At 52.0% G+C, this 57,671-nt stretch carries 58 protein-coding genes, 1 rRNA gene and 1 riboswitch (1 of these 60 running past the window's edge); of the genes, 4 read left to right on the top strand and 55 right to left on the bottom strand.

What is annotated here, in order from left to right:
* The 30 genes from folP to pth form a co-directional block, all read right to left on the bottom strand.
* Positions 1 to 785: the 5' portion of a dihydropteroate synthase gene (gene folP, locus HYD27_RS26780; protein WP_219220362.1), read on the bottom strand. 73 nt of this gene lie to the left of the window's left edge; the window shows 785 of its 858 coding nt (coding positions 1–785); it begins with the start codon at positions 783 to 785; the stop codon falls past the left edge of the window.
* A complete protein-coding gene (locus HYD27_RS26775) occupies positions 782 to 1,663 on the bottom strand; it encodes an aminotransferase class IV (RefSeq protein WP_219220358.1) in 882 nt (293 codons plus the stop codon). The genes folP and HYD27_RS26775 overlap by 4 nt, the downstream gene beginning before the upstream one ends.
* Positions 1,660 to 2,241: an aminodeoxychorismate/anthranilate synthase component II gene (gene pabA, locus HYD27_RS26770; protein ID WP_219220356.1), complete on the bottom strand. Its 582-nt coding sequence runs from the start codon at positions 2,239 to 2,241 to the stop codon at positions 1,660 to 1,662. The genes HYD27_RS26775 and pabA overlap by 4 nt, the downstream gene beginning before the upstream one ends.
* Complete coding sequence (locus HYD27_RS26765; RefSeq protein ID WP_228745354.1) at positions 2,238 to 3,854, bottom strand: anthranilate synthase component I family protein; 1,617 nt, start codon at positions 3,852 to 3,854, stop codon at positions 2,238 to 2,240. Before HYD27_RS26765 ends, pabA begins: the two co-directional genes overlap by 4 nt.
* Positions 3,855 to 4,112: 258 nt before the next feature.
* Positions 4,113 to 5,051 (bottom strand): cysteine synthase A, encoded by a 939-nt coding sequence (gene cysK / locus HYD27_RS26760; RefSeq protein WP_219220352.1) that lies wholly within the window; start codon positions 5,049 to 5,051, stop codon positions 4,113 to 4,115.
* 239 nt (positions 5,052 to 5,290) lie between these two features.
* Positions 5,291 to 6,235, bottom strand: coding sequence for a peptidylprolyl isomerase (locus HYD27_RS26755; RefSeq protein ID WP_219220350.1), 945 nt, complete (start codon positions 6,233 to 6,235; stop codon positions 5,291 to 5,293).
* A 9-nt stretch (positions 6,236 to 6,244) separates the two neighbouring features.
* Positions 6,245 to 7,129, bottom strand: a complete 885-nt coding sequence (gene hslO, locus HYD27_RS26750; protein ID WP_219220348.1) for an Hsp33 family molecular chaperone HslO — start codon at positions 7,127 to 7,129, stop codon at positions 6,245 to 6,247.
* Positions 7,130 to 7,175: 46 nt separating this feature from the next.
* On the bottom strand, positions 7,176 to 7,943 hold the full coding sequence (locus HYD27_RS26745) for a type III pantothenate kinase (RefSeq protein WP_219220346.1): 768 nt from the start codon (positions 7,941 to 7,943) through the stop codon (positions 7,176 to 7,178).
* Positions 7,940 to 8,815 (bottom strand): carboxylating nicotinate-nucleotide diphosphorylase, encoded by an 876-nt coding sequence (gene nadC, locus HYD27_RS26740; RefSeq protein ID WP_219220344.1) that lies wholly within the window; start codon positions 8,813 to 8,815, stop codon positions 7,940 to 7,942. The genes HYD27_RS26745 and nadC overlap by 4 nt, the downstream gene beginning before the upstream one ends.
* A complete protein-coding gene (gene nadB / locus HYD27_RS26735; protein ID WP_219220343.1) occupies positions 8,805 to 10,421 on the bottom strand; it encodes an L-aspartate oxidase in 1,617 nt (538 codons plus the stop codon). The genes nadC and nadB overlap by 11 nt, the downstream gene beginning before the upstream one ends.
* 39 nt (positions 10,422 to 10,460) lie before the next feature.
* Positions 10,461 to 11,399 carry a quinolinate synthase NadA gene (gene nadA / locus HYD27_RS26730; RefSeq protein WP_219220341.1) on the bottom strand — a complete coding sequence of 313 codons (939 nt, stop codon included), beginning with the start codon at positions 11,397 to 11,399 and terminating at the stop codon, positions 10,461 to 10,463.
* A gap of 372 nt (positions 11,400 to 11,771) precedes the next feature.
* On the bottom strand, positions 11,772 to 13,826 hold the full coding sequence (ftsH, locus tag HYD27_RS26725) for an ATP-dependent zinc metalloprotease FtsH (protein WP_219220339.1): 2,055 nt from the start codon (positions 13,824 to 13,826) through the stop codon (positions 11,772 to 11,774).
* 109 nt (positions 13,827 to 13,935) lie between these two features.
* The gene (hpt, locus tag HYD27_RS26720) at positions 13,936 to 14,475 is read right to left on the bottom strand and encodes a hypoxanthine phosphoribosyltransferase (protein ID WP_219220337.1); all 540 of its coding nucleotides are present in this window, start codon (positions 14,473 to 14,475) and stop codon (positions 13,936 to 13,938) included.
* A gap of 45 nt (positions 14,476 to 14,520) precedes the next feature.
* Positions 14,521 to 15,963 carry a tRNA lysidine(34) synthetase TilS gene (gene tilS / locus HYD27_RS26715; protein ID WP_219220335.1) on the bottom strand — a complete coding sequence of 481 codons (1,443 nt, stop codon included), beginning with the start codon at positions 15,961 to 15,963 and terminating at the stop codon, positions 14,521 to 14,523.
* Positions 15,964 to 16,041: 78 nt separating this feature from the next.
* On the bottom strand, positions 16,042 to 16,980 hold the full coding sequence (locus HYD27_RS26710; protein WP_220101778.1) for a serine/threonine protein kinase: 939 nt from the start codon (positions 16,978 to 16,980) through the stop codon (positions 16,042 to 16,044).
* Complete coding sequence (locus HYD27_RS26705) at positions 16,970 to 17,710, bottom strand: vWA domain-containing protein (protein WP_219220330.1); 741 nt, start codon at positions 17,708 to 17,710, stop codon at positions 16,970 to 16,972. Before HYD27_RS26705 ends, HYD27_RS26710 begins: the two co-directional genes overlap by 11 nt.
* Positions 17,711 to 18,046: 336 nt before the next feature.
* Positions 18,047 to 20,554 carry a stage II sporulation protein E gene (gene spoIIE, locus HYD27_RS26700; RefSeq protein ID WP_219220328.1) on the bottom strand — a complete coding sequence of 836 codons (2,508 nt, stop codon included), beginning with the start codon at positions 20,552 to 20,554 and terminating at the stop codon, positions 18,047 to 18,049.
* A gap of 433 nt (positions 20,555 to 20,987) precedes the next feature.
* Complete coding sequence (locus HYD27_RS26695) at positions 20,988 to 21,488, bottom strand: S1 domain-containing RNA-binding protein (protein WP_020425553.1); 501 nt, start codon at positions 21,486 to 21,488, stop codon at positions 20,988 to 20,990.
* Between the two features lie 124 nt (positions 21,489 to 21,612).
* Positions 21,613 to 21,948, bottom strand: a complete 336-nt coding sequence (locus tag HYD27_RS26690) for an FtsB family cell division protein (protein WP_219220326.1) — start codon at positions 21,946 to 21,948, stop codon at positions 21,613 to 21,615.
* A 22-nt stretch (positions 21,949 to 21,970) separates the two neighbouring features.
* Positions 21,971 to 22,534: a spore cortex biosynthesis protein YabQ gene (gene yabQ, locus HYD27_RS26685; protein ID WP_219220324.1), complete on the bottom strand. Its 564-nt coding sequence runs from the start codon at positions 22,532 to 22,534 to the stop codon at positions 21,971 to 21,973.
* Positions 22,531 to 22,815 carry a sporulation protein YabP gene (gene yabP, locus HYD27_RS26680; protein WP_219220322.1) on the bottom strand — a complete coding sequence of 95 codons (285 nt, stop codon included), beginning with the start codon at positions 22,813 to 22,815 and terminating at the stop codon, positions 22,531 to 22,533. The genes yabQ and yabP overlap by 4 nt, the downstream gene beginning before the upstream one ends.
* A gap of 253 nt (positions 22,816 to 23,068) precedes the next feature.
* On the bottom strand, positions 23,069 to 23,347 hold the full coding sequence (locus HYD27_RS26675) for an RNA-binding S4 domain-containing protein (protein ID WP_019914474.1): 279 nt from the start codon (positions 23,345 to 23,347) through the stop codon (positions 23,069 to 23,071).
* Positions 23,347 to 23,619, bottom strand: coding sequence for an HU family DNA-binding protein (locus tag HYD27_RS26670; protein ID WP_025706252.1), 273 nt, complete (start codon positions 23,617 to 23,619; stop codon positions 23,347 to 23,349). Before HYD27_RS26670 ends, HYD27_RS26675 begins: the two co-directional genes overlap by 1 nt.
* A gap of 339 nt (positions 23,620 to 23,958) precedes the next feature.
* Complete coding sequence (gene yabN, locus HYD27_RS26665) at positions 23,959 to 25,458, bottom strand: bifunctional methyltransferase/pyrophosphohydrolase YabN (RefSeq protein WP_219220320.1); 1,500 nt, start codon at positions 25,456 to 25,458, stop codon at positions 23,959 to 23,961.
* A 176-nt stretch (positions 25,459 to 25,634) separates the two neighbouring features.
* Complete coding sequence (locus HYD27_RS26660; RefSeq protein ID WP_219220318.1) at positions 25,635 to 27,302, bottom strand: putative polysaccharide biosynthesis protein; 1,668 nt, start codon at positions 27,300 to 27,302, stop codon at positions 25,635 to 25,637.
* A 144-nt stretch (positions 27,303 to 27,446) separates the two neighbouring features.
* A complete protein-coding gene (spoVT, locus tag HYD27_RS26655; protein WP_219220316.1) occupies positions 27,447 to 27,989 on the bottom strand; it encodes a stage V sporulation protein T in 543 nt (180 codons plus the stop codon).
* A 310-nt stretch (positions 27,990 to 28,299) separates the two neighbouring features.
* Positions 28,300 to 29,370: a peptidylprolyl isomerase gene (locus HYD27_RS26650; protein ID WP_219220314.1), complete on the bottom strand. Its 1,071-nt coding sequence runs from the start codon at positions 29,368 to 29,370 to the stop codon at positions 28,300 to 28,302.
* A complete protein-coding gene (mfd, locus tag HYD27_RS26645; protein ID WP_219220312.1) occupies positions 29,357 to 32,881 on the bottom strand; it encodes a transcription-repair coupling factor in 3,525 nt (1,174 codons plus the stop codon). The genes HYD27_RS26650 and mfd overlap by 14 nt, the downstream gene beginning before the upstream one ends.
* 134 nt (positions 32,882 to 33,015) lie before the next feature.
* Entirely contained in the window at positions 33,016 to 33,246 is a 231-nt protein-coding gene (gene fin / locus HYD27_RS26640; RefSeq protein ID WP_219220310.1) for an anti-sigma-F factor Fin, read from the bottom strand.
* Positions 33,247 to 33,334: 88 nt separating this feature from the next.
* Positions 33,335 to 33,895, bottom strand: a complete 561-nt coding sequence (pth, locus tag HYD27_RS26635; RefSeq protein WP_219220308.1) for an aminoacyl-tRNA hydrolase — start codon at positions 33,893 to 33,895, stop codon at positions 33,335 to 33,337.
* Between the two features lie 92 nt (positions 33,896 to 33,987).
* Here pth and HYD27_RS26630 point away from each other — a divergent pair, with 92 nt between their 5' ends.
* Positions 33,988 to 34,188, top strand: coding sequence for a hypothetical protein (locus HYD27_RS26630; protein ID WP_219220306.1), 201 nt, complete (start codon positions 33,988 to 33,990; stop codon positions 34,186 to 34,188).
* Between the two features lie 179 nt (positions 34,189 to 34,367).
* Here the strand turns inward: HYD27_RS26630 and HYD27_RS26625 are convergent, their stop codons facing one another.
* The 13 genes from HYD27_RS26625 to HYD27_RS26565 all read right to left on the bottom strand — a co-directional run bounded on the left by HYD27_RS26625 (position 34,368) and on the right by HYD27_RS26565 (position 47,019).
* Positions 34,368 to 35,321 (bottom strand): ribose-phosphate diphosphokinase, encoded by a 954-nt coding sequence (locus HYD27_RS26625; RefSeq protein WP_219220304.1) that lies wholly within the window; start codon positions 35,319 to 35,321, stop codon positions 34,368 to 34,370.
* Positions 35,322 to 35,409: 88 nt separating this feature from the next.
* Positions 35,410 to 36,810 (bottom strand): bifunctional UDP-N-acetylglucosamine diphosphorylase/glucosamine-1-phosphate N-acetyltransferase GlmU, encoded by a 1,401-nt coding sequence (gene glmU, locus HYD27_RS26620; RefSeq protein WP_304623813.1) that lies wholly within the window; start codon positions 36,808 to 36,810, stop codon positions 35,410 to 35,412.
* Between the two features lie 171 nt (positions 36,811 to 36,981).
* Positions 36,982 to 37,269, bottom strand: coding sequence for a septation regulator SpoVG (spoVG, locus tag HYD27_RS26615; protein ID WP_020425826.1), 288 nt, complete (start codon positions 37,267 to 37,269; stop codon positions 36,982 to 36,984).
* Positions 37,270 to 37,467: 198 nt separating this feature from the next.
* Positions 37,468 to 38,307 (bottom strand): pur operon repressor, encoded by an 840-nt coding sequence (purR, locus tag HYD27_RS26610; protein ID WP_219220302.1) that lies wholly within the window; start codon positions 38,305 to 38,307, stop codon positions 37,468 to 37,470.
* A 104-nt stretch (positions 38,308 to 38,411) separates the two neighbouring features.
* A complete protein-coding gene (gene ispE / locus HYD27_RS26605) occupies positions 38,412 to 39,266 on the bottom strand; it encodes a 4-(cytidine 5'-diphospho)-2-C-methyl-D-erythritol kinase (protein ID WP_219220300.1) in 855 nt (284 codons plus the stop codon).
* Positions 39,267 to 39,422: 156 nt separating this feature from the next.
* Positions 39,423 to 39,599 (bottom strand): small, acid-soluble spore protein, alpha/beta type, encoded by a 177-nt coding sequence (locus tag HYD27_RS26600; RefSeq protein WP_219220297.1) that lies wholly within the window; start codon positions 39,597 to 39,599, stop codon positions 39,423 to 39,425.
* 229 nt (positions 39,600 to 39,828) lie between these two features.
* Positions 39,829 to 40,104: a biofilm formation stimulator Veg gene (veg, locus tag HYD27_RS26595; protein WP_019914493.1), complete on the bottom strand. Its 276-nt coding sequence runs from the start codon at positions 40,102 to 40,104 to the stop codon at positions 39,829 to 39,831.
* Positions 40,105 to 40,449: 345 nt separating this feature from the next.
* Positions 40,450 to 41,352 (bottom strand): sporulation peptidase YabG, encoded by a 903-nt coding sequence (yabG, locus tag HYD27_RS26590; protein ID WP_219220295.1) that lies wholly within the window; start codon positions 41,350 to 41,352, stop codon positions 40,450 to 40,452.
* A 70-nt stretch (positions 41,353 to 41,422) separates the two neighbouring features.
* Positions 41,423 to 42,307, bottom strand: a complete 885-nt coding sequence (rsmA, locus tag HYD27_RS26585; protein WP_219220293.1) for a 16S rRNA (adenine(1518)-N(6)/adenine(1519)-N(6))-dimethyltransferase RsmA — start codon at positions 42,305 to 42,307, stop codon at positions 41,423 to 41,425.
* A complete protein-coding gene (gene rnmV / locus HYD27_RS26580) occupies positions 42,304 to 42,855 on the bottom strand; it encodes a ribonuclease M5 (protein ID WP_219220291.1) in 552 nt (183 codons plus the stop codon). Before rnmV ends, rsmA begins: the two co-directional genes overlap by 4 nt.
* A 179-nt stretch (positions 42,856 to 43,034) precedes the next feature.
* On the bottom strand, positions 43,035 to 44,195 hold the full coding sequence (locus tag HYD27_RS26575) for a resuscitation-promoting factor (RefSeq protein WP_219220289.1): 1,161 nt from the start codon (positions 44,193 to 44,195) through the stop codon (positions 43,035 to 43,037).
* Between the two features lie 289 nt (positions 44,196 to 44,484).
* Positions 44,485 to 44,712: riboswitch (cyclic di-AMP (ydaO/yuaA leader) on the bottom strand.
* 198 nt (positions 44,713 to 44,910) lie between these two features.
* On the bottom strand, positions 44,911 to 45,681 hold the full coding sequence (locus tag HYD27_RS26570; RefSeq protein WP_219220287.1) for a TatD family hydrolase: 771 nt from the start codon (positions 45,679 to 45,681) through the stop codon (positions 44,911 to 44,913).
* 54 nt (positions 45,682 to 45,735) lie between these two features.
* A complete protein-coding gene (locus tag HYD27_RS26565) occupies positions 45,736 to 47,019 on the bottom strand; it encodes an HD domain-containing protein (protein ID WP_219220285.1) in 1,284 nt (427 codons plus the stop codon).
* Between the two features lie 305 nt (positions 47,020 to 47,324).
* On the opposite strand from HYD27_RS26565, the gene HYD27_RS26560 reads away from it, so the two are divergent.
* Positions 47,325 to 47,579 (top strand): AbrB/MazE/SpoVT family DNA-binding domain-containing protein, encoded by a 255-nt coding sequence (locus tag HYD27_RS26560; RefSeq protein ID WP_019914502.1) that lies wholly within the window; start codon positions 47,325 to 47,327, stop codon positions 47,577 to 47,579.
* Positions 47,580 to 47,826: 247 nt separating this feature from the next.
* Positions 47,827 to 48,144, top strand: a complete 318-nt coding sequence (locus tag HYD27_RS26555) for a hypothetical protein (RefSeq protein WP_219220283.1) — start codon at positions 47,827 to 47,829, stop codon at positions 48,142 to 48,144.
* Between the two features lie 220 nt (positions 48,145 to 48,364).
* On the opposite strand, the gene rsmI is transcribed toward HYD27_RS26555, so the two are convergent.
* From rsmI to HYD27_RS26505, 10 genes are all read right to left on the bottom strand, one after another.
* The gene (rsmI, locus tag HYD27_RS26550; RefSeq protein WP_219220281.1) at positions 48,365 to 49,267 is read right to left on the bottom strand and encodes a 16S rRNA (cytidine(1402)-2'-O)-methyltransferase; all 903 of its coding nucleotides are present in this window, start codon (positions 49,265 to 49,267) and stop codon (positions 48,365 to 48,367) included.
* A complete protein-coding gene (locus HYD27_RS26545) occupies positions 49,264 to 50,037 on the bottom strand; it encodes a tRNA1(Val) (adenine(37)-N6)-methyltransferase (protein ID WP_219220279.1) in 774 nt (257 codons plus the stop codon). Before HYD27_RS26545 ends, rsmI begins: the two co-directional genes overlap by 4 nt.
* Positions 50,038 to 50,170: 133 nt before the next feature.
* Entirely contained in the window at positions 50,171 to 50,536 is a 366-nt protein-coding gene (locus tag HYD27_RS26540) for an initiation-control protein YabA (RefSeq protein WP_219220277.1), read from the bottom strand.
* A 30-nt stretch (positions 50,537 to 50,566) separates the two neighbouring features.
* A complete protein-coding gene (locus HYD27_RS26535) occupies positions 50,567 to 51,367 on the bottom strand; it encodes a PSP1 domain-containing protein (RefSeq protein WP_039305726.1) in 801 nt (266 codons plus the stop codon).
* Positions 51,368 to 51,507: 140 nt separating this feature from the next.
* The gene (gene holB, locus HYD27_RS26530; protein ID WP_219220275.1) at positions 51,508 to 52,482 is read right to left on the bottom strand and encodes a DNA polymerase III subunit delta'; all 975 of its coding nucleotides are present in this window, start codon (positions 52,480 to 52,482) and stop codon (positions 51,508 to 51,510) included.
* A 17-nt stretch (positions 52,483 to 52,499) separates the two neighbouring features.
* Positions 52,500 to 52,940, bottom strand: a complete 441-nt coding sequence (locus HYD27_RS26525) for a YaaR family protein (protein ID WP_219220273.1) — start codon at positions 52,938 to 52,940, stop codon at positions 52,500 to 52,502.
* Positions 52,941 to 52,981: 41 nt separating this feature from the next.
* Positions 52,982 to 53,311 (bottom strand): cyclic-di-AMP receptor, encoded by a 330-nt coding sequence (locus tag HYD27_RS26520; protein ID WP_219220270.1) that lies wholly within the window; start codon positions 53,309 to 53,311, stop codon positions 52,982 to 52,984.
* 121 nt (positions 53,312 to 53,432) lie between these two features.
* A complete protein-coding gene (gene tmk, locus HYD27_RS26515) occupies positions 53,433 to 54,074 on the bottom strand; it encodes a dTMP kinase (protein WP_219220268.1) in 642 nt (213 codons plus the stop codon).
* On the bottom strand, positions 54,075 to 55,706 hold the full coding sequence (locus HYD27_RS26510) for an aminotransferase class I/II-fold pyridoxal phosphate-dependent enzyme (protein WP_219220266.1): 1,632 nt from the start codon (positions 55,704 to 55,706) through the stop codon (positions 54,075 to 54,077).
* A 202-nt stretch (positions 55,707 to 55,908) separates the two neighbouring features.
* The gene (locus tag HYD27_RS26505) at positions 55,909 to 56,094 is read right to left on the bottom strand and encodes a sigma factor G inhibitor Gin (protein ID WP_020427902.1); all 186 of its coding nucleotides are present in this window, start codon (positions 56,092 to 56,094) and stop codon (positions 55,909 to 55,911) included.
* A 209-nt stretch (positions 56,095 to 56,303) separates the two neighbouring features.
* Between HYD27_RS26505 and HYD27_RS26500 the strand changes: the two genes are divergently transcribed.
* Positions 56,304 to 56,828 (top strand): hypothetical protein, encoded by a 525-nt coding sequence (locus HYD27_RS26500; RefSeq protein ID WP_219220263.1) that lies wholly within the window; start codon positions 56,304 to 56,306, stop codon positions 56,826 to 56,828.
* 82 nt (positions 56,829 to 56,910) lie between these two features.
* Here HYD27_RS26500 and HYD27_RS26495 read toward each other — a convergent pair whose 3' ends face one another.
* Complete coding sequence (locus tag HYD27_RS26495; RefSeq protein WP_219220261.1) at positions 56,911 to 57,324, bottom strand: hypothetical protein; 414 nt, start codon at positions 57,322 to 57,324, stop codon at positions 56,911 to 56,913.
* A 261-nt stretch (positions 57,325 to 57,585) separates the two neighbouring features.
* Positions 57,586 to 57,671, bottom strand: a 5S ribosomal RNA gene (gene rrf, locus HYD27_RS26490); the annotation flags it as partial.

Raw genomic sequence — 57,671 nt, 5'->3', positions numbered from 1 at the left:
ACATCATGCACCCGCACAATCTGGCAGCCCTGGGCAATTCCGAACGCCACGGTAGCGGCAGTGCCCTCAACCACATCATCCGGCGGGAGACCGAGCACGGTGCGTATGAATTTTTTGCGCGAGGTGGCCAGCAGCAGCGGGTAGCCAAGCTCCGCCAGCCGATCCAAATTGATCATTGCCTGAAGATTCTCCGTGTAATCCTTGGCGAATCCGATGCCGGGGTCAAGAATTATATTCTCGGGCTTCACGCCTGCGGCCAGCGCCAGCTTCACACTTTCAGTAAGGTCGGCAGACATGTCAGCGGTCAAATCCTGATAATGGCGTTCATGACGGTTATGCATCAAAATAATCGGACAATCTGCCCCCGCAGCTACAGCCGCCATATTGGGGTCTGCTTTGGCGCCCCAGACATCATTGATAATGTGAGCGCCTGCCCGGGTAGCCTGACGGGCTACTTCCGCCTTATACGTGTCGATGGACAAAGGCAGGTGTGGAGCGGCCCGGTGAATGCTCTCAATGACCGGCAGCACACGGGACAATTCTTCTTCCAGACTTACCGGCAGATGGCCGGGACGTGTCGATTCACCGCCAATATCAATAATATCGGCACCTTCTGCCGCCATTTGCAGGGCATGCTCTACAGCCCGCTCCGGTTCTTCCCACAGCCCGCCATCGGAAAAAGAATCCGGGGTCACATTCAGAATACCCATAATCAGCGTTCGTTCACCTAGTATCAGTTCAGCCGCACCCAGACGGTAGCTCCGTCTATATATAAAGGGTCTCATTCTGCCAATCCCGTCCTTTCTCTATATAATTCCAGCAATAGCGCCGTAAGTCTCCCGCAGCGTCCGCCGCTTACAATCAGTCGCTCATTCGCACGCCATAGCATTGTAACCGGAACGATCTCCTGCACCGAATTGGTAAAAAAAATCTCATCCGCCTCTGCAAGCTGCCCCCACTGATACAAGCCTTCTTCCGTTTGCAGTCCAGAGGCATGTGCCAGCTCAAGCACCATTTCCCGGGTAATTCCCGGTAGGATGCCCGCGGCTATTGCAGGTGTGTGGAGTACATTGTTTTTGATGAAAAAAATATTGCTGACAATGCCTTCGGCAATTTCGCCCTGCGCTGTCAGCATCAATCCTTCCGCCCCATCTGCGGCTGAAGGGTAGCCTGCTAATTCACGTTTCGCAAGTATATTATTCATGTAATGCAGCGACTTCAACCGTACCGGGCCCTCCGGTGTATTGCGCGGCAGGTTCAGCAGCTGCAGCCCTTTGCCTTCCCGGTAGAGGGTGTCAGACAGATGCGGAAGCTCCTTCATGTAGAGCAACTGATTAGGCTGGCTGTACTCTCCCGCCGGCAAGCCCAGAATATCTTCTCCGGCGGTTACGGTATAGCGGATATAGGCGTCCTTTAATTCATTTTTGTCCATTACATGCCTAATCCAGTCACGCAGCCGGGCCGCATCTCCTTCAAAAGGGATTCCAAGCTGCCTGCAGCCCTCCGCCAATCTGCCCAGGTGCCGCTGCAGCAGGAAGGGTTCGCCCTTATAGGTTCGAAAAGTCTCAAAGAGACCCATGCCGTACAAAAAGCCGTGATCCAGAGCGGAAATCACGGCGTCTTTGGCATCAACTGCTCTGTTGTTGAATCCAATATAATTCATACCGGTTCCCCGGCTCTCCGTTTCAGGAAATTGCGCAGCATGGTATGCCCATGATCCGTAATTATCGATTCAGGATGGAATTGCACGCCTTCTATCGGGTAGTCCCGGTGGCGCAAGGCCATAATCTCGCCTTCCGCCGTTTCCGCCGTAATCTCCAGGCAGTCAGGCAGAGTGTCCCGTTCCACGATCAGGGAGTGATAGCGGGTAGCGGTAAATGGAGATTCCAAGCCTTCAAATACCGAGGTGCCGTTGTGGTGAATCGGCGAGGTTTTGCCATGCATCAGACGTTCTGCGCGAATGACGTTGCCGCCGAAAGCCTGTCCAATGGCCTGATGGCCCAGACAGACGCCAAACATCGGAATGACACCCTTGAAATGCTGCAGCAGCTCAAGGCTGATGCCCGCTTCATTCGGCGTGCAGGGTCCCGGTGAAATCAGAATATGGTCCGGTGCGAGCGCCTCAATCTCCTGAATGGTAATCTCATCGTTGCGGGATACCTTAACCTCTTCCCCAAGCTCCCCCAGATACTGCACCAGGTTGTACGTAAAGGAATCATAATTATCGATAACCAAGATCATACTATTGCTCCTCCTTCGGCGCCGCCGGTGGCTCTCGTTTCCTGCTGGTGTTGGCTGCAGAGAACTGCCTTCACCACGGCCTTGGCTTTATTATGGCATTCCCGGTATTCACGGTACGGGTCAGAATCAATTACGATGCCCGCCCCCGTCTGAATGTAGCCTGCTCCGTCCTTCACCGCCAGTGTCCGTATAATAATATTTAATTCCATATTGCCGTTATAGTCAATCCAGCCCATCGATCCAGTATATGGACCTCGCCGTACCGGCTCCAGCTCCTCGATGATCTCCATCGTGCGCACCTTGGGCGCGCCGGTGATCGTGCCGCCGGGGAATAAGGCGGCTATGACATCGTAAGCACCCTTTCCGGGTGCGGCCATGCCTTCCACCTGCGAGACGAGATGCATTACATGCGAGTATCGCTCCACGGTCAGCAGCTCCGGCACGCGGACCGATCCATACGCAGCGACACGGCCGATGTCGCTCCTCTCCAGATCGACAAGCATAATATGCTCGGCGATCTCCTTCTGACTCCCGCGCAGCTCCGCCTCCATGGCGGCGTCCTCCGCGGGAGTCAGGCCCCGGCGCCGGGTACCGGCAATGGGGCGGGCGCTGACCTTGTCCCCGTGCAGCCTGACGAGCAGCTCGGGCGAAGCGCTGGCGAGGGTGAAGCCGGGCGAGCGCAGCAGCCCCATGTACGGGGACGGGTTGAGCTTGCGCAGCCATTCATAAACATCCTCAGGCGAGGATTTCAGCTGCGCCTCCTGGCGCAGCGAGAGGTTCACCTGGAATACATCCCCTTGACGGATATATTCCTGGACCTCCCGCACCGCCTGCTGAAATTGCTCAGGCGAGAAGGCCGATGTCATACCCGGCCATTCGCCCGAGGCACCCGCATGGGTCTCGATTACTGCAGCCTCGGCAGCTTTTCCAGCAATGTCAGCAGAAATCCCGGGAGCGGCAGAGATAAGCCGCCACTGCTCCAGCATCCCCTCAGCGCGCCGAACAGCCTCTTGATACAGCTCTTTCAGTCCAGCGGAGCCAAATCGTTTCTCAGCCGGAACAGGAACATGTACAGTGCAGTAAAGCATCTCCTTCTGATGATCATAGATCCACAGCTCTTCCAGCCTCATGAAGAGGTAATCGGGAAACCCGGGATCATCCTTAGCCAAGACAGGCAGCTTCTCCAGAGAGCGGGCTACATCATAGCTGAGAAACCCGATGCAGCCACCTATAAAAGGAGGAAGCGCGAAGGATTCCACACGCGGCGAAGTGAAATTCTTCATCCAGCCCTCCAATACCTCCAAAGGCCGGCCCTCCAGCACGGAGTGGAATCCGGGCTCAGCTGTACTGGCAGCATCTGAGGATAAACTGCATACCTCAGCCGCTCCCTCTTTTCCTTGCAGTACAGAAGCCGGCTTCAAGCCCAGGTACGTGTAACGGCCGCCTTTACCGCTCTCCAGCACTACTGAGTAGGGGGAGGCCAGCTCCCAGGCCTTCATCCAGGAGGCGGGCAAACCTCCCTTATCCTGACGTGATTGTATAATAAGGGGAAGAAGGCTCCACTCTTCCTGCGCCCATTGCTCCCAATCCTGCCACGCTGTAATGATTTCCAAAGCCAGCCTCCTAAAAGTTTTGTATAGCTTTGCTGCTTGAACTTGCTTCGTACAAAACTCGCTTCGGAAGCATCTGCTTTTAGTTTTGTATAGCCTGTGCTTGCAAAGCATCCAGTCATCTATTCGCTTTATTGCCTGTCAGTATACTGTACTTTGGCCTGCTTTGAAAAGCCTGAATGATTGGGATTCAAAAAAAAGAGCCTTCCCAATCGCTATGGAAGCGAATAGGAAGGCTCTTTGGATATGCTGTATCAGCAATTACACTTCGAAATTGTAGAGTGGAGTACTCAGATAACGTTCGCCGTTACTTGGGATAATTACAACAATCTTTTTGCCGGCTCCCAGCTCTTTGGCCACTTTGAGCGCAGCGAATACGGCAGCACCGGAAGAAATACCGGACAGGACGCCTTCTTCCTTCGCTACACGGCGTGCGGTTTCAAATGCTTCGTCGTTCTCTACATGGATGATTTCATCGTACACATCCTGATTCAGGATATCAGGGATGAAGTTAGCGCCGATTCCTTGAATCTTGTGGGGACCCGGCTTGCCGCCGGCCAGAATCGGCGATGCCGCAGGTTCTACCGCATAGATCTTCACATCAGGATATTTGCTCTTCAGAACCTCGCCGGCACCTGTGATTGTTCCGCCAGTACCTACTCCGGCAATAAAAGCGTCCAGCGGTCCACCGATGGACTCGATGGCTTCAACAATTTCCGGACCAGTGGTTTCGCGGTGAATTTTCACGTTCGCCTTATTCTTGAATTGCTCGGCCAGGAAATAGTCAGGGTTCTCACTCAGAATTTGTTCAGCCTTCTTAACCGCACCATTCATACCTTCCGATCCAGGAGTAAGCACCAGTTCTGCACCGTAAGCACGCAGCAGATTGCGCCGCTCAAGGCTCATCGTTTCCGGCATAACAATAACAGCCTTGTACCCTTTGGCTGCAGCGACAAGTGCCAGGCCAATACCTGTGTTGCCGCTGGTTGCTTCTACAATTGTACCGCCTGGCTTCAACAGCCCTTCCTTCTCAGCCTCTTCCACGATGCTGATGGCGATACGGTCCTTTACGCTGGAGCCCGGGTTTTGATATTCCAGCTTCAGATAGATCTCCGCGGAACCTTCAGGAACCACCCGGTTGAGACGAACGAGCGGTGTGCCCCCAATCAAATCTGTTACACTGTTGACAACTTTAGCCATGAGCAAAAACCTCCTTGGAATGATAAATGAATAAGTGCGTAACTTGTGACAATAGTCTTCAGCGTGTAATTCCGGGTGTAATAGTAAAAACGGCTTATCCTCCCAAGGAGACGATAGGTCAGCACCAGGATATTCAACACCGCAGCGCCAAGTTACAGCGCTGTATGGCGGAAGAACAGAGCGTCCGCCGCCTGTTATTTCCGACTAAATCAGTAGGTTTTACATTTAATTTCATATTATCAATCTTGCAGGCTGTTGTCAATATATATTGCTGTATCATATTTTGCTCGCAAATCGCTTTCCACCTGCTGCAGCGGAGGAGCCTGCTCCAGCGCAAGCTCTTCCCGGACCTGCTGCCTGATTTCTGCTTGATTCTGTTCCCTGGGCAGAATGGCCTTCTCCAGCCGGATAACCGCATATGCATCCCCATCGTACAGCGGACCAGCGATGTCCCCCGCCTCCAGGCCGGCTGCCGTCAGCAGGAGCTCTTCCGGCCAGAAGGGATCATCCTCTTCCACCAGCCCGATACTGCCTCCATGCAGGCGGCTCTCCTCGTCAATAGACAGCTCCTTGGCCAGCACTGCGAACTCTTCACCCTGTTCCAGCCGGGTCATTACCTTCTCTGCTTCGTCGTAAGTCGCTACCTTAATCATGGAGAGCTGCATTTCTTTCTTGGGCGTGAAGCGCCCGGCATTCTGCGCCAAATAATCATCGATTTCGCTCTCGCTAATGGTAATGCCCGCTGTAGCCACTGCCTGCAGCATGAGCCGGTAAGCCGCCTCCTCGCGTACTTCCTTACGGGAAAGCCCCAGCTCTGACTCCATCTGTTCATAATACTGCTGTTCCGAGCTATAACCGGCCATACTGCGCTGCAGTTCCTTTTCAATCTCATTTTCTGTTACCGTAATGCCCAAAGCTTTGGCCTCTTTGCCGACCACAATATGATTAAGCATTCCCAACAGAACTTCATCGCCATGCTTTTTTTTGAGCTCATCCATCCATTGCCGGTCGGTTACCGGCTGATCTCCCGCCCTGGCAATATCCGAGGACTCCCCCTCTGCAGCTTCTCCCTTGAGTATGGCCATAGCCCGGAGACTCCAGAACAACAGCCCCCCGAGCATTAATGTTGCGATCGCCAGTAAAATAACGGCATTGCGCAGCACGCGCTCCTGTCTTGTCATCATCCCATAGCCCTACGATTTCGCTTGATCCAGGATAACCTGCAATTCATCCTTATTAAATACATAAGCCTCGTTGCAAAAATGACATACCACTTCAGCCTGGTCATCTTCTTCAATCAGCCGCTCCAGCTCATGCTGGCCCAGACTGACCAAAGTTTGCTCTACGCGTTCACGGGAGCATTGACAGACAAAATTAATATCGAGTTCGTCCAAAATAATCACATCAGGAAGCAGCCAGCGGAGCATTTCTTCGGGTTCAAGGCCCTGGTCCAGCACGGCGGTAACCGACGGCATTGCACCTACTGCCCGTTCAATCTCCGTAATTTCATCATCGGTAAGACCCGGAAGAAGCTGCACAATGAACCCGCCGGCAACCTTTACAGAGTTATCCGTTTCGACCAATACTCCAAGCCCTACTGCAGCCGGAGTTTGCTCTGATACAGCAAAGTAATATGTGAAATCCTCCCCAAGCTCTCCCGAAACAATCGGCACACTGCCCCGGTAAGGCTCCTTCATGCCCAGGTCCTTACTGATATCTATGGACCCTTCTCTTCCCACTGCTCCCGCGACATCCAGCTTGCCAAGGCTATTGCTGGGCAGATGCACATGCGGATTCTGCACATAACCGCGCACTTCTCCAAGCGCATTGGATTCTGCTGTAATCTGTCCGAGCGGCCCGTTGCCCTTGACCATAATTGCCAGCTTCTCCTTGCCCTTGAGCATGGCGCCCATCATAGCAGCGCAGGTGACTGTACGCCCCAGTGCTGCCGTTGCTGTTGGATATGTATCATGCCTCCGCCGCAATTCGTCAACAAGCACTGTGGTACGGATTGCAAAAGCTCTTACTTTGCCGTTCATCGCTGTTCCCCGAACCAGCCGATCCTTCTTATTATCCATTGGGTGCATGCTCCTCCTGTCGCTTGCCCTTAGGCTTCTATAATCTTTATTTGTTGCGATCGTAAATAATACGCAAGCCTTCCAGCGTCAGCATCGGATTGACCTCATCAATACATTCCGTTTCACCGGCAATGAGTGCCGCGAGCCCTCCGGTAGCAATTACCTTAAGGAACGGTGCATTCATCTCCAGCTTAATACGCCTTACAATTCCCTCGACCTGCCCCGCATAGCCAAAAATGATCCCGGCCTGCATGGCGTGAACGGTATTGCGTCCGATGACCTTCTTCGGCTTCTCCAGCTCTATCCGCGGCAGCTTGGAAGCACGCTGATACAAGGCTTCTGTAGAAATGCCGAGTCCCGGTACAATCGCACCACCAAGGTAATTGGCACCGGCATCAATGCAATCAAACGTAGTCGCCGTTCCAAAATCAACGACGACCAGCGGACATTTATATTGTTCAATTGCAGCAACCGCATTCACAATCCGGTCAGCGCCGATCTCGCGTGGATTCTCATACCGCAGATTAAGCCCGGTCTTAATGCCGGGGCCGACAAGCAGCGGCTCCTTGCCGATATATTTCACGCACATCTCTACAATCACCTGCACAAGCGGCGGAACGACCGAGGAGATAATAACTCCTTCCACATCCTTCACCGATACATTCGACATGTGGAACAAATTATGAATCAGCACGCCGTACTCATCAGCAGTAGACTGCCGGTTGGTGCTAAGCCGGAAATGATGCATAAGCTCCCGCCCCCGGTAAACCCCCAGGACGATATTGGTATTGCCGATATCCACAGCAAGCATCATGAGAAGGGCCCCTCTTTCTTCGCATTCAGGTCCAGACTGATATCCAGACTGGAGAAGGAATAGGTGAGCCGGCCCACAGAAATCACATCTACGCCGGATTCAGCAATCCGGCGCACAGTTTCCAGAGATACGTTGCCGGAGGCTTCGGTTTTGACATGAGGCGCTTTGGCCTTGATTCGTCTAACCGCTTCAGCCATCAGGTCAGGCGACATATTGTCCAGCATAATGATATCGGCCCCTGCCGCAAGCGCTTCCTCCACCTGCTCCAGGCTCTCAGTCTCCACTTCAATTGTCATCGTATGCGGAATGTTTGCCCGTGCCCGTCCGACGGCCTGACGAATCCCTCCGGCTCCCTTAATATGGTTATCCTTAATCATTACGGCATCATACAGGCCGAACCGGTGATTGGCCCCGCCGCCGATACGGACGGCATATTTCTCCAGCATCCGGTGGCCCGGAGTTGTCTTGCGCGTATCGACCAGCCGGGAAGGCAATCCCTCGAGCTGCTGCACAAAAGAATTCGTGCGGGTAGCCACGCCCGATAAACGCTGCATCAAATTAAGCGCCAGACGTTCTCCGGTGAGAATTGCATGGGTGCTGCCCTCCACCTCAGCAATAACAGTTCCTTCTGTAATAGCCTGACCCTCTTGTACGAGGGCTGTAAACATAAGAGAGGGATCTACTACCTCGAATACCAGCTCGGCCACTGGAAGGCCGCAGACAATACCAGCCTCTTTGGCATGGATAATCCCCTTGGATTCATGCCCGGCAGGAATCGTAGTGCGGGTGGTGATATCGCCGGAGCCGACATCCTCATGCAGCCAGCCTTTAATCATTTGCACCAGTTCTTCATTGTAACCGTTAAACATCATCGCTTAATTCCTCCACTATTCCCAGTTCGCGGATCTGCAGCAGATGCTTCTGCCACTGGGCATCATTGCGCTGCGGGTAATCCTCACGGTAATGCGCACCGCGGCTCTCATGGCGGGCCAAGGCCGATTCGGTAATCAACAGACAGCAAGTCAGCATATTGGCGAACTCGTATTCCTCGCGTTTGGTCAGAGCCGAATGGAAAATAGGCAGCTGACGCTTCAATTCATCCAATCCCTTGGACAGCATTTCTTCATTCCGCCGCAGTCCGGCGTAACGCACCATTACCTTTTGCAGCTTGAGGCGCCGCTCCACAATGGCCTGTGTCGGCGATTCTGCCCGCCCTTCCCGGCAGCCTGCCGCAATGACGCCGTGCTCACGCGGCGGCAGCTGACGGACTCGTTCAATAATGCGCCGCCCGAAGACAATAGCCTCAGACAGGGAGTTACTGGCCAACCGATTGGCTCCCTGTACCCCGGTAGAGGATACTTCGCCACAGGCAAACAGCCGGGCGATATTGCTTTCCCCATTGAGATCGGTTTTGATGCCCCCCATCATATAATGCGCAGCCGGAGCCACTGGAATCCAATCACTTGTAATATCCAGTCCATAGCCCATGCAGGTCTCATAAATGGTCGGGAAACGATGTCTGACCATATCAGCCGACTCATGTGTAATATCGAGGTATACAAAGGTCGATTTGGTCAGCTCCATTTCACTGACGATGGCACGGGCTACGATATCACGCGGGGCAAGCTCCAGCAGCTCATGATAGCGTTCCATGAACCGCTCGCCGTTGATATTGCGCAGCACAGCGCCTTCACCGCGCACAGCTTCAGAAATTAGAAACCGGGGTGCTCCCGGATAGCTGAGCGCTGTCGGGTGAAACTGGATAAATTCCATATCCCGAATATGCGCACCGGCCCGGTAAGCAATAGCTACGCCATCACCGGTTGCCACCTCGGGGTTGGTGGTGTAGCGGTATAACTGCCCGGCTCCCCCGGAGCACAATATGGTCGCATCCGCCTGGACGAACAAACGGCCGCCGCCGGGGCGCTGTACCAGCGCACCTGCACATTCTCCGCCATCGGTGATAAGATCAATCACAAAATGATCATCCCAAACCTCAATATTCTTATGCTCCGCCACCTGCTCCGCCAAAGCGCGTACAATTTCATAACCTGTCGCATCCCCATGGGCATGCAATATCCGCCTGTGGCTGTGGGCAGCTTCCTGCGTCAGGGCAAGAACCCCATTTTCCTTATCGAAAAGCGTCCCCAGGCGGATTAACTCACGAACCCCTTCCGGTCCCTCATTTACAAGCACATCAACCGCAGCCGAAGAGTTGAGACCCGCTCCGGCCATCAGTGTGTCCTGGCGATGGTACGCCGGCGAATCATCGTCGGCAAATACAGCAGCGATGCCGCCCTGCGCATAGCGGGTATTGCTCTCCATCAGTGTTTTTTTGGTTATCATAATCACTTTCCGGTCTTCACTGGCTTTGATCGCTGTGAACAAACCGGCAATGCCTGAACCGATAACAATACAATCTGTTTGTATTGTTGGAAGCTCGCTAAGGTCGAAATCAACCAAATATTGTGGAATCATGACTGTTTCTCACCTGTTTCAACGAAAGAGTAGCGCATGCTACCGGACTTGTAGCATGCGCTCTAGGGATGTTCTGGCTTTGTCGGCGACAGCAGGAGGCACATAAATCTGCGGCTTCATCGTCTCCAGGCATTTGACCAGTTTTTTGAGATTATTTACTTTCATATTAGGACAAACGAGAAATTTGGTGGCAAAATAGAATTCTTTATCCGGACTGTCCTTGCGGAGCTGGTAGCCGGTTCCATCTTCTGTTCCGACTATGAACTGCTTGCGGCCGGATTTCTTGCAATAATCAATAATGGATGTAGTGCTGCCTACATAATCGCCCATGGCAACTACCTCAGGACGGCATTCCGGATGTACAACAAATTCAGCTTCCGGATATTTGGCTCTCATTTCAATTACGTCTTTGACAGTGAGCATATCATGAGTATTGCAATAGCCCTCCCAAATAATCAGCTTTTTGCCGGTCTGGTCCTGAACGTATTGGCCCAGGTTTTTGTCAGGCACCCAGATAATCTCTTCCGCATCGAGTGACTCAATAACCTTCACCGCATTGGCTGATGTACAGCAAATATCCGTTTCCGCCTTAATTTCCGCCGATGAATTGATATAAGTGACCACTTTGGCGTTCGGATGCTGCGCCTTCAGCTTGCGCAAGCCATCCACGTTCACCATGTCAGCCATCGGGCAGCCGGCACGCTCATCCGGAATAAGGACGGTTTTATTCGGAGCCAGAATTTTGGCGCTTTCCCCCATGAAATGGACCCCGCAGAATACGATCACATCGGCATCGGTTTCTGCAGCCTTTTGAGCGAGTAAAAAAGAGTCTCCCCTGAAATCTGCCACTTCCTGAATTTCATCACGCTGATAATAATGAGCTAAAATGATTGCGTTCCGTTCTTTCTTAAGCTGTTCGAGGCGCACACGAAGTTCACGATTCTGTTCCTGCTTGCGCTCAAGCGCCAGAGCTTCCACGGTCTGTTCTCCCCCTTATGTCTTCACGGCTCTAAGCCGGCTACATTCTTATGAAATTCCCCGGAGTTTGCGGGTATGCAGCAGCCACTCGGCGCTGCAATTGCTTAACAATATATTATTTAATATTTAATCACTAATGTACACAACGTTCCCCCCACTGTCAATGTAACCCGGCTGGCAGCAAACTGTCTGGAGAAGCCTGGAAAGATAAGAAGAAACGGCTTCGCCGTCCTCTGAAAGAGGCGGCACCCGTTTCTCCAAAAATAAAAGGATAATAGATAGCGTGAAACATATAAATTCTTATATTTAAAAAAAATCCGGAGAACCCTAAGGTACTCCGGAGCAAATTTAATCATTTAATTCACGGATAATCTAGACCAGGCCTCCGCCGCCATCTTTATCGCCGTTATTCGAGCCATTTCCATCCCCAGAATCCGGGTTGTTCGGAATATCCTTGGACAAATCACCGATTGTGGATGAGGTATCGTCGTTCTTGCCTTGAATACGAACACGCACATCACCGATGGAATCAATGATAGGCTCGCCTTCTTCGTTAGTAACACCTGGAGCTTCCTCCGGTTTGCCGTCTTCGGTCAGGTATCCCTGCTCGATCAGCTCTTTGATCTGATCGAGCTCCAGCGTTTCCTTCTCCAGCAATGTTCCGGCAATCAGGTGCATCTCTTTGGAGTATTTAGTCAGCAGCTCTTTGCAGCGTTCGTAGCTGCTGCGGATAAAGTTCTGCATTTCCTGATCGATTTCGTAAGCGATGGAGTCGCTGTAATTCTGTTCATGCCCGATATCCCGGCCCAGGAATACCTGGCCTTGAGAAGTACCGAACTGCATTGGTCCCAGCTTATCGCTCATACCGTATTCCATAATCATGCTGCGAACAATCCGCGTAGCCTGCTGGAAGTCACTGTATGCGCCAGTACCGATCTCGCCGATGAACAACTCTTCAGCGACACGTCCGCCGAGCAGTCCGGTTACTTTATCAAGCAATTCCTGCTTGGTTACGAGCATCCGGTCTTCTTTTGGAAGCATAATCACGTATCCGCCTGCGCGGCCACGTGGAATAATGGTAACCTTATGAACCATATCCGCATGTTCCAGAAAATAACCGACAATGGTGTGGCCCGCTTCGTGGTAAGCCACGATGCGCTTCTCACGCTCGCTGATGACACGGCTGCGCTTCTCTGTACCTACAATCACGCGGTCAATGGCTTCATCCACTTCACGCATGGAAATGTCCTTGCGGTTGCGGCGTGCAGCGAGTAAGGCCGCCTCATTCAGCAGGTTCTCCAGATCGGCTCCGGTAAAACCGGTGGTGCGCTTCGCGATAACGTCAAGTCTGACGTCCTTCGTCAGCGGCTTATTGCGGGAATGAACCTTCAATACAGCTTCACGGCCTTTGACATCCGGACGGTCCACCGTAATTTGACGGTCAAAGCGTCCCGGACGAAGCAATGCCGGGTCAAGTATGTCTGCTCGGTTGGTAGCCGCGACGATAATAATGCCTTCGTTGCCGCCAAAGCCGTCCATTTCGACGAGCAATTGGTTGAGGGTCTGCTCGCGTTCGTCATGTCCGCCGCCAAGTCCGGCGCCACGCTGACGTCCGACAGCATCGATCTCATCGATAAAGATAATACATGGGGCATTCTTCTTCGCATTCTCGAACAAATCACGCACACGTGAAGCGCCGACACCGACGAACATTTCCACAAAGTCGGAACCGGAAATGCTGAAGAATGGAACACCTGCTTCCCCGGCTACCGCACGGGCCAGCAGGGTTTTACCTGTACCTGGAGGGCCTACGAGCAGCACGCCTTTAGGAATGCGGGCACCCACTGCGGCGAACTTGCGCGGATCCTTCAGGAATTCTACGACTTCGACAAGCTCCTGCTTCTCTTCGTCGGCCCCTGCAACATCCTCGAAGCTGATCTTCTTCTTCTCTTCATTATATAAGCGGGCCTTGCTCTTACCGAAGTTCATAACCTTGCCGCCGCCGCCCTGCGCCTGATTGAACAGGAAGAAAAACAGGATGAACATGATGACCAGCGGAATTATGGAAGAGAGGAACGTCAGCCAAATGCTGTCACCCTCCATTTTCTTTTGTGTCAACTCTATGCCGTTATTCTCACTGGCAGCTATGAGTTCGTTGATGGCATCATCTGTAGGAGGTACAAAAGTGGAGAAATTTTTCGATTTAGCGTCATCAGGCTGCTGCTTGTATTCGCCGGTCACAGCAAAAGCATTGCCTTCGAACTGAATCGTCATGCTCTTCACATTGTTATTCTTGATCTCCTGTCTTAACTCATCGTATCTAGGGAAATCGGCGGATTCATTTCCATTGCTTACAAACTGGACAATGCCCACCACGACTAAAAATAAAATCAAATAAAAACCAGAATTCCGGATGAACCGATTCATCCCCTACCTCCTCTCACAACGCTCAAGTTATTGTACCATAGCCTGCCCGGAATCCTCAAATTGTCAGAGGCCGGGAATCGGATCCGTAGATCTAAGGCTGTCGAGTAGCTCATTTGGAATAAATTTCAGGCTTCAGTACACCGACGTAAGGGAGATTCCGATACTGCTCGGCATAATCGAGTCCATAACCTACTACGAATTCGTCCGGGATCACAAATCCCGTAAAAGCGGCTTCCAGATTGACCGTACGTCCTGCGGGTTTGTCGAACAGGGTGACCACAGTAACTGACGCCGCGTTGCGGCCCTGAAGCAGCTCAATCAAATAGCTGAGCGTAAGACCGCTGTCAATGATGTCCTCCACAATCAGAACATGACGTCCTTCAACTGAAGCATCCAAATCCTTGATAATTTTGACTACGCCTGAAGACTTCGTGGATGCTCCATAGCTGGAAACAGCCATGAAATCCATTTCAACAGGTACTGTAATCACTTTAACCAAATCCGCCATAAAAATAAACGCGCCTTTTAGCACACAGATGACCAGTGGCGTGCGTCCTGCATATTCCGTACTCAGCTGGGCGCCGAGTTCCCTGATTCTTTGTTGAATTTCCTCTTCGCTGATCAAGATTTCCTGAATATCGTTCTGCAACTTGCGAACCTCCTAAGTTATACTATGAAAGACTTACTTCGACCATTACGCTTCTTCGCTCTTCTCCATATTCTCCAGAGTCAAAAGAAGCACAGAGGCCGTGTGCCGCCCTACTGCGGCATGCATCGAGCGCCTTACGCCCGGAATCCAGACGATATTGCCCAGACCATCACAAACGAGGGGAATCGCAGAGCGTTCGGAAGAAGGTATTTTATCGTCAATGTAAATATCTTTTACCTTTTTGCTTCCGTTTAATCCCATAACCCTTATGGTATCTCCAGGCAATCGGGAACGAATGGTGAGTGGCAAAACCAGCTCGCTGCGGTCAAACCACGCCAGCATTTTCCCAGAGTCCTCCCCCAGTACAGAAAAATTTTCTCTCTCCAGCACCGACATCGTCAATACTTTTCCTATCTCCTTAAGCTCAATGCAGGGATGAGGCAAAGACAGCCGATATGTATAACTTAATTGCTGCTTCGGAGGCTTGGACAAGAACACAATAGTATCGTATTGCCGCGTGCAGACCAGACCGCCACCCAAATTCAAACTCCATACCGTAGGGTGCTCCTGCAGCGTTCCCCGGCGTACTGCTTCAATCTTGGGGAAATCCAAGCTCGATGAATCCGCCGACAGATAATTTAATATTAGTTTAATCAAACGCCGTTGTAAAGCGGAGGGTACGGCTGCAAACGAAGCTCTCTGCATGGTGCATTTTCCAGTATCGACCAAAACCACTTCGTCAAAGCATTTTTCCGCAGCCGCTTCCATGAACTCATCTTCCGCCTGAACAATTTCGGACAATTGCAGAAGCGATTGCTTCACTTTGGGATTATATGCTTCAAGCGCCGGAATCAGCTCCAGCCGGACTGCATTGCGTCTGTACTCTGTCGTTAAATTGCTGGCATCCTCAGCGTATGATAAACCCTCCTGCCGGCACAGTCCGACAAGAGCTGTTTTGTTAATACGCAGGAAGGGCCGGATCAGTTCCACCTTATTTTGAGTGCGTTTCCACCGCATTCCCGCGAGGCCTGACGGACCGCTTCCCCGCAGCATCCGCATAAGTACCGTTTCGGCCTGATCATCGGCATGGTGCGCCAGCGCGACGGAGCGGGCTGCATAGCGGTGCGCCGTATCAATGAGAAACTGATAGCGTTTTTGCCGTGCTGCGCCCTCCGGCCCTAGGCCGCTCTCCTTAACGAGGGAAGGAATATCAAATTCCGCCAGCTCAAAGGGAATTCCCAAATTTCCGGCCAGCACACGGACAGCTTCAGCCTCTTCCGCCGACTCCGCTCTGAAGCCATGATTCACATGGGCGCATATTAAGGTCAGCGGCATCCGGTTCAGGGCAATTTCATGCAGAATATGCAAAAGAGCCACAGAGTCCGGCCCCCCGGAAACTGCGACTACAATGGTGTCATGGGGCGACCACAGTCCATGCTCGGCTGCAGACTCCATTACGGATTCCACCAGTTCCTTCATTTGCTCCATACGGCTTCCTTTCTTACTCCGTCATTGGCAAGAGCCGGACTGATCGGTCCAGTCCTTCCGATATTTATATGTATAATTTCAAAATCGGAACACGTAATAAATAGTAAATATCAATAAAAATATGGACAGGGCAAATGCGCCTTTCAGCCAGCCGGGTGTAGCCATTGCCTGTTTACCTGATTTTCTTGAATTGTAGATATGAATCTTCCAGGCTTCCGTTGCGGCCGCAGTTCCGGGAAATCCGCCCTTAAGCGCCAGGCACAGCCAGGAGGACAGCTTCTTATCGGGCAGATTTCTGGCCAGTCTCAGCAGTTCGTCGGCACTTCTTGTCTGCGGCAGCTGTGAGGCGGCGGCCTTCAAGCCTTCTTCATTCAGCAAACGCAGACACAGCACGGCAAAGGCGAACAGATCGTAATTCTCGTCTCCCGTACGGCTGCCCGCATTCCAATATCCGCGGTCATGCCATTCGGTAAATTGCTTCACACTGCGGCCCAGCGGGCTGGCGCCGCCATAATCGATCAGCTCCGCCTCACCGTAATTGGACACCATTACATTCTCAGGCTTCAGATCACCAAACACAAAGCCGCATTCGTGCAGGTTCCGGAGCTTCTCCAGCAGCTTCAGTCCAACCAGCCCAAGCCAAGAGGCGCCGTTTTTGGCCAAAAAATGATGCAGCGGCCGGCCCTCTACATAGCGCATAACATAAAATGGCACGCTGTTGCCGTCCTTAAAGTCATCCGATTCCAGCAAGTAGGAGGACAAGGGTGATGCACGGCGGGCACGATGCTCGCTGCGCTTCCGGCAGGATTGCAGGCTGGTCAGGACATTGATCTCCGATTGCAGCTCAAGGGTATCGTTGCCGATCTTGAGCGCATAGCGCTCCCGTCTGCCTTCACGCTGCACGAGATATACAGTTCCGTTCGCTCCTCTTCCCAGCATCCGCTGAACGACATAACGGTTACCCCGCCATTTGCCGCTGATTACTGTGCCGGCAGGATAGGGCGGATTAGACGACATACCCACCAATCATCCCTTCTTTTTCATCGTGGCCGTCCCCGCGTTCACGGTGTTCATCCAGTGTATCATATCGGTAATGCTCAAGCACCTTGAAAATGGCCGGTCCCGTAGGTGTGGCACCACGCATTTTCAGCTTGGAGAACAGCGAGCGGACCTCTGACACGTTATGTGTCCAATCCATATCCAGCATGGCCTCTTCGCTGCTGGAGCGTCCGGGGAAATGGAAAACGGCGATTTCGCTTTTGCCTTCCCGCGCCTCCAGGCTAAGGGCCAGATCGCGGATGGCATCCTCAACAGCACCCAGCTTCGGCTTCATGCTTGCGCTGGCGTCGATGAGCAGCGCGATGCGCAGCGGCGAGGTTTCGGTAAGCTCATCTACAACCGTTACCACCTGGGAGCGCTGCAAAGGCGGAAGCTCCTCCAATGAACCTTCACCGAGTATTTTTTTTACCTCTTTATTAACCGCCTGCTGAATTGTCTGAACCACCGTTTTGCGGGTCATCATCTGAATCGTCTGTGCCAGCTGCGGTGTTCCGACGATTCGGCTCAGCCCTCCACCGGCTTTGGCAATATCCTCAATCTCCCGGCTGCCAAGCTCTCCGATCGTGCCGTAGTCCACTACACCAACCACATTGACGGTGATGCCTTCCTGGCGGGCATGCGCCGCCGCCATCACCGGACTCTCCCCCACGTTCGAACAACCGTCAGTAATAAGCAGGATTTGCTTCATGACCGATCACTCCCTCCTTGTATATGTTTCTAGCATATCCAAGGTAGAGAGATTTCAAACGCCGCTTTGCGGAATTCAGATTAAAAACAGCTGTGAATAAGGGGAGCTACGAGAAATGTTTGGACTTCCGATCGCTGTTATCCCCGGATTTATCGAATGAATCATAAGGTGAAAATCCGGGACAAAGGCGAACGCTGACGCTTCTACAGTTCCAAACTTTCTCTCCGTTCCTTTAATCCACATTAAGTTTCAATTCAGAAAGATGACACCGCTAACCAGCGGCTTGTGAAACAGGAGAGGGCAGGCAGCGTTTTAAGGTGTCAGTTAAATGATAGATTAACTCACGGTACGCGGACGCTCCATCCGGCCGATACCGGGCATATGCAGGCTGGACCATGCCGGATGGAAGTGGTCCAGCCGGCTGATCACGATCGTCATATCGTCATGAATTTCATTGCCCTGATACCGGATAACCTTCTCCAGCAGCTCGTCGGCCATATCCTGCGGATCGTCGCTTTCGAGCTCCTGGATTAAACGTTTCATCCATATTTCTTTATTAACGGCATATCCGGGCGCATCATAAATACCATCGGTCATCATGATAAGGATATCGCCGGGACGCAGCTGCATGCTGACCAGATCGACCTCGATATCTTTGATAATCCCGATCGGCAGATTGCTGGCGGTGACTGGGATAACCTCGCTGCCACGCCGGATGAAGCTAGGAGCCGAGGCGATTTTCATAAATGTAGTCTGTGCCGAATACTGGTCAATCAGCGCCATATCCACAGTCGCATAGAATTCGTCCGGGGAACGCAGGAGCAGAATGGAATTGACGGATTTGACCGCCAGCTTCTCATCCATTCCGGACTGCAGCAGCTTCTCCAGCATACCGAGGGCGGCGCTGCTCTCCATACGGGCCCGTTCCCCGTTGCCCATACCGTCGCTGATAGAGACAGCAAAGGTTCCGTTGCCCAGCTCCACGGTGCTGAAGCTGTCTCCCGACAGCATGTCCCCGCCTTTGGCCGCTCCGGCAACGCCCGTATTGACCTCATAGGCTTTCGCCGAGCCGAAGGTCACCATCGACAGTCCTTCACGGGGATGGACCGCGGTTTCGTTCACGACTGCAATATTCTCCTCCAGAATGTCGGAGAGCAGCGGAGCTATCATCTTGCGGCATTCGTCAAAGCCGCGGGTATAGGCGTGCACCACCTCAATTTCTACCCTTCCGGGGTCCAGACTCAGAATCTCAATGCTGTGGATGGACAGTCCCAGCTTCTCCAGCGCCTCACGGATCTGGCTTTCCTGGCGGTACATCGCCTGACCTTCACGTTTGATCTCCTTGGCCAGATCCTCCATCACCTGTGAGACCCCGGAGAGCTGCTCTGCAACAAATTGGCGGCTGTCGTATATTTGTTTCTTCCAGCGCATATCATGCTGGTATAGATCATATTGGCCTTTCATGACTTCCAGCACCTCACCCGTCTTGCCGCAGATCCGGCTCCATTCCGGCGGAAGCTGGGCAGCGGTGATATCCGGGCACTCCTCTACGGTTGTCATCATATCGGTCATATAGCGGTAGGTCTGATAGAACTTGGCGTCCCAGCAATGCGTACGGCGGATGCAGCCGGAGCAGGCCCCTTCCGTTACGGTATTCATGAAATCCTCCATTTCACGATCCGTTTTGCCGGCTTCCCCGGCACGGGGTATCTGGCCGAAGCTGCTCGACAGCTGCTGGAACACCTGGGAGAACTGGGTTACCCGGTCTGCGGTAATATCTCTTACCCGTCTCGCATATTCATGCTGGGAGCGGCTATGGTCAGGCGTGCCCGGCACATATTTGGCAATGGCAGAAATAATCCCTTTAGGTGTGAGAAGAAACAACACTACTGCTGCGCAGGTCTCCCAGGTAGAGGCCATCACATCACCCGGACCCAGGAAATATACGGATAGAATCGTTGATCCCAGCAGCATTCCGATGGATACCGCGCCTTTGCGCCCGGATTGCATCATTCCCGCCAGCATCCCGGAGAAGGCGAGAAGGCTCATCTGATAGATCGCCCCGATATCGGCCAGACTGAGGATAAGTCCGGTAACTACACCAACGGCTGCGCCAAGCGGGGCACCTCCCGCCAGGGCAAACAGCAGAATCAGAAAGCGGGATAGAATATGCTCCAGTGACAGCCCGTTAACACTCCAGCCGACAAGGCCGGTCATCACCGAGGCAAGCAGAATAATCAGGCAGAGCACTTCCTCATTCCGCAGCGCCCTGCTTTTTTGCTTATACGTAAATATAGGGAGCGCCTGCAGGAATACCAGGGTGAGCACAAATCCGAGCAGGGCATCAAGCGACGCCATCATCAGCGAATACCAGGTAATCGAAGGCCCAATCACGATTTTAAACAGACCCACCATGAACGAAGAGACAAATACCATCAGCGGCGCGTAGGAAACCTCTACTTTCTGAAAGCTCTCCAGCCCTTTATAAATCAGGAAAAAGATAATCAGCTCTGCAGCAACCATCACGGCGCCGGGGAATGGAGTAAAGAGGCTTCCGAGGATAACTGCGGCAGCTACAGGCAAAATGGAGTCTCTGCGCATAAACACAATAACGGCAAAATAAGCGGCGGCAAAAGGGGAAAGCTCGTCCAGAATCATTGCACGGCCCAGCAGAAAGCCCATAAGACTCAGCAGCAGCATCCATTTCTTGACGATAAAAAGCTGGACAACCGGCTGCTTCAGACTCCACGCTTTCGCACGATCAACCCAGCTATCCTTCTGATCTTTGTCATTGCTTCCAGCTCTTGTCCACTCCGGCAAATTCACCACATTGCTTTTACTCATTCCTCTACACCACCCGTTTTAGAATTTATGGTTCCCATTATATAGCGGGGGTCTTAAGAAAGTTTGTCAGAAACGGAGAGCAGTCTGTAAGAAATTTCCGACAAAAAAGCCTGTCCCGACATTCCGTGGAAAAGCTTGCGCATCCCTTGCGGGACAACCGTTCGGCTTGTTTTTCGGAAACCATTTCCACAACAGGGGTGCCCTGCGACAAAGATATTCGTCAGCGATTGCTCTGGAGTTATGTGAGAATGGCAAGGATGCTGTCGGCAATTTGTTACCTAACGACAAAAAAGCCCCACCATGCGGAGCCTTACTTCAAAGCGTACTCCAAAAATATTGCTTGATCCCCCGAACCTGTTCATTCTTGGTTACACAAAAAAACCGCAAAGGGCACTCTGCCCCCGGCGGTTATTAATGGTTTGCAAGGATTTAACTATACGCGCTTGGCTCCACGGCCTCCGCGCTTTCCTTCTGTGTTCTTCTTGATCGAAGATATCCGTTCTTCGCTGTCTTTCAGGAAGCGTGACATTTTATCCTCGAATGAAGGTTTACCGGCTGCAGGCTTGAATGGACGCCCTCCCCGTTCACGATTGTAACCACCGCCGCCTCCACCACTGCCGCCACCGCCGCCGAAACGGTCTCCACCGCTTGGACGTTCAGGTCTTGGAGCTCTGGGGGGACGTACTTCCGATGCCGGCTTATCTACGGCCTGCTTGATGGAAAGTCCGATCTTGCCGTCCTTGTCAACATTAATCACCTTGACGGTTACCACATCGGCAATCTTCAAATGATCGTTAACATCCTTGACGTAATTATCGGCGATTTCCGAGATGTGAACGAGACCTGTGACACCTCCTGACAGATCCACAAATGCTCCGAAATGCGTGATGCCTGTCACCTTGCCCTCTAACTTGGTGCCCACTTCAATTGCCATAGAATAAAATGATCCTCCCTTAAAAATATACAGACGAATATAAAGTCCATCCAGTCTGCGGTGATTTGATTATACAGTAAAGAACAAATCAAGGCAACACAGCGAACGCCCCTTTTGGCCTGCTTTATTCCCCTGATTGCTCTGTACGAATAGGTGTTTCGCCTTGAGGATACATATTGTACCATTTACGCGCCAATTGTCCGATATACTCATCATTATTCAGACGGGACACTTCATATTTCAGCTGGTTAAGGGAGGCGGTCACCGTCTCATTGCTCTTCTGCTTCTTGGCGAGCTGTTCACTCTTATCCGCAATCACCGCACTCTGGGCAAAGAAAATATAACCGGCCCAGCCGAAAAACACTGCGACGACGAGTGTCCATATGAATTTTCTTCTCTTCGCGCCTGCGGCCGAAGCTTTATGATTGTTCCCCTTCTCTTCCGCAGAGAATCTGTTCATGCAGCGTACCTCCAGTTCAAGGTCAGTGTTTCAATTTGGTGTGTATCCATGCCGTGAATTTCATAATCCAGGCACTGTGATAGAGCCGGGAAGCATGTGGAGAAATCCACCTTACAGGAAATACCCAAATTGGCTTCGTTAGACGCAGCAGCAGCTTAAGAATAAATAACAGGATACGGCCCAGCAGCAGCAGGGTGCCCCGCAAGAGGCGCCACAGCCAGCGCAGCGGTACGCCTATCAATACTTCTATAACTCTCCACAAGAGTCTGCACGAATACTGAACCGACTGAATTAACATTACCACAAATCGCCGCACCGTAACACTGAAGATCAAAAAATAGATCCATACGCCTAGGAACAGCCCCACAAAGACATAAAACCTCAATTGTCCCTGATTTCCGGCATAAAGCATGCGAAAGACCAGCAGCGCCGCCCATAGCCAATACAGCAAATCAAGCAGCGCATTCAGCCATTTGGGAAAGCTCAGCTTCAGCGACAGCACCCGGTAGCTGTCATAGGCCAGTCCCATGGCTGTGCCGGCCAGCATCATATAGAACAGGGTTATCCACTGAATCGCGGGATTCATTTAAAAAGCTTGCCGAGTATCCCTTTATTTTTGCCCTGCGCTCCGGGGTCCAAATAAATCAGGGAATGCACGTTGCCCTCCAGAGACAATATGCCATTCTCCAGACTTAAGTTTTTGATATGTAAATGATTCCCGCGGATGGTGAGATGGCCAAGTTCCGTACGAAGCAGAAACTCCTCGCTGTCGAAGCTTTCCACATTCTGCACGCCTGTTAGCTCAAGCTGCTTGCGGCTGTGCATGTGCAGATCGTGCTGTTTTGTGACCTTTGCTGGCTCGATCATAGCATGTACCCCTCCTTCTTGATTCTAATCTATGGAGGAAGGGGACATTATAGAACAGGGATTATATCAAAATAACCCCACAAAGCGGGGCCTTGGCTTCGATGATGACTCAGGTACTTTGCGGGGACCCCAAATCAGCGAGAAAGATAAGGCTAATGTATAGCGTGAAACATATAAATTCTTATCTTTCAAAAAAAGCGCCCGCTCTGCATAAATGCAGAGCTGCGCTTTCTTGGAAATCTTACGAATTCGCTTACCAGTCAAGGCCGCTGCTTTTGGCAACAGGCTCTTCACGGAGCAGTGTATACATGCCGGCGGCCTCGTCCTTGCGGGTCGTCTCGACCAGCTTTTCCACCTTGACCGTTACTAGCTTTTGCCCGAATTGTACGGTAATCTCGTCGCCGATCTTTACCGTGCTGCTCGGCTTCGATTCCCGCCCGTTGATCAGTACCCGGCCTTGCTCGGACACATCCTTGGCCACTGTACGGCGCTTGATCAGACGGGAGACTTTCAGGAATTTGTCGAGACGCATTAATTAACGGCTTCTTTGAGCTTGTTGCCAGCCTTGAAGGCCGGTACAGTCGATTCAGGAATTTCAATCGGTGTGCCCGTTTGCGGGTTGCGGCCGGAGCGGCCGGAACGTTTGCGGGTTTCAAAGGTGCCGAAGCCAATCAGCTGCACTTTATCGCCTTGTGCAAGTGCATCGGTAATTTCGCCGAGGACACCGTTCAATACAGCTTCCACATCTTTTTTTGCCAATCCGCTTTTCTCGGAAATGTTGTTTACCAAATCTGTCTTGTTCATAATTTGAAGTTCCTCCTAGGATACAAAAAATAAATGAAACGCGATTGTGCCGCCATATTCTGCCGCAAATCGTCATTTCGTCTTTAAAGATATTCTTGATGCCAGCCTGAATTCCTGCCACGAAACACCAAATTTTAAAAAAACAGGCCCTCGCCGGAAAAATCCGGGCTTCTAGCACTATAACATTATAAACTACTCTTTGCATTTCAAATCAGAGATTTGCGCGCATTCACAGCATTGCCGCTTCGTGAGGCTGCTATACCTGGACGGCAATCTATTAAAATATTTTTCACTGCAAGCGCAGCTAGCCCTGCAATCCGCAGCGTACCGCATTAGCCTTTACAGCTTCCGTTCCTCTTCTTTGGCCTCCTGCCAGAGTGCTTCCATCTGTTCCAGGCTGCTGTCCTCCACCGTACTTCCCCGGCTGATCAGCTGCTGTTCGATGTAGTGAAACCGGGAAACAAATTTGCGGTTGGTGCGGGTGAGCGCCTCTTCCGGGTCAGCGCCGATAAAACGTGCGGCATTGGTTGCCGCAAACAGCAGATCGCCCAGCTCCAGCATCTGCTCTTCCGCCGGAGCACCGCTCTCAATCGCCTCCTGCAGCTCGTCTGCCTCCTCGCGGATTTTGGCCAGAATATCATGCACATTGTCCCAATCGAAGCCTGCTCTGGAAGCTTTTTTCTGCAGCTTATAGGCTTTCATCAGCGCCGGAAGGTCGCGGGGAACACCGCTAAGGGCAGATTCAGCTTCGGGTTTCAGGCCCTTGCGCCGCTTCTCCTCAGCCTTCATGCCCTCCCAGTTCTTCAGCGCTTCCTCGGCGCTGCCGGCCTCGGTGTCTCCGAATACATGCGGATGGCGGAAGATCAGCTTGTCATTCAGACCTTCAATGACATCATACACATTAAAGGTCCCGAGCTCCTCTTCCATCTGGGCATGCAGCATAATCTGGAGCAGCAGATCGCCCAGTTCCTCCTTCATGTGATCCGGGTCATCCTCGTCAATGGTCTCCAGCACCTCATAGGTTTCCTCAATCAGATTCTTGCGCAGCGATTCATGGGTTTGTTCCCGGTCCCAGGGACAGCCCTCCGGGCTGCGCAGGATATCGACAATCTCATGCAGACGGGCAAAGCTCCGCCTTCTTGCCGTCTCCGCGCGGTTCGCCGGAACATACACAAGCGACAAATTGCCGTAGCCCGCAAGACGGTCCAGCTCGTAGAGAGGCACGCGGTCAATCTGCTCTTCACCTTCCACCCCAAGCGCATGGCCCACAATGACCTCATACTCCGGCGGATACAGCTCCATTAAGCAGAGCTTGGTCTCCGAGGCGGTAAAGCTGTCATACACCTGGCCGATCAGCGTGTGCAGCTCGGGCTGAAGCTGGGAACTGCGGATGCCGGAAGCATCCAGAAGCTGAAAGCCCTCGATCGGATCAAAGCCCAAGCGGACAAAAGCCTCGTCCAGGAAGCTCTCGCCGCCCAGAATGTCCAGCCCGATTCCCGCTTCCGGGCAGCGCCGGCGAAGTAAAGAAACCGCCGATTCGGCCACCATCGGATGTCCTGGAACGGCATAGACAATTTCCGCACCCTCCGGCGCCGAAGCCGCTTCTTCGATCAATTTCGCCGTAATCGCCTCATATACCTCAGGAAAAGAGGACAGTGATTCATATAGGCCGTCAAAGGATTGTGAAGCAATCTCAAGCTCCGTTAGAGCCGCCATAACAGGATGCCCTGCGGTCCGCACGTAGACGGCGGATGCCGCCTTCAGCTTCTTGATAATACCCAGCGTCAGCCTGTCCGGGTTCCCGGAGCCAAGCCCAACCACTGTAAGTGTTGCACTCATGCCATCTTCTCCTTCCAGGCGGCCGCCATCTCAGCGGTTGACCGCTCTATGTACTGCTGGTATTGCTGTACGTGATAGGCAAAGCTGAGCCGAATGAAGCTGGCTGCAGCCGGGAGATTTCCGGAATATCATCTCCGCAGGCCAATTGCGGCCATACCGGTAGGGGCCGCCAGACTTCAGGGAAGCAGGCGCAGCTTCTTCAGCGTGTCCGCCAGCCTCGGGCCAAAGCCCGGAAGCTGGCGCAGCTCGCTCTCGCTGAGCAGCCGCAGGGCGACCGCGCCGATGGCGAAGACGGCGCAGCCTGCGAGCACGCCGAGCAGGCTCTGCCCCAGGGCCGCGGTGCGGCTGCCGCCAAGGCCCGCGGCAGCGGCCGCAGCGCCCCCAGCGCAGCTCGCGGCGGCGGCGGCCAGGGACAGGCCCGCAAGCAGCAGCGCGGGCCGCAGCAGGCCATCTGCGGGGCGCAGCCGCAGATGGCCCTGGCGGTGCAGCAGCAGCACGTTCAGCGCTGCTGCGAACCCGTGCGCGGCCACGCTGGCGACGGCCGCTCCGGTAATGCCCTGCTGCGGTACGAGCAGCAGGATCAGGGCCGCCTTGAGCAGCGCGGCGGCCAGGAGGTGCAGCGCCGGCGCACGCACGGCGCCGAGGCCCTGCAGCAGCGCGGACGAGATGATGCTGACCGCACCGAAGGCGGCGGTGAAGGCCAGCCACGCCATCGTGCCGCTGCCGGAAGCGTCGCCGTAGAGAGCGGCATTGATCGGCTCCGCAAGCACGGCCAGGCCTGCGGAGGCGGCCAGGCCCAGCAGCCAGAACCAGCGCAGCGACAAGCTGACGCGGGTCTGGATAAGTCCGGGATCGCCCCGGTACTTGGCCTCGGCCAATGCCGGGATGAAGACAACCGACAGCGAGGTTGCGAGCATCGTAACGATCTGCACCAGCGGCAGGCCGCGGTTGTAGATCCCGAACTGCGCCATCGCTGCCGCTTCACTCCCGCCTGAGGACAGCAGGCGGGGTACGGTGAACACGTCCACCAGCCCGATAAGCGGCACGGCCAGTGCCCCCAGCATAACCGGAAGCCCGTAAGCCAGCAGCTTCCGGATTCGAGCGCTTGCCTTCCGGCGGGCTGGAATTGTCTCCCTCTCCCATGCTGCAGGAGCAGCCGCCTCGGACGCAGCGGCAAGCTCCGGCTCCGCCTGACGGCGGCGGTGCCGCCGCAGATACAGCAGCATTACAAGCAGCCCTGCCGCCCCGCCGCCGGCTGAGCCCAGCAGCGCCCCGGCGGCTATGCCTGAAGCATCTGCGCGGATAGAAGTCAGGTACAGCAGCAGCGCAATCATGACAGCTACGCGCACCGACTGTTCAACCACCTGCGACACAGCCGTAGGCACCATATTGTGCAGACCCTGAAAATAACCGCGCAGCGCAGCCATGAGCGGAACAACCGCCAGCCCCCAGGCACTGCTGCGGAGCGCAGGGGTAATATGCGAATTGCCGACCCATACGGAGATCAACGGGGCGCCCGCATAGACTAGAACTCCGATTACAATACCGCTGGCACCGGTAAGAATGGAAGAGAGCAGCAGTACACGGTGCCCTTCCTGCTCTTCCCTTCCTGCCGAAGCCTCCGCCACGAATTTCGAAACAGCGGACGGGAGACCCAGCATCGCCACGGTTACAAGCATTGTATACAAAGGATACACGGTGTTATAAATGCCAAATACGGCATCCCCGCCCAGATTCTGCAGCGGAATTTTCTGCAGGGTGCCAATCAGCTTGGAGAGGATGGCCGCCGCACTAAGAATGAACGCCCCTTGCAGCAGCTTGGAGCCTTGCGACTTAAGGTTCATAAATATACCTGCTTCTACAGCCATAACTGCTAGGATGGGATGAATTTCTATATTATAGCTCATCTGGGGGCGGACGACAAAAGCCCCGCCGTTCCCTTTGTATATCATACCAAAAGGAAGGCGGGGCCCATAGTGCCAAAGCGGTTACTGCTCCATTTGCTTGCCCAGGAAGGCGGCGGCCGTTTCGGCCATCTTCACTTCCATCTGGGCCATTTTTACCGTATCATCCTTATTCAGCAATACTACACAGCCAATGGGGTCCCCACTCGAAATAATGGGTGCGGCCACATAGGAGGATAAGGCTTCCGGATGATCTTTGCCAATGTCATAGCTGCCTGCGTTCGTTTCAAGCACTGTCTTGCGGCTCTCCATCACTTTCTCAAGCAGCACGCCTACCTGTTTCTCCAAATAATCCTTTTTGGAGCCGCCGGCCAGAGCGATGAAGGTATCCCGGTCGGTGATCATGGTAATATGCCCTGTTCCTTCATAGAGCGACTCTGCATATTCTTTGGCAAAATCGCCCAGTTCGCCAATCGGAGAGTACTTCTTCAGAATGACTTCGCCATCACGGTCTACGAAGATTTCCAGTGGGTCACCTTCACGGATACGCAGAGTGCGTCTGATTTCTTTGGGGATAACAACCCGTCCCAGGTCGTCAATACGGCGTACAATTCCAGTAGCTTTCATTTCACATGTTGCCCCGCTTTCTTAAGAAGTATGGTCCAACTACTGTCCATTATGGGAATGGATAAACCCAGTGATTTATCGTAATATCTGACCATAGTATTCATCTCTTCCCAGTTCCTTATACATCCTCCGGCATGTATAAAAAAGTTCAGCCAAATGCAACGGCATCATTCCAGTATTGTTCATAATTTCTCAATATTATACACTCACAATTAAACAGCGGCGGGGGCGATTAATCGATCATTACAGTCCAACTTAAACAGCCCCGCCGCTTACAGCAGGGGGCTGTCCATCTGTAGACAAATTATTATTATTGGGCGGCTTCGGTAGCGGCCGGAGCTTCGGCGCTTGCGCTTGGTGCAGCCGTAGGCTCGGTTCCCCCATCCGCTCCTCCCGATTCATCGGCAGCTTCAGAGCTTTTTGGCAGATTAATCTTGACTTCAAGGGAATCCAGATCATTTTCCAGGAAGGATTCCAGCGCTTGGGATGCAAGCGAGCCCTTGATGGTTTCCGTCTGCTCGTCGGTCAGCTTGTCGAAGGTGGTTTCTGTACGGGATTCCACTTCCATCACATGATAGCCGTAAGTGGTCTTGACCGGATCGCTGATCGTGTTCAGCGGCAGGGTCTGGGCGGCTTGCTTGAATTCCTCCACATAGCTGCCGAGAGCCTGATCCTTGATCTCGCCTCCGCTGTCCTTGGACCCCGTATCGTCGGAGTATTCTTTGGCGGTGGCCGCAAAGTCCGCTCCTCCGTCCAGCTTGGACTTAACTTCATTGGCCAGCTTCAGCGCATCTTCATCGGTGCGCTCCTTGCCTTCAGCGTCTGTCAGGCCGATCAGCACATGGCGGAGCGTCGCTACCGTAAAGTCCCCTTTGGTCTTTTCGAATTCAGCTTTCACTTGGTCGTCGGTTACTTTGAGCAGCATGTCCTGATACACGGTAAGCACACGCACCATGTAGGAGCGGATATCGTCTTCCGTCAGATTGGCTTCCTTCAGCGTACTCTCATAGGTATCGCCGAGACCTGTCTTGATGGCGTTCACTTGAACATCCGCTTCCTTCTCCGCTTCCTTCTTTGCAGCGTCCGTAGCCTTGTCGGACAGGTACTCAAATGCGACCTCCTGCTTCAAAATCGACTCCTTGAAGGCATCGATTTCCAAGTATGCGGCCTGCTGAGGCGACAGGAGCTTCATAACGCGTGTATCCAGATCAAATTCCTTTTCGGTAATGGTTCCACCCTTGTAAGTGGCTACTGCCGTGCTGTTATCTTCGGCGGCATTGCTGTCATTATTGCTGCTGCAGGCCGCCAGCATGGAGAAGGAAACTGCCGCTGCCAGTGAAACCAGCAGCACTTTCCAGGATTTTGTTTTATTTGATGACATTGTGAAGTTCTCCCTTCAATTTTAAAGACTGTTTGGCCGCCGCCAGAAACTGTTCCAGCAGATCAAGCAGCTCCTTGTCGCCAAGATCCTTGGCTTTCACGCGGATGGCGGCTTTGGCGTCTCTATCAAATTGTACACGTCTTTCAAAGACATTTCCAACCTTGGCGAGCTTTGCCGTGTCAAAAGCACCGGTGCTGCCCTCATGGAAATTCAGCGATACCTCATCGCCCCGCCGGACCATCGATTCCATGCCGTAGAGCTTGCCGTACACCTTCAAGCGGGCGACGGACAACAGGTTGACAACCGATTCAGGCAGCTCCCCGAAGCGGTCCAGCAGCTCGTCTTCCAGCTCGGCGGCATCCTCAAGCGAAGACACGGCGGCAACCTTTTTATAAATTTCAATTTTTTGAATGCTGTCGTAAATGTACTCGGACGGCAGATAAGCGTCAATCGACAAGTCAATCACCGTATTGCCTTGCTTGAGCGAGGTATCCTCCTCACCAAGCACGCTGACCTTGCGCTTGCGGATCTCTTCCGCTAGCATCTGCGAGTACAGATCAAACCCGACAGAAGCAATAAACCCATGCTGTTCGGCGCCAAGCAAATTGCCCGCTCCGCGGATAGAGAGGTCGCGCATGGCAATTTTGAAGCCGGAACCCAGCTCTGTGAATTCCTTGATCGACTGCAGCCGCTTCTCGGCTACCTCTGTGAGCACCTTGTCACGCTGGTACGTGAAGTAGGCATAGGCAATCCGGTTGGAGCGGCCTACGCGTCCACGCAGCTGATACAGCTGGGACAGCCCCATTTTATCGGCATCATGCACAATCAGCGTATTGACGTTCGGAATGTCTACCCCAGTCTCAATAATGCTGGTGCTGACCAGCACGTCGTACTCCCCATCCAGGAAATCAAGAATAGTCTTCTCCAGCTCTGACTCCGACATTTGGCCATGGCCAATGCCGACACGGGCCTCGGGAACAAGCATGGAGATTTGGGCAGCCATTTCCTGGATGCCCTGAACGCGGTTGTAGAGATAATAGACCTGGCCGCCCCTGGCCAGCTCACGTTCCACAGCCTCACGGGTAAGCGTCTGGCTGTGCTCCACCACGTACGTCTGCACGGGAAAGCGGTTCTCCGGCGGGGTCTCAATAACTGACAAATCGCGCACACCAAGCATGGACATATGCAGCGTACGGGGGATAGGTGTCGCCGTAAGCGTCAGCACATCGACGTTGGTCTTCAATTTTTTGAGCTTCTCCTTATGCGTTACACCGAAACGCTGCTCTTCATCCACAATCAGTAAACCGAGATCCTTAAAGACCAGATCCTGGGACAGCAGCCGATGCGTGCCGATAACCACATCCACCGTTCCCTGGCGCACGCCCTTGATCGTCTCATTCTGTTCCTTGCGGCTGCGGAAACGGCTCAGCACCTGAATATTAATCGGATAGTTGGCAAAGCGTTCGCGGAAGGTCTCATAGTGCTGCTGGGCCAGAATCGTCGTTGGCACCAGCACCGCAACCTGCTTGCCTTCAATCGCTGATTTAAACGCGGCGCGGATGGCCACCTCGGTCTTGCCGTAGCCTACATCACCGCACAGCAGCCGGTCCATCGGCCGGTTCTGCTCCATGTCCTTTTTGATTTCCTCAATCGCCCGCAGCTGATCACGCGTTTCCTCATATGGAAACATTTCTTCGAATTCACGCTGCTCCTGGGTATCCTTCTCAAACCCGTAGCCCAGTGCGCTTTGGCGCTCGGCATAGAGCTTGATCAGATCGTCGGCAATATCCTGAACCGAGGAACGCACCTTGCTCGTGACCCTGGTCCATTCGTTGCCGCCCAGTTTATATACCTTCGGCTCCTTGTCTTCCGAACCGACATATTTCTGAATGAGGTCAATTTGTTCAATCGGTACGGAGAGCTTATCTCCCCCGGCGTACATAATATGCATATAATCACGGTGAATGCCGCTGACCTCCAGCGTCCCGATCCCCATATACTTGCCGATCCCGTGATTCTGGTGAACGACATAATCGCCAATTTTCAGCTCCGTGTAGCTCTTGATCCGTTCAGCATTGTCGATGCCCTTGGACACCTTGCGTGCCTTACGCTGCTTCTGTGAGAACATCTCGCCTTCAGTAACCACTGCAAGATGGATTGAGGGCAGCTCGAAACCGGAGCCGAGGTTCCCTTGCAGGAGGGTTGGCTCCTCAATGCCGTAATCGTACAGCACCCTGCGGATCCGCTCCATCCGCTCTTCCCCGCCGGCCAGCATAATGACCTTCACGCCAGATTTGTGCCAGCGCTCCATCTCCGACTTCAGCACATTCATCTGGCCATGAAAGTCCTGCATGCCGCGGCTGATGAAGCCCAGAATATTCTGGGGCTGGATATGCGGAACCTGGCGCAGGAAGATCGACATGAACAGGCTTTGGAACGGCCGCTGATACATCACAACATCACTCTCAACAGAAAGCTGAAGATCAGGCAGCGTCTTTCCGTTCTGCAGCAGATGCAGATTCCATTCCGATTCATCCCGTTCCAGCTGCTTCGCCGTTTCCAGCAATCTGGAAGGTTCATCCAGGATCAGAACAGTGTCCTGCTCCATATAGTCGTACAAATGGGAGCGTTCAGGATATAAGAGACTGATATATTTATAGATTTCCGGAAAATACGTGCCTTCGCGGAGCATTTCCAGCTCCCGGCCCATTTCCTCGCGCAAGCGCAGCTTGGCCTGGCGGTCAGTCATCTTCTCGAGCTGCCGTTCCAGCATCGCCGCCGCTTCTGTAGAGGCCGCATCCTGCCGGGCCCCATCGGCAATGATTTCTTTGGCAGGGGTAATCTTCACACTGCGCACCTTGTCGATCGAACGCTGGTCCTGCGGGTCAAAGGTGCGGATCGAGTCAACCTCATCATCAAACAGCTCCACCCTGTAAGCCAGAGGAGAGGTCATGGGATAGAAATCAATAATGCCGCCCCTCACGCTGAGCTCGCCGCGGTTCTCTACCCGCTCAACCCGTTCATAACCCATCTCAATCATAGACATGAGGAATTCATCAAGCACCAGAGTTCCATCCTGGGAAATCGTCAGCTCTGCAGCAGCCATCACATGAGGCGAGGGAAGCAAGCGGCGGACACCGGAATAGGGTACAACGACAATTCCACGGAACCCCTGAGCGCATTTCGTCAGCACGTCAATCCGCTGGGCAAGTGTCTCTGGGCTGGAGACTGCCGCCTCGGCAGCAACAAGCTCATTGGCAGGGTAGAGCAGCACGCGATCCGGAGAAAGCGCTTCCTGCAAATCTTCAGCCATCTTCTGGGCCGAGAACATATTGTGAGTGACTACAAGCAGCGGACGCTCGGTCTCTTCATGGAGCGCCGCAAGCATGACTTGTCTGGCTGAACCGGATAAACCCGATATGAGCTGCTCCTTCATGCCTGCCGCAACACCACGGGCAACGGATTGAAAATCGGGATCTTTGGAAAAAGCTTCTATAAGACCTTGTAACAACAGGCGCACCTCTCTTACTAAACAGGCTGGCACGCCCCGAAGGGCGAAGCCACCTATTATAAATTGGAATCGAAAACAAGCCTTAGCGGTGAGGCCAAGGCTTGCGGATGACGATAGAGACAGCCGCTTCCAGTTTATTGAAGCGGACTGGCCAGCAGACTGAGCTCGGGGTTATTATCCAAGGCTTCCTTGCAGTAACCGCAAGTCACCTTTACCGTAATCTCGCCTTCTGAATCATACGCTATGATATCTCTGCGCTCCGCAGGGGTCAAGGAATGAAGGCCCAACTGCATTTCTGTAATATCACTTCTATCAATGCTTCCCAGAAATGTCCGGCAGTGCCTGCATACATAGTTTATTGCCATCTATATGCCTCCTGAAGGTAGTATATACCTTCAGTATGCCCCGCCTGAATTGGCTTTAGCCTAAAGGGAAATCAACATCACTTGAGAATCAGCCATTGAATTTGGCCATGGTCTGCTCAAATGTATGCTTCAAGCTGAACTCCAGAGCCTCACAGGTATCCCGGATCATCGTTCCCAGCTTGTCTCCATCCTTTTTAGGAAAGGCGGAGAGCACATAATCAACGATGGCAAAACCGGGCTCAGGCCGGGATATCCCCATCCGCACACGGTTGAAGCTTTGGGTGCCCGTATGCTGTATGATGGATTTAATACCGTTATGCCCGCCGGCGCTTCCCTGGTAGCGCAGCCGGACTTTGCCGATTTCCGTGTCCAAGTCATCATATACCACAATCATATCTTCAAGCTGTACTTTGTAATAATCCATATAGGCACGGACGGCTTCCCCGGAAAGATTCATAAAAGTCATCGGTTTGAGCAAGACAGCTTTGACCCCGTCTATCACGCCCTCACCGATAACGGATTTGCATTTGTTCTGATTAAAGACTATACCGTGCCTGGCCGCCAACTCGTCCAAAGCCATAAAGCCGACATTATGTCTCGTTTTGGCGTACTGCGGTCCGGGATTCCCGAGTCCAACAATCCATTTCATGATGAGGCTATCCTTTCCTTCATGGCGCTCCTCGGCAGAGGCGTTCCGTTTTTGGTACAATAAGTGTATATTCCGAAGACAGGTGATGAAACATGCTACATCAGGGCGAAATCTTAACGCTGCAGCGCCATTTTCAGTACCACATCCAATATGCTGTGCCTGTTGAGGTCTATAGAGGCAACGTGCACGTTGACATCGGTATGGTGACCGCTGTGGATGAAGGCTTTGTTGAGCTGCAGGGAACGCTCTATAACCGCAGCCTGTTCACCTTCATCTCGCGACCAGGGTACTAAAGCGGCTTTCGCATTACGCCGACAAGGGTTACATCTTCCGCTTGCGGAGGTGTAACCCTTTTTCTAATATAAGGAGTTATAGGTTCCACTTCATGAATCATCCTTATATTTCTCGCTGAAACAGAAGCCGCCTCCTGCAGAGAGCGGCGAAGCCGTTTCGTGCTTGATATCCGGGCGGTCTATTCGATTTCGAACAATTTGCTGATCGACAGCTCTTCATGAACGCGGATAATCGCCTCGCCCATCAGTGGAGCTACGGATAGGACCTTCAGCTTGGAGGTCGGGTTGCTGCTGCGGATTGGAATGGTATCCGTCACGATAATTTCTTTGATTGGAGAGCTTTCCAAACGTTCATGTGCAGGGCCTGACAATACCGGATGGGTACAGCAAGCATACACTTCCTTCACGCCGCCTTCCATCAGTGCATTGGCTCCCAGGACAATGGTTCCGGCTGTGTCGATAATATCATCGATCAGAATCGCCGTTTTGCCCTCGATATTACCGATGATGTTCATGACCTCACTGACATTCGGCTCCGGACGGCGCTTGTCGATAATGGCCAGCGGCGCGTTGAGGAAATCGGCAAGCTTTCTTGCCCGCACAACACCGCCATGGTCAGGTGACACAACAACCGGGTTCTGAATCTGCTTGGAGCGGAAGTATTGGGCCAGAATCGGAACACCCAGCAGATGATCCACCGGAATGTCGAAGAAGCCTTGAATCTGCATCGCGTGAAGGTCCATGGTAATGACGCGGTGTGCCCCTGCTTTTTCAATCAGGTTCGCTACCAGCTTGGCCGTAATTGGATCGCGGGAACGGGCCTTACGGTCTTGACGCGCATATCCATAGTAAGGAATAACCACATTGATGCTCTTCGCGGAGGCGCGTTTGAGCGCGTCTACCATAACCAGAAGCTCCATCAGATTATCGTTAACCGGACCACAGGTGGACTGTACAATATATACGTGACAGCCGCGAACGCTCTCAGACAGCTTGACCTGAATCTCCCCGTCACTGAAGCTTGTCGTATGGGATTCACCCATTGGAATACCGATATAATCGGCAATTTGACTGGCCAGCTTAGGATTGGAATTGCAGGTAAAAATCTTTAGTTTGGAATCGCAATAAGTCATAAAATAAAACCCTCCGTGACGGAATTTAACTTCCAAGTGGCGCCGGCGCGGATTTGCGGGTCCGTCCGGCGCTTTGGCTCCTGGCGCTCTACGATGGACTCGACTGGTCTTTCTTTGCTTTGGCCCGGGAGCGGATCTTCTCGGCATAGCCCGGCTTGTTCTCCTGCCTTGATCTGGCAATAGCCAGATCATTCTCCGATACCGAACGTGTAATAGTCGATCCGGCAACGACAAACGCACCCTTGCCCACTGTTACAGGAGCCACAAGGTTCACATTGCTTCCGATAAAGGCATTATCGCCAATTTCGGTTCGTGATTTATTATAACCGTCATAATTAACGGTAATTGCCCCGCAGCCCACATTTACGTTCTTGCCGACAGCTGCATCGCCGATATAGCTTAAATGGGATACCTTGGAGCCGTCCCCGATGCTGGCATTCTTAACTTCCACGAAATCGCCGATTTTGACCTCTTCGCCAAGCACTGCACCTGGACGTAAATAGGCAAAAGGCCCGACGGAGGCTCGTGCGCCGACTTGAGCCTGATTCAGCACGGAATGCTTGACTTCTGCACCGTTCATGATCACGCAGTCTTTAATCTCACTGGAAGGTCCAATCACACAATCTTCCCCAATTGCCGTCTTTCCCTTCAGGATGGTACCCGGATAGAGGGTGGTATCCGATCCTATCGTCACACCGGCAGCAATATAGGTTGAAGCAGGATCAATAATGGTTACACCATTCAGCATATGCCGGCGGTTGATGCGCTGGCGCATCAGGCTCTCCGCTTCCGACAAGGCCAAACGGTCATTAACGCCAATAGACTCCGCAGCATCATGAGCCTGATATCCCAAAACGATATCCCCCTGTGCCCGGAGTATGCCGATAACATCGGTCAAATAATATTCCTGCTGGTTGTTGCTGTTCGTGACCTTCTCCAGGGCTGCAAACAGCTTAGCATTATCAAAACAATAAGTCCCCGTGTTGATCTCGTCCACAGCAGCTTCCTCAGAAGTGCAATCCTTCTGTTCCACAATCTTCAGCACGCCGCCGTCTTCACCGCGAATAATTCTTCCGTAGCCTGCAGGCTGCTCCATGACGGCTGTAAGGACGGTTGCAGCCGCGCTCTGGCCTTCATGCAGGGCCATAAGCCCCTCCAGCGTTTCCGCTGTTATGAGCGGTGTATCCCCGCAGATCACAACCGTTGTGCCTGCTTCGCCGCCGAGAAGATCTTTAGCCTGCTTCACTGCATGGCCTGTACCCAGCTGCGTTTCCTGAAGCACATATTCCGCATCCTGGCCCACATAGGCTTTAACTTCCTCTGCGCCGTGTCCGACAACTACAACGGTGCGCTGGCATCCGGTCGCTTTTACTGTATCAAGTACATGCCCAACCATCGGTTTGCCGCAGACGGGGTGCAGCACTTTATATAATTTAGATTTCATGCGCTTGCCTTGACCTGCAGCAAGTACAACAGCCATCCTTTTCAAGAATGCCAACCTCCTACTTCTTTAGCTCACTACTGAATATATCTCATTCCGGGCAAAAAGAAAAGAGAACCATGAAGGCATGGTTCCCTTTTCTTCGAACCCCAATAAAAAACGGCATGGCCTTGAACCACCCAAGAGGGCAGCCGTCCTTCAGAGTTAAGCGCGTACAGCTTACGCTCCCTCCTCAATGACCTCTTCTTCTTCAGTAGCGGCGCGATCATACTCGGCCAGAACCGCAGATTGAATCTTCTCGCGTGTTCCCGAAGAAATCGGGTGTGCGATATCGCGGAATTCCCCATCCGGTGTACGCTTGCTGGGCATCGCAACAAACATCCCGTTATTACCATCGATGACGCGTATGTCATGAACAACAAACTCGTTATCGATTGTAATGGATGCGATTGCTTTCATTCTCCCCTCAGAGTTGACACGGCGGAGTCTGACATCCGTAATTTGCATGTGTGTGTTCACCACCTTTTTCCATCAGAGACTTGGTGTATAATTCCACACAGCAAAGCGAATTCCTTCTTTTTGATTCCATAAAATGCCTGATTAAGCAGATTATTTTTGTCATTCCATCGTTTTCGACACATTTCGTGCAGTTCTCTGTGTTTTCCTCACCGATTCGACATTTTACCCAGTATTGTGGATGTGGGATTATCCAAGCCTTAAAGAGGAGAAATAATTCCCCGGATGTGCGGATATGCGCCGCCCCTTGGAATCAACTTCGCTTAACTTCACCAGCGACACATAGTCATGCAGCAGGCGCTCTTCCGTCTCGACCGCACCCGATTCAACCAGTACACCTACACCGGCGACCTCGGCATTGAACTCTCCCAGCAGATCAACCATGCCGCGCACGGTTCCCCCTGCCTTCATGAAATCATCTACAATCAGCACCCGGGATTTCTCCCGCAGGGCCCGTCTGGACAACGACATCGTATGTATGCTCTTATGTGATCCCGAGACATAGTTGATGCTTACAGCGGAGCCCTCCGTCACCTGATGGTCGCGCCGAACCAGTACTACCGGCAGCCCAAGCTGCGCAGCCGTGGCATAAGCCAGCGGAATGCCCTTGGTCTCCACGGTCATTACCACATCAATCTCCACACCGTAGAAGGCTGTAGCGATGATCTTGCCGGCCTGCTCCATCAGTGAAGGGAGCCCAAGGAGATCAGACATATACAGATAGCCGCCGGGCAGTATCCGGTCGCTTTGCTCCAGTTGGCCGCACAGGCCTTCTACGAAGGCAAGCGCCATGTCTGTAGGAATCCGCGGAATATAGCGCACACCCCCGGCCGCACCGGCCAGTGTCTGCAGCTCGCCCATGCCTTCGCCTTCAAATACCTCTTTTATAATAGCCAAATCTTCACTGATGGATGACTTTGCTGCCCCGTATCGGTCTGCAAATGTAGACAGCGGCAGGAGATCATGCGGTTTCTCAAGCAAAAATTGGGTCATGTCTACCAAACGTTGGCTTCTTTTAAGTTTCTTCACGGAATGCTCCTCGCCAAAACCGAATATTATTAAAAATAATATCACTTTTGTACGGATTTATACAAGCATGGCGATCCCTTCGATCACCTTCAAATAGCATTTATCTAGTTCAGCGAACGCACGGCGTATACTTCCTTGCAGAATCCGCGCAGCCCGTTATATATTCTGGCTACCTTGGATTGCTTCGACACCAGGCCGAACACCGTCGGCCCGCTGCCGGACATAAGTACGCCATCGGCGCCGAGCTTCACCATAGCTTCCTTCAGCTGCTGCACCTCCGGGTGCAGCTTCAGCGTGACATCCTCCAGCACGTTGCCCAGCCCCGCGCAGACGGCGGCGAAGTCGCCGGCGGCGATAGCCTCCTGCATCCGGGAGGCTGATGGATGCACGGCGATGCTGCCCGCGCGCACGCGTCCATACACCTCCGCCGTCGAGACATTGATCGGCGGCTTGGCCAGGACGACCCAGCACTGCGGCGGACTCTGGATTGGAGTCAGCTGCTCGCCTCTGCCCGTGGCCAGGGCAGTGCCGCCTGTGACGCAGAACGGGACGTCCGAGCCCAGCTCGGCGCCCAGTTCCTGCAGCTCCTGCGCCGGAATGCCAAGGCGCCAGAGCCGGTTCAGGCCGCGCAGTGTAGCTGCGGCATCACTGCTGCCGCCGGCTAAGCCGGCAGCAACCGGAATTCTTTTGTCCAGATGAATATGTACGCCGCTCCTCACATTATAACGGTCTTTAATAAGCCTGGCAGCCTGAAAAGCCAGATTTTTCTCGTCCAGCGGAATATACCCGGCCTGGCTTGAGATGATAATCGAATCCCGCTTCAGCTCGGACAGCTCCAGACGGTCCGCCAAATCAACCATGGTCATTATCATTTCCACTTCATGAAAGCCATCCGCGCGCTTGCGCAGTACATCCAGCATCAGATTGATTTTGGCCGGCGCTTTTTCATACATTTTCAAGGCGTTCACCCACCCTCAGCTTTTCCCGTAAAAACAACTTAACATATTATATGAGAAACTTGTAACGAAGTCCATTAACAAAAGTTCAGCGCAGGCCGAAAAGGGCGCCGCCTTCATGGCAGCACCCGCTCAAGCCCTCTGATTGTGTGATCCTAATTACGATTTCTTCGCTGCCTGTTCCGCGAGCTGAATCGCTCTTTTTACCATATTTCCGGCATCCTGTGCCCTGATCCCGCCCCATCCGTCGCGTTCTACCGTCTCATAAAAACCCAGTTCCTTGGCCAGCTCCGTCTTCAATTCCTCTGACATCATGCCCCGTTTTCTGCGGCTCATTAAGCAATTCCTCCTTGAGAATAGTGGATGAAGAGATTGTTGCTGCTTTAGTATGCTGCCAATAAGGAATAGCCATTCAGCCAATGACAAGTGGAAACGGCTTCGCCGTCCTTATAAGGACGGTATCCGTTTCAGCGAGAAAGATAAGGCTAATGTATAGCGCGAAACATATAAGTTCTTATCTTTTAACAAAAAACAGCCTCCCTTAAGGGAGACTGTTCATAAACCATTAAGCCTTAATATACATAATCCGCATCTGCCCATCATCTTCACAAACTGTGATTTCCACAGATTCAGTAAGTATATCGGCATAGCTGTAGGAGACTCGCTTGAAGGTTTGCTGCTCCTGATCGAGTTTGACAATAAATACAGAAGGGTACGTTTCTTCCAGGACACCGGTGCGTTCAACGGTTTTACGACGGCCACCGTTTGCACGCAACGTGATCTTATGACCGACGTGAGCTTCGAGACTGCGTTTAATTTCCAACAGCGCATTATTAGCCATTGCCTGACGACCACCTCTTTCCTTGTCCATTATACAACTTTCCACACACATTGTCAAATCAAATAAATAATTATAGATGATGATAAAAACGTTGTCAACGGATTTTTTTTAACGGGAAGAGATGCCGCCTTTGATTCCTTGTTAGCGGCAATACCCCGTTTGACTAAGCATGAGGGCAGGAAGCCTCTCCAGACAGAAACGGCTATGCCCTCCTTTTGAGGGAAGCATTGTTCAGCCAGAAATAAAAGGAGCGTCTGGCGTAAAACACCAACTCCTTTATAATTCAGCAAAAAAGCCCCACAAAAGCGGGACTTTTCTTAGATGTTCTATCCGCAGGATTGACAGCTACATTATCACGGAGGGTGCTACCTTCAGGGTAGACAGATTCTGCAGGCGGGGCATACCGATGCGGAAGCTGCCGCGGGTCTCGATTCCGCCCAGCCCCTGGCTGCCGCTGATGGTATTGTTCAGCACATCCCCCAGATTGACGGATTCCCGGATGGAGGTAAAAGATGCCTTTGCCGCTATATATACCGGGTCCAGCGCATGAATCAATATTCTTCCGGGCGAGCTGGCGAAGTTGGCTCCCGCTCCCAGCAGTGCTTCGAAATGCGACTGGCAGGCTCCCGCCACAATAGTCAGCGTATCAAAATTCCGCTCATATTCCCGGGCGACCTGGATCGCTGCGACGAAGTTCTGCGAATTTTTATAGCTGTTCAGGCTGTAGAGATCATAAGTATGCTGCTGCTTGAGCACTCCATCGTGTCCGGTAATGACTACAATATCCGGACGCACACGCGGCAGCAGGCGGTATAGCGTTTCGGCCATCTTCGACTCATGGATATGATGCCCCTCGGCGGGTATCCGCAGCTGCTCGTATAGGCTGAGGCTCTTCTTCAGGTATAGCGCATCGCCATCCAGATGCAGCACTTTACCCGGCACTTCAAAGTAGGCCGCCTCCTTGGGAGACTGGGGCCATACCCCGGAGACACTCTCCCCGCTGCGCTGGCTCTGCTCCTGCCGGTCTTTGCGCAGCCGGGTTAAGGATTCCGTGGCTTTAATCTGCGCCTGCTGCCCCCGCTCGGTAATGCGGGTGGGAGGCACCTGTACCAAGTCGTCCAGCGGGGCATCCGCCAGCAGACGGAATTCTGTGCCCTTGATTACGGCCCCGTTCTGCACTATATTCTCCACCCGGAATGTCACATCGCCACCGTAAGATTTACGAACGACCAAGTCTCCTAAATTCATTTCAAACACCACCTCTACCCCATCGTATGGGCAAAGGCCCCGGTTGGTTCATAATCGGCGGTGTTTTTGCCTAAACGATTCCGGCAGCAAGCAGCACCGCGCTAAGCCGGGCATACTCTTCAAGGCTCAGCGTTTCTCCGCGGCGGCTCGGCTCGATCGCCGCCTCAGCCAGCAGAGACTCCAGGCGCTCCCGTCCCTCTTCCGGAAAGAAGCGGGCTTTGAGATTATTGGCAATGGTCTTGCGCCGCTGGGTAAAGGATGCCTGTACAACTTCGAAGAAATGCTTCTCATCGGCAACCTCTACCGGCGGGCGCTCCCTCACCTTGAGCCGGATAACGGCCGACTCCACGTTCGGCTGTGGAATGAAGACCGTACGCGGAACGATGCAGACCAATTCCGGCTCGCTATAATACTGGACTGCAATGCTCAGACTTCCGTATTCCTTGCCTCCCGGTGAAGCCGCCATGCGCTCGGCAACCTCCTTCTGGATCATCACTACAATGTTGTCTAGCGGCAGCTTCTCCTCCAGCAGCTTCATGAGTATCGGCGTTGTCACATAATACGGCAGATTGGCAACTACACTTACTTTCTCGACAGCAGCAAAATCCTCGGCAAAGAGCTCCTGCAAATTCACCTTCAGCACATCATCGTTGCGGATCTTCACATGCGGATAGGAAGCCAGTACATCCCGCAGAATCGGAATCAGGCGCCGGTCAATCTCAACTGCCGTTACCGCTCCGGCTGCGATAGCCAGTCTTTCTGTCAATGCGCCAATGCCTGGTCCAATCTCCAATGCGCCGCCTGACTGATCCAGACCTGCTGCGTCCACAATTTTGTCCAAAATATTCTGGTCGATCAGGAAATTCTGGCCCAGGCTCTTCTTGAATGAGAAGCCGTACCGCTGAATGATTTCCTTGGTGCGTACCGGGGATGAAATATTGTTGTTGCCGCTCATGAAGTAATGCCTCCCTGATCAATTTGCACGAGGGCATTCGAAAATTCCTCCCGTGTAATGCCAAACATCGCCAGCCGCTTGTACAGCTGCTTGCCGTTGCAGTAACCGATTCCGAGCAGATTGCCCAGCGCCATTCTCCGCTCCGCCGCCCGGGGATGAACCATCATCCCTGCCGCCATCAAATCCTGCATTCCAATCAGGGCCGGAGCCCCCTCAAAAGAGGTGTGCACATGTTCAAGCGCATGACGGATTGCTTCCGGGGAGGCATTTTCCACTCCAATATCGCCTTTGCGGGTAGCATCCTTTTCGGGAATGAAGGCATGCTTGCAGCCCGGCACCTTCGATGAGACGATCTTACGGATCCGTTCACCGGCGTGATCGGGATCGGTAAGAATAATAACCCCTCTGCGTTCCATAGCCAGCGCAATCTTAGCGATGACCCTGCGGTCGACGGCTGAACCGCCGGTCTCAATGGTGTCGGCATCCACAGCCCGCTTAATGGCAACCGTATCGCTTTTGCCTTCCACAACGATTAATTCCTTGATCATTTTCTTGACTCCTTACTCTGCAACGCAAAAAGAAGAGGATTCGCTCCCCTTCTTTTTGGCTAAAGAATAGTATAAGTGATGAGCGGCAGCTCTGTAATTCCGTAACAAGTTCCTGAGAATTCCTTAAGTGCTACCCCCATTATATCTTATAAACCGTTAATTTGCAAAAGATCTGCCGTCTAATTCAGCTCCGGCTTCACAGGCCCAATCACATAAATCGTACGTGATTTACGGCCAAAGTTACGGGCATGGCTCAGTGAATCGTAATAGACGTCCACCTTGTTGCCTTTGATGGCACCGCCGGTATCCTCTGCACGGCGAAACCCTAATCCCTCAATGTACACCCACCAGCCGATAGGTATTACATTCGGATCCACAGCAATTGTCCGTCCTTCCGTTACGCGTGTGCCGGAAGCCGTACGGGTACCGATACCCGGCTCTTCTGATGAATAGGCCGTCATGGATACATTTTTGATTATTTTCTTATACTCGAAATCAACGCCCGCTTTGCTGGCAACATTATTGCTTTTTTCGCTCACTTTCGATGATTTGGAGGTGGTTGTGGAATTGGAAGTTGCAGTAGTGGCTACAGCAGCTTTCGGAAGCGCTTTGGTGCCAACGGCAATGATCTTGTCTTTGGTGACCGTCTGTACTTCCTTGCCAACCATACGCATGGATGCCAGCTCACCATCCTGGTATATTTTCTCGATGTGCTGGATCATTACGCCCGGTTTGCCTGCCTGTGCAACTCTTACGGTTCCCTTGGTCAGGGAGGGGTCTGCAGTCTTGATTATCCGGAAAGGCAGTTCAGTAGTTCGCTGAACAACCTGCTTGTTGATCCGGACAATTCTAATTTTCATATCTGCAGAAACTGCGGTGTCGAGCGAAGGATAAATCTTGTCGTAGCTCTCCAGGCTGATGCCCAGTTTATCAATCGCATGCCCGATGGTATCTTCAGTCGTGTACAGCGTTTTGGTGGTTCCATCCACAGTCAGGCTAATTGCCTGCGCACGGTTGATTACGACACGGTCTCCATCTTTTATTTCATCACTAAGGCCAATAGATAATGCATCATGCGGCTGCAGCGAAATTTGTTCTTTTGCCAGCACATCGCTGAGCAGCGCTTCCCGCGTCTCCAGCGTCTGTACTTTTCCGTCGATTACTAAAGTTATTTCTTTGATGCTTTGACCGTGTAAGTATAGCAGAATTACCAGTGCGATAATAATTGACGCCGCACCTGCAAGTGAAAGTACGCGAGGATTCACTTGCTTCAACCTTAATGCGAAAGACCTGCTGGATGATTGCGAATCATGGGATACTTCAGGTTGGAATACGCCCACTCTCTCCATCCTCCTTACATAGCCCCGTCGTCCAAGTTGTATAACAAAGGTGACTTTATCACTCTTGACGAAACTAGGTTTGAGATTGCACAGGATACGCCCGCATTGCTTCAGCGTTTCCTGCTCATGGATCGCCTGCTCGGCATAGCTACTCCAGTATTCTGTTATATAACAGTATGCTGGGAACATGCGCATTATTCGAAAACAAAAAAAGCCTAAAAAGAGTTCACAGAGGACTCTTTCGTGGCTCTCCGGGTGTCGAATACGCGGGAATGTTTATGCACGAGGTTTCCTCTCTTACTTGCGCTTACGGGGTTAGCTGTCGGGTTCGGGCATAAGAGAGACGCCCTATCTTAGGTCACCCGCTCACGGCGGTTGCCCTTGAATTCACCCCAAAGACCACGTAAAGAATCAAATAATGTCTGCGGCATTTCTGTGTTGTACTCTATGTACGGACATGCGGCAGGCCATTATTGGTTCCCCCGTTCTCCATACGGAGACTCAGCGAGACGATCCATGAAATAGTGACTGTCACAGTAACAACAGCTCACTTCACTGAAAAGATGATATCCTGTTTTGATGCATGTTGTAAAGCACGATTCAACCACGTTTTTGCAAAAATATGATTAAAATATTGTAATAATCAGCTGATTTTATGTTAAAAAAGTTTAATATATCGGATATACTTCTTTTTTCACCTGTTTTTCTCCCGTTTTCAGACTATCCCAAATCGTTCCAGCGCGTTCGCATACGTAATTTCAGCCAATTTATGTAAATCAATCCCTTTTATTTCCGCAGCGGCCTCGGCCACAAGCTTCACGTGAGCACTCTCATTTCGCTTCCCGCGAAACGGGTGAGGGGTCAAATATGGGGAGTCGGTTTCAATCAAAAGCCGGTCCATTGGAGTCTGGGCGAGCACCTCTTTGGGAACCCTGGCATTCTTAAATGTCACAGGTCCGCCGAAGGATAGATGAAAGCCGAGATCAAGGCACATTTTGGCTGTTTCCCAGCTTCCGGAGAAGGAATGCATGACGCCTCCTACTTCACCCGCCTTCTCTTCCCGCAGGATCCGCACTACGTCCTCGTGGGCATCACGGTTATGAATACAGATTGGCATTTTCAGTTCCCGGGCTAAGCCAATTTGTTTGCGCAGCACCTCATGCTGTACCTCTTTGGGAGAAGTATCCCAGTAATAGTCGAGTCCGATTTCCCCGATAGCCACCACTTTTTTATGGCTGCACAGCGAAGCGATCCAGTCCAGATCTCCTTCTTTCATATCTATAGCGTCCACGGGATGCCAGCCAACAGCTGCATAAATAAAATCATAGGTTTCCGCCAATTTCATTGTCGTTGGAATCGTTTCCCGGTTGAACCCGATATTAATCATTTTGGCGACTCCAGCCTCTAAGGCCCGGGCAATAACCTGCTCCCGGTCCTCGTCGAATTGCGGAGCATCCAGATGGGTATGTGTGTCGAATAAGCGCATGCTGCATCATCCTTTCAGGCTTGTTTTCTATGATGAATTCCAGAAATTTTTGTATTATTTTGCAAAGATCTCAGCAATGGAGACAGGCAGCTGTGTAAGCGCCCTCTGCAGTTTATCCTGTGGAAAATACAGGTGATACCGGCCGCGGTGAATTCCGCTGATGGAACGGACAATATCGGATACCTCTGAGATTTCCCTCAGATTGTCATGCCGGTCCAGCAGTAAAATTTGCTTGCTGTCAAAGCCCTCTCCCGGACGAAATACATCATAAGGGAGATCTGTCGGAAAATCAATTTCCAGGTCATAATCAGGATGCAGTCCCGCTCCGGCAAAACTGCGGCGGATTTCGTCAATCGTCTCGGAATCAAGATGGTCCATTTCCACATATTTATACAGTTTACGATGAATAAAACGGCTGCACAAGTCGCTTAAGGTTTTGTCCCTTTCCAGTGTCCACTGCATAAAAGCCGTTTGGACCAAGGCCTCATCGAGCAGCAAATACTGTTCTACATCAACCTCTCCGCAGAAAAGATCAGTCAAGGGATTAATCATGAAACGGAAAGAATAGCCTTCCTGGAAAAGCTCTTTCGCCCTGCGGAATATCTGGCGCAAAATAATTTCAGAGCTGCGCGTAACCGGATGAAAATAAACCTGCCAGTACATCTGGTAACGCGACATTAAATAATCTTCAATGGCATGCATGCCCGATTCTTTTACCACAACCCGCCCGTTATACGGACGCAGCATCCTTAGAATACGGTCGATATCAATCGTCCCGTAGTTCACCCCGGTATAATACGCATCACGCAGCAGATAATCCATGCGGTCCGCATCCAGAGGACCTGACACCAGGTTGACGACGATTTCATGCTCGTAAGTTTTGGCGATCACTGATGCAACCTTGCGCGGGAAATCTTCAGCCACATCACGCAGAATAGCGGTGATTTCCGTATCCTCCTGTATGATCCTGCAGGTCCAGTCTTCATGATTCATTTCAAAAGCTTCTTCTATAGAATGAGAAAACGGCCCATGCCCCAAATCATGCAGCAGTGCCGCACATAAAGTGAGCAGATTCTCCTCCGGCATCCAATCCTTGTAGCCGCTCCGTTCAAACTGGGAGATGATGCGCCGTGTAATTTCGTAGACGCCCAGTGAATGAGAAAACCGGCTGTGTTCCGCCCCATGAAAGGTAAGATAAGAGGTGCCTAGCTGGCGAATCCGCCGCAGGCGCTGAAATTCTCTGGTATTGATTAATCGCCAGATAATCGTGTCCTGAACGTGAATATAATTGTGAACCGGGTCCTTAAAAACCTTTTCTTCTGTCAGCGGCTGCTTCATAAGATCAACTCCTTTAGATAATATGATTAGAAATGGGTTGAAACAAAGGTTATAATAGTAGATGATGTCGTACTTTGTCGAATAATGACATTTTAGCGGTTTACAAATCGACAAATTACTTTTTTTGAATTTTCGTTGCATTTACGTTATTTATAAGGGCTACAAAAGTTTTTTTCAAAATTTTCTTAAAATTTACCGCAAAAAAGGTTGACTGTTTTGGGAATGGTTGGTATTATAAGTATCATAAAACGGTGAACATTGTCGAATAATGACGCTTTTGAACATTGAGAGGAGCAACGATTGTAATGATGAAATCAACAGGAATCGTAAGAAAAGTAGATGAGCTGGGACGGGTTGTTATTCCAATTGAATTACGCCGTACACTGGGCATTGGAGAAAAAGATGCGCTCGAAATTTACGTGGACGGTGAGCGGATCATGCTAAAAAAATATGAGCCTGCCTGTATATTCTGCGGCAACGCTGAGAATGTAACGTACTTCAAAGGAAAAATTGTTTGTCATGAATGCATTTCTGCCATCCCTACCCCTGTGACAAATTAAGGCGAATAGGTTATAATAAGAAATAATCAAATTGTTAATTCTAACCTTTTTATATCTCCTTGGCCTCCCGTTGTTGCGGGAGGTATTTTTTATGCTTTTTCACCCTCCCAAACCCTCCCTACAGGGAGGGCCCCAAGGGCTCCCGCCCTCTGGACACCCGGAAGGTTGTCTATTGTGTGGCCGCGCGTAAGAGAGTAATGGTGGCGGTGGACCGGCCCTCTTTCGGGCAAGCCCTCAGGGCCTTGCCATGCGGCGGGTTCCGCCATGGGCCATGCTTCTATGGCGGCTGCGCGGAGGCGCTCCCGGGCAGGCTGTGGAGCAGCATGGAGCGCTCTCCCTCCGGGAATCGCTTGGCGGCGGCGGTGCCGGGTCACTGTCGCGCTTGCGGGTACCGGCTGGGGTGCTGACTGGTGCATGGAGCAGCTGTCCCTCCGGGAATCGCTTGGCGGCGGCGGTACCGGGTCACTATCGCGCTTGGCGGGTACCGGCTGGGGTGCTGACTGGTGCATGGAGCAGCTCTCCTTCGGGAATTGCAGTGCAGCGTCCATCTGCCTCCAGTATATAGCCTTGGCAATTTTGAATAGCTGCACTCTATTCAGTTATTTCATACCAAAACCCCACATATCTTTATTTAATTGCATTCCATACACCTGCATCCAGAGAAATACTCCAAATTCACCCTTTACCCTATATATAAATGTACAAAATACATTTACAACTAATATAAGGAAAGATAACCTCCAAATAAATGTACAAATGTACAATTATTGCTTTCCCCTACTCGCCTATTCCCTCTCCAAGAGTGCATTGTAGATATCACGTTTGGCCAAGCCGCGATCTGATGCTGCTTTTTTCATAGCATCTTTACGTGTCAGCCCGGAGGTTTCATAGTGGGTTACATGCTCCCCGATATCAAGTTCACGCCACCAGGAGGATTCGGCAAGCTCTGCCTCCTCTTTGCTCTCGCTCTCCAGCACGATCACATACTCGCCCAGCGGTGGATGCTCTGACAGCCAGGCCAGGCATTCCTCAATACTCCCCCGTAAGAATTCCTCATAGCGTTTGGTCAGCTCCCGGGCCAGGACAATCCGGCGGTTGCCGAAGGCTTCCTGTAAATGAACCAGGGTCTTGACCACGCGATGCGGTGATTCGTAGAACAGCAGAGTTCCTTGCACAGAGCGGAGACCGGACAATACGGCACGGATATCCTTCCGTTCCCTCGGCAGGAAACCGATGAAAGTAAAGCTGGCTGTTGGCAAGCCTGAGGCAATCAAAGCTGACAACGCCGCATTTGCTCCAGGGATCGGGATCACCGGAATATTATGGCTGATGGCAAGTGCCACCAGGTCCGCGCCAGGGTCGGAAATGGCCGGCAGACCGGCGTCGCTGACCAGTGCCAAATTTTTACCTTCTATTATATAGCGGATCAGTTCGGGTCCACTGGCAGCCTTGTTATGCTCATGATAGCTGAATAGCAGCGAAGGTTTAATTTCGAAATGGCTGAGCAGCTTGCGGGTCTGCCTTGTATCCTCCGCGGCAATAATATCGCATTCCTGCAGCGTACGGACTGCACGGTAGGTCATATCCTCCAAATTGCCAATCGGTGTCGCTACCAGATATAAGGAGCCTGTTCCCTCTGGCTGATTTTCATTCTTCTTTTGAAAGCTGCTTTGACACGAGATCGTCATGATTTACCCTCTTTAGCTCCATAGTAGATGTCCAGAATTTCCGGACAGTATTGATTGTCCTCATTATATACGATCAGCGGAGGTTGTAAACGCACTTCAGGCCTGCCATCCCGCGCTGCTTCAATCAACACCATATTGGCCTCCAAATGAGCGCGAGGGTGAACAAAACGGATCAGCTTAGGCTCCAGCTTGTATTGTCTCATCAGACTGATGATATCAACCAGGCGCTGCGGCTTATGAACCATGCTTACCTTGCCGCCCGTGCGGACAAGCCTGACACAGGCCTGAATGACCTCCTCCAACGTGCAGCCCAACTCGTGGCGGGCCATAGCCTGATGTGAGTTCAGCTTAAGGTCGCTCCCATTGAGCGGCATATACGGCGGATTGACGGTTATGGCATCGAATACACCATATCCCGCGGTTTGGTGCAGTTCACGCAAATCGCCCTCATGAATGATTACCCGTTCCGCAAGGCCATTCATCGCTACACTGCGGCGGGCCATATCCGCCAGGCGGGGCTGAATTTCAATACCTTCGATAGAAGCCCTGGTCCGCGTGCTAAGCAGCATGGGAATTACGCCGTTGCCTGTGCACAGATCAAGCACCCTGCCCCGTGGGGGAACACTGGCGAAGCGCGCAAGCAATACAGCATCCATTGAAAAGCTGAACACCTCGTCGCTTTGGATAATCCGCAGATTGTGTGTCAGTAAATCATCTACCCGCTCTGCACTATGCAAAGGAACCGGCATATCGTTATAAGAATTCGTCATTGTACTCTCCTAAAAAGTTTTGCCTGAGCATAAGCTTCACGATATTACTTCGAAACAAAACTCGCTTCGGAAGCATACACTCCGCTAAATTCAAAAAAAACCGTAGGCGTAAATCTCCTACGGCTGGATTTCCTCATTTATTAAGAAACGAAAGGCAGAACAGGCAGTCACCCTCTGTACGCAAATGCCCGAAATAGACATTGCAGATGTGAAAGCCTTCATGATAGAGCCGGGCCAGATTGTCATAGCCTTCCCCGACAACCGCCTCTGTACCCTCGCTGGCGGCCAAAAGAGCTTCCGCTTCAGCAGAATGGGCAGCAGGATCCAAAGGTGCCTCACGCTTCAATATTTTCCGAAGCTGTTCATTCTCCAGACTCAGCCTTTGATTGGCTTCCATTAATTCCTTAACCGTCTGTTTCCAATCTCCGAGACTAGCGCGCATGCTTTCCATCTGCGCTTCCATCTCCTGCATGTGTGCAAATATATTTATCTTCTCCAAGTTTCCACCCCGAAAGTAACCTTATATGGTTTACTTGACGACAACATCATCCATTGGAAGTTCCTTAACTTTGCCCACTTCGAACAACTGCACATGAACCGTGCGGCTTCCGGCATTAATGCCTACAACTTTACCATCACCCAGTGAGGTTACGACAATTTTGCCTACCGCCGGCATTTCTTCCTTCGTACTTTCGTAATTATCATGCTCAAATTTCAAGCAGCACATCAGCCTTCCGCAAAGACCCGAGATCTTCGTTGGATTCAGCGATAGATTCTGATCCTTGGCCATCTTAATCGATACCGGCTCGAAATCGCCAAGCCAGGAAGAGCAGCAGAGCACCCGTCCGCAAGGACCAAGCCCTCCCAGCATCTTGGCTTCATCGCGTACGCCGATCTGCCGCAGCTCAATGCGGGTACGGAAAATGCTTGCGAGATCCTTGACCAACTCCCGGAAATCGACCCGCCCTTCAGCGGTGAAATAAAAGATAATCTTATTGCGGTCAAACGTAAATTCCACATCCACGAGCTTCATTTTGAGTCCATGATCGCGGATTTTATTTAAACAGGTGGTAAAAGCATCCTTTGCAGCACCTTTGTTCTCTTCCACCACGCGTGCGTCGGTCTCCCCGGCAATCCGCATGACTTTCTTGAGCGGCAATACAACATCTGCTTCCTGCACCTCTTTTTTCCCTACAACAACCTTACCGTACTCGACCCCTCTGGCTGTCTCCACAATGACGCATTGATCCCGTTCAATCGGAAAATCGAGCGGATCAAAGTAATATATTTTACCCGCTTTTTTGAAGCGGACACCTACTACGCTGTACAAAAATTAACCCCCTTGTTTGCCGGTAAAAGGAACCCTTAAGCAAGTCCGCTCCTGATGATCCATGCTTGTCCTTCCTCATCCGTTAAACCCATACTTCCAGGCTGAAGCGTTGATCCGGAGGATATATCAAAACTAACCCTTTAACTTTCCAGTCGGATTAGGAACTGCTCCAGACACAACTGGGCATTAGCGTTGGAACGAAGCTTACGCTTGCTCTCCGCAGCAAATTCCATGTAGGCCACCCATTGTTCCGTGCTCCGCTGACGGGCATGTCTGGAAATGAAGTCTAACTGATCTATAAAAACGATACTTTCGTGCTTTCGGTACAGGAAGTACAGCATATCTTTGAACCATAAGTGGAACATGCTGAACAGGACATCCAAATGTTCACCGAGACCGGTCTTGAACAGCTTCTGCCCAGCGGTGGCTACCGCGGAGCTGCCCTTGCCCAATGACTCCTTCGCTAATTGTAACACTAGATTTCTCATTTCTGCAAACCAATTCTGTGCCAAAAGTTCCCTGCAGCCATCAAGTCCCGAAGTCAGTGATACCGCGCACCGTGCCAGGGGTACCGGAACCCCTTCACTTGAGAGTGCCTGAAGCATAATATCCGGATGCAGCGGGCTAAAGGGGATGCGCTGGGTTCGTGACTGGATTGTCGGCAGCAGGGAACTGCTGTTGTCGGAAATCAGAATGCCCACCGCAGGTGCAGGAGGCTCCTCCAGAAACTTAAGCAGACTGTTTGCGGCCTGAACCGTCATTTTGTCTGCTCCTTCTATAATATACACCTTGGGATTAACACCCTCTGAGCGGTAAGAGAACATGCGCTGCAGCTCGCGGATCTGATCAATCTTGATGCTTGCCCCGTCAGGCTTCAGCAGCGACAGATCCGGATGATTGCCATGCTCTACCTTGCGGCATTCCAGACATTCCCCGCAGGCATCATCTTCGCAGGCTGTACAAAATATAGCTTGGGCGAACATCAGCGCTGTCTTCATCTGACCGCTGCCGGATGGACCCGTGAACAGATAGGCATGGCTTACAGCATCCTTGCGCAGAGCGTTTTGAAGCAGGCGTTTGGCATCCTCCTGGCCTAATATATCATGAAAAGACATACATTCCTCCAAGTCTTTTAAAAAGAAAGGTTAATCAGCATACCGCGGATTTCTCCGACACGCCCCAGCAGATCAATACGGCCCTGCTCGCTCTGCAGCAAATCATCGGCCAAATTCAACAAGGCGGCATCAATTTCCTCCAGCAGCTTGTAGCGTTTGCCGCGACCACGACGGTCCCAGCCTTTGGTTTCCTTCAGAATGACACCGCGGCGGGCAGTTTCCTCAAGAAACTTCTTAATCATATTGCGGTAAATTGCCAGCTCGCGGACAGTCATAGACTTGGCAAGGCGGTCACCCTGCTGCTGGATATCTTTAATCTTCTGATTCAGCTCATCCATGGTTTTCTGTTCGCCTTGCTGCTGGAAAATATCGGTGAATGTTTTTGGCTGGACAGGCCTGCCTGCTCCGGCTGTTGGCAGCTCACTTTTTAAGGGCCTGTAGCCCGGGTTGATTTTCAAAGGTATCTACCACCCTTTATGTGTATTGCATCATATTATACTCAATAATGCTCAAAACGATCGACAGGTAACACAAATACTGTGGCTCCGCCCACTTGAACCTCTACGGGAAGCGGCAAATAAGAATCGGTCGTACCGCTCATCGGGGTCACGGGAGTGACGAGCTGCTCGCGCACCTTGCAGCTGTTGCGAATAACTGTTAACACGGAATCCACCTGCGAGTCGTCCACACCAATCATAAATGTAGTGTTGCCTGCACGCAGGAATCCGCCTGTACTGGCCAGCTTCGTTGCACGGAAATTTGCTTTGACTAATTCACTTGACAACCGGTTACTGTCCTTGTCCTGGATAATTGCAATGATCAGATTCATCTTCGCTTTCCCTCCTAAAAGTTTTATGAGCTTGGCTTCCTTAATCCGCTTCATACAAAGCTGGCCCTGGAAGCATTAGCTTAGTTTTATTGTACACTTAAGTTATATTAGACAAAACGCCCTAAAAATCCTTTAATATCCGATCTTTCAGCGTCCGGACAATATCCTGCTCCACCATATGAATGGGCCGGTTGGCATCGAGAACCACAATCCGCTGCGGATCGGACTTTACAACCTGCTGATAGCCTTCCCTGACCTTTTGGTGAAAAGCCAGACTCTCCAAATCCAAACGGTTGACTTCTCTGTCCTGATTGGCGGCAATTCGCGACAGCCCGACCTCCGGGTCCACATCAAGGTAGAAGGTAATATCCGGCTTACGGCCGCCGGTGGCAAACTGATTGATGCTCCTTACCGCCTCGATACCCAATCCTCTGGCGTAGCCCTGGTAGACCAGGCTGCTGTCAACGAAGCGGTCGCACAGTACCGTCAGCCCTTCTTTGAGTGCAGGCTCGACCACCTCTGCCAAATGCTGGCTCCGGGATGCTGCATACAGCAGCGCTTCTGTCCGCGCATCCATCGCGGTATGGGCCGTGTCCAAAATAATCGAACGGATTTTCTCGGCAATTTCAATGCCGCCAGGTTCGCGGGTAATCAGGTAGGGCATGGAATGATTCTGCAAATATGCTGCCACTCTGCCCAGTACCGTTGTTTTTCCGGAGCCTTCGCCTCCCTCCAAAGTAATGAAGAAACCTTCCCGTGCCACTTATGCGTCTCCGCCCTTCTTTATATTGTAGACCAGAATCTGCCGTAAAGACGGATCCGCACAGGCCTGAAACCTGGCTCCGCCCTGGCTAAGGCTGATTAACCGGCTGCAGATGTCTTCGCTTATCCATTCCCCTGTATAAAGAAGCGGAATTCCTGGCGGATAAGGAATAACCATCTCGGCCGCCCTCCTGCCAGCACTATATTCAAGTCTTATACTTTCGGTTTCCACAGCGTCAACCGGCTTCATTGAAAATAACACAGGTGCGGAAAATAAATTATCGTGCAAATTGTTCCACGTGGAATTATTTGCAGAAACGGTAGGCTGTCCTTTCATTGTTTCGGCGTTAAGGCACTGCGGCGACTCCTGCCCGGTTATATCGTCCAGCAGACCCGCAGGCTCATCTGGTGTCTCTGCAGCTATCTCCTGCAGCGCATCCAGCAGCAGCTCCGTATCCTCCGCCTTCGAGCCTAGGCTGAAGGCGAGCACCACGTGCCGGCCGTCACTCATTTCCGGCACAATGCCTTTCTCTTCGAGCCTGCGCTGCAGCTCGAAGCCTCCCAGGACCCCGGCGGCGTCATATATGACCGCCTTGAAGGGGTCCTGGGTACGATACGCCGCCATGCCCTGCGGCGGCGTATCTGCGGCGGCGGCTGCACCGGCGCCGCCGCAGGCAGGCTGCAGCGGCTCTGCCGGCTGCAGCAGCCTGAAGCGCGGCTGTGCGGCCAAGCCGCGCCGCAGCACGTCCACGGCGGCCAGTCCCGCCGTGAAGGCACCGGCGCGCTGGCTATGCACCAGCCGCCGGGCCAGATCGAGCGAAGCCATCACGGGGTAGGATGGGCTGGAGCTCTGCACCATGGCGAGCCGCTGCCGCAGCAGCGCGCGGTCAAGCCATGGCCCCTGCACATGCAGCATGGCGCCCATGGTCAGCGCCGCCAGCATCTTGTGCGTGGACTGCACTACGCCGTCCGCGCCGCACATCAGCGCCCCTGCAGGCAGCGCGGGGTGCTGTCCATAGTGCGCCCCGTGCGCCTCATCCACCAGCAGCGGAACGCCGCTGTCGTGGCACGCTTGTGCGAGGGGCGCAAGATCGCTGCCCATGCCGTAATAGTTCGGCATGGTGACCAGCACAGCAGCGGCTTCAGGGTAGGCTGCAAGAGCAGCCTGGACCGTCTCAACCGCCGGAGCAACCGCCAGTCCGCTCAAGGGATCAATCATCGGCTCCATAAAAACAGCTCGCACCCCTGCTAGCATCAAGCCATGAATAACTGATTTATGAACGTTCCGCTGAAGAATGAGTGTCATTCCCGGTTCGGGGCACACCGTAAGGATCAGCGCCAAATTACCGGCAGTGCTGCCGCCTACCAGAAAAAAACTCTCCTCTGCCCCAAAACAATCCGCCGCCAGCTCTTGCGCTTCTTTGATTACTCCCTCCGGATGATGAAGATCATCCGTTCCGGTAATCTCCGTCGCATCGTGCCCCATCACCTCGCTTAAGAATCCGGCATTGCCTTGCCCGCGATAGGCTTCACCGTTCTTATGGCCAGGCACATGGTATGATATATCGCCCTTAACTCTATATTGTTCCAGCATCTCATATACAGGCGCCCTTCCAGGCTGCAATCTGTCCATCTTTTCTTCCTTCCCTGGGGGTTACCTTCTATTTTAACGCAAATATGCCCAAACGCCTATATTTCAGCTAAAAAGCCTCTCTGCATAACAAAACAGCTTCTCCCGTAAAAGCACAGGGAAGCCGCTATATTGTGTAATGCTTTTTCTGATCCAATGTCTGCTTCTTAATACGCCATCATTAAAATTCGCCATGCCGTTTCATTCAGGCGTTCTTTTGCAGATCGATTTTCTTCATCCGGCCCACGAAAAAGCGGTACTTGGCATCCTCAGCCTCCGTACGCACCATTTCCGCCTCACAATCCTCACAAATGAAATGCGAAACAATCACAATTCCTTCTTCTTTCATCTGCCCGCAGATGATGCAAGCCTGCTCGGTTTGCTGTTCCATTACCATCCCACCTTGACTCTTTTAAGAACAGTATGCTACACCTTCTATCATTTTAAACCTTTTCATAGATTTTTCCCATCCTTCATAGCCTAAAATATATATATTCAGTGGCCGCCCAAACGGTGATTATCATCTGCGGAGTTTAACAAAACACCTTTACCCGCCGATATTAGTAACATAAGGACTTGCGGGGAGGTAAGGGCTTTCTTATGGAAGCAAACAATAAAGGCTCAGCTACATTCTATCAATACAAACTAATCAAGAAAATCAATACTACCGCTGCCTGGCTGCGTATTTATATGGCGCTACCTGTTATCTGTATTGTTTTTGAAACCATTTTTCTCTCTTGGTGGAGTATCTTATTCATGATTATTGCTGCCCCGGTTGCTCTGTGGATTCAATACGTGATTTCACGTTCTGTTCTGCTGATTTCCGGCCATCCTATTGCTAAGCGGTGGAAAATGTCATTTCGCCTTCCATGGCTGGGTTATATGCCCGATCAATACATTAATTATGGTATCTTCCGTAAAGTACAGCTTCATAATTTCTGGATCGGCCTTTGCATCGCGGCGCTTTTTATCGTCTGGGCACCGCCGGCATTCACCGTTTCTTTGGCCGCTTGCCATCTCTGGGTGCTCCTGCCCCGGCTGTATACGTTGTTCCGTCTGCACCGCGAAGAAAAAGACGGCATGCTGAAGTTCAACACAACCGACGCCTCCTATTATGCGCAATAGCAATCTCAGCTTTATACATATAAGCCTAGCTTCGGCTCTTGACAGCATAAATAATCGCCATCCTGAGTAGGATGGCGATTATTTATTTACTCTTCAGCCCTTTAATGGAGGCCTTCTTTTCCTTGGGGATCATCACTATAAAGTAACCATTATGCACGGTTAAATGTACAATCATTCCATCCTTTTGATAAACGCGGGAATTTGTCGAATCTTCATCCTTTTGCTCTTCCCATCCCCAAGCTTCAATAGCCTCCTGATAGGGCTCAGGTACGCCTTCCTTCTCCTTAAGCTCAGGCATGGAGTAGCGGACGTAATCCATAGCCACATTCGTAGTCGTCCGGTCCGTAGAATTAGCTTCTTTAGGCACCGGAAAGCTTTTCTCATTGAGAGCACCTTCAAAAGCATCCCAGGCTGGCTCCTTCGTTCCACAACCAACCAGCATTACACCAACTATGCAAAGAATAAATAATATCCATAAAGGTTGGGTTCGCTTCATACCTTAAATCCTCCTTACCCCTACCATGCATCTAAAGACGCAAGAAAATTCAAAGTTAGAATTTATGAGTAGTTCATTCGTATTAAGGATGTGCTTAATATTTGCACTTTACTATTATACTTGGAACACAGATTGCGTCGGTAACAAAAATGTCACTCGATTGAAAGCGTTTTATTTATCCTGTTTCTTTTTTCTTACTTATAAAAACTAGATGCACAACACAAAAAAGCCATTGCCGATTGCTCGACAATGGCTCGGTGTGCTTGGCGGCGTCCTACTCTCCCGGGACCCTTCGGTCCAAGTACCATCGGCGCTGGAGGGCTTAACGGTCGTGTTCGGGATGGGTA

Origin of the sequence: Paenibacillus sp. S150 (assembly GCF_019352175.1) — a bacterium.
Classification (GTDB): Bacteria; Bacillota; Bacilli; order Paenibacillales; family Paenibacillaceae; genus Paenibacillus_AQ.
This window is presented reverse-complemented; position numbering and strand designations above follow the sequence as displayed.

Coding starts and splice junctions, on each gene's coding strand:
- HYD27_RS26695 (WP_020425553.1), bottom strand. CDS start 21,488: ATGGCAATTGAAGTGGGCACCAAGTTAGAGGGCAAGGTGACAGGCATC.
- spoVG (WP_020425826.1), bottom strand. CDS start 37,269: ATGCAAATTACGGATGTCAGACTCCGCCGTGTCAACTCTGAGGGGAGA.
- nadC (WP_219220344.1), bottom strand. CDS start 8,815: ATGATGTTTAACGGTTACAATGAAGAACTGGTGCAAATGATTAAAGGC.
- HYD27_RS26755 (WP_219220350.1), bottom strand. CDS start 6,235: ATGATGACAAGACAGGAGCGCGTGCTGCGCAATGCCGTTATTTTACTG.
- holB (WP_219220275.1), bottom strand. CDS start 52,482: ATGTCTTTTCATGATATATTAGGCCAGGAGGATGCCAAACGCCTGCTT.
- nadB (WP_219220343.1), bottom strand. CDS start 10,421: ATGATTCCACAATATTTGGTTGATTTCGACCTTAGCGAGCTTCCAACA.
- yabQ (WP_219220324.1), bottom strand. CDS start 22,534: ATGAATCCCGCGATTCAGTGGATAACCCTGTTCTATATGATGCTGGCC.
- rsmI (WP_219220281.1), bottom strand. CDS start 49,267: ATGACGATCTCGTGTCAAAGCAGCTTTCAAAAGAAGAATGAAAATCAG.
- HYD27_RS26600 (WP_219220297.1), bottom strand. CDS start 39,599: ATGAGCCGCAGAAAACGGGGCATGATGTCAGAGGAATTGAAGACGGAG.
- HYD27_RS26500 (WP_219220263.1), top strand. CDS start 56,304: ATGGAAGCAAACAATAAAGGCTCAGCTACATTCTATCAATACAAACTA.
- HYD27_RS26545 (WP_219220279.1), bottom strand. CDS start 50,037: ATGACGAATTCTTATAACGATATGCCGGTTCCTTTGCATAGTGCAGAG.
- rsmA (WP_219220293.1), bottom strand. CDS start 42,307: ATGAGCGGCAACAACAATATTTCATCCCCGGTACGCACCAAGGAAATC.
- cysK (WP_219220352.1), bottom strand. CDS start 5,051: ATGGCTAAAGTTGTCAACAGTGTAACAGATTTGATTGGGGGCACACCG.
- HYD27_RS26570 (WP_219220287.1), bottom strand. CDS start 45,681: ATGCGCTTATTCGACACACATACCCATCTGGATGCTCCGCAATTCGAC.
- HYD27_RS26555 (WP_219220283.1), top strand. CDS start 47,827: ATGCGGCGGGTTCCGCCATGGGCCATGCTTCTATGGCGGCTGCGCGGA.
- HYD27_RS26495 (WP_219220261.1), bottom strand. CDS start 57,324: ATGAAGCGAACCCAACCTTTATGGATATTATTTATTCTTTGCATAGTT.
- spoIIE (WP_219220328.1), bottom strand. CDS start 20,554: ATGAGTAAAAGCAATGTGGTGAATTTGCCGGAGTGGACAAGAGCTGGA.
- HYD27_RS26675 (WP_019914474.1), bottom strand. CDS start 23,347: ATGCGTCTCGACAAATTCCTGAAAGTCTCCCGTCTGATCAAGCGCCGT.
- HYD27_RS26690 (WP_219220326.1), bottom strand. CDS start 21,948: ATGAACAGATTCTCTGCGGAAGAGAAGGGGAACAATCATAAAGCTTCG.
- HYD27_RS26630 (WP_219220306.1), top strand. CDS start 33,988: ATGCTACATCAGGGCGAAATCTTAACGCTGCAGCGCCATTTTCAGTAC.
- HYD27_RS26710 (WP_220101778.1), bottom strand. CDS start 16,980: ATGTCGTCTAATCCGCCCTATCCTGCCGGCACAGTAATCAGCGGCAAA.
- HYD27_RS26670 (WP_025706252.1), bottom strand. CDS start 23,619: ATGAACAAGACAGATTTGGTAAACAACATTTCCGAGAAAAGCGGATTG.
- HYD27_RS26660 (WP_219220318.1), bottom strand. CDS start 27,302: ATGAACCTTAAGTCGCAAGGCTCCAAGCTGCTGCAAGGGGCGTTCATT.
- pabA (WP_219220356.1), bottom strand. CDS start 2,241: ATGATCTTGGTTATCGATAATTATGATTCCTTTACGTACAACCTGGTG.
- yabP (WP_219220322.1), bottom strand. CDS start 22,815: ATGATCGAGCCAGCAAAGGTCACAAAACAGCACGATCTGCACATGCAC.
- spoVT (WP_219220316.1), bottom strand. CDS start 27,989: ATGAAAGCTACTGGAATTGTACGCCGTATTGACGACCTGGGACGGGTT.
- rnmV (WP_219220291.1), bottom strand. CDS start 42,855: ATGATCAAGGAATTAATCGTTGTGGAAGGCAAAAGCGATACGGTTGCC.
- HYD27_RS26705 (WP_219220330.1), bottom strand. CDS start 17,710: ATGAAGCAAATCCTGCTTATTACTGACGGTTGTTCGAACGTGGGGGAG.
- HYD27_RS26625 (WP_219220304.1), bottom strand. CDS start 35,321: ATGACTTATTGCGATTCCAAACTAAAGATTTTTACCTGCAATTCCAAT.
- HYD27_RS26565 (WP_219220285.1), bottom strand. CDS start 47,019: ATGAAGCAGCCGCTGACAGAAGAAAAGGTTTTTAAGGACCCGGTTCAC.
- HYD27_RS26650 (WP_219220314.1), bottom strand. CDS start 29,370: ATGTCATCAAATAAAACAAAATCCTGGAAAGTGCTGCTGGTTTCACTG.
- HYD27_RS26745 (WP_219220346.1), bottom strand. CDS start 7,943: ATGATGCTTGCTGTGGATATCGGCAATACCAATATCGTCCTGGGGGTT.
- HYD27_RS26520 (WP_219220270.1), bottom strand. CDS start 53,311: ATGAATCTGATCATTGCAATTATCCAGGACAAGGACAGTAACCGGTTG.
- HYD27_RS26775 (WP_219220358.1), bottom strand. CDS start 1,663: ATGAATTATATTGGATTCAACAACAGAGCAGTTGATGCCAAAGACGCC.
- pth (WP_219220308.1), bottom strand. CDS start 33,895: ATGAAATGGATTGTTGGACTCGGGAATCCCGGACCGCAGTACGCCAAA.
- ftsH (WP_219220339.1), bottom strand. CDS start 13,826: ATGAATCGGTTCATCCGGAATTCTGGTTTTTATTTGATTTTATTTTTA.
- HYD27_RS26505 (WP_020427902.1), bottom strand. CDS start 56,094: ATGGAACAGCAAACCGAGCAGGCTTGCATCATCTGCGGGCAGATGAAA.
- HYD27_RS26510 (WP_219220266.1), bottom strand. CDS start 55,706: ATGGACAGATTGCAGCCTGGAAGGGCGCCTGTATATGAGATGCTGGAA.
- tilS (WP_219220335.1), bottom strand. CDS start 15,963: ATGGAGCAAATGAAGGAACTGGTGGAATCCGTAATGGAGTCTGCAGCC.
- yabN (WP_219220320.1), bottom strand. CDS start 25,458: ATGAGTGCAACACTTACAGTGGTTGGGCTTGGCTCCGGGAACCCGGAC.
- HYD27_RS26560 (WP_019914502.1), top strand. CDS start 47,325: ATGATGAAATCAACAGGAATCGTAAGAAAAGTAGATGAGCTGGGACGG.
- hslO (WP_219220348.1), bottom strand. CDS start 7,129: ATGGATAATAAGAAGGATCGGCTGGTTCGGGGAACAGCGATGAACGGC.
- fin (WP_219220310.1), bottom strand. CDS start 33,246: ATGGCAATAAACTATGTATGCAGGCACTGCCGGACATTTCTGGGAAGC.
- veg (WP_019914493.1), bottom strand. CDS start 40,104: ATGGCTAATAATGCGCTGTTGGAAATTAAACGCAGTCTCGAAGCTCAC.
- yabG (WP_219220295.1), bottom strand. CDS start 41,352: ATGAATTTAGGAGACTTGGTCGTTCGTAAATCTTACGGTGGCGATGTG.